This window comes from Stenotrophomonas sp. STEN033, assembly GCF_056856655.1.
Genome location: NZ_JBXFWM010000002.1, coordinates 115344 through 158928, shown reverse-complemented (window position 1 = coordinate 158928; position 43585 = coordinate 115344). Strand labels below are relative to the sequence as shown.

Sequence of the window (43585 nt, the reverse complement as noted above, 5' to 3'; positions counted from 1 at the left end):
CGGGATTTTTCGACACGACATCCCTGTCGTGGCGAAAAACGACGTGCATCCATGCACGTCGCCCTTCGGGTTCTTCCCACTGGCTCCGTCGCTGCGGAAGGGGCCCGGTAAATCAAAGGCAGGAACAAGAGCAACGGCTAGAACAACCGCAACTGCAAAAGCTACCCCTCCCCAGCCCTCCCCTCCGCTTAGCGCAAGGGAGGGAGCGAAGCAGCGAAGCGGTGTTACGCCAGGTTTGCGCGTAGCCAGCGCATCACTGTTTCAACTACACCCAGCTTTTGCGGCACGTCCAAAGCAATTGCACGCGCAAAACCATCGGCGTTTCGAATGAACGTCTGGCGCGCGATACGCTGCGCCTGCTGCACCGTCGACTGCTGCCTGCGCAACTGCACGATCTGCACCGACGGCCGGCCCGGCGGCGCGAACTTCTGGTAGCGGCGCAGCTCGTCGGCAACCAGACCCACGTCGCTGTCTGCCTTGAGCTGACTCTCACCGGCCAACAACAGCTGTTCCAGCGCCGAACCTGCGACAGTCAGTACATCGCCATCGGCGATGAACATCGCGTGCGTCCCCAACAGCGCCAGTGCGCCATCGCGGTGCTGCAGTCGCTGCAGCTGCTGTGTCCACGGGAAAGTTGCGGGAGGGGTAGCCATGGCAGCCTGGAATAGTGGGAGGTGGCGAACTTTACGAGGTGGAACGGGGATGTTCCAGCGAAGAGTTTTCTCCCCTCTTTCCCCTTTCCCCTCTCCCCAACCCCTCTCCCGCAAGGGGAGAGGGGCTAGGATCCTGCACATTGAAGCATCGCTTGAAAGTGCTGCGTTGCTTCGAGCCCCTCTCCCCTTGCGGGGTGAAAGGGCCTGCTGACGAACCGAAGGTTCGTGGCACCTCGAACGACCTTGCGCTCGCGCAAGGGCTGGGGCGCGGAGCGGGGGTTGGGGAGAAGGAAAAGGGGAAAGCGGTTGGAGGCAAAGCCTCCTACCTCAACCAATCACCCGCTTGAACGGCGGCAGCGAATCAATGATGCGCTTGCCATACCGGCGCGTCAGCAGGCGCGAATCCAGGATGATCACCCGCCCGGTGTCGGTCGAGGTGCGGATCAAACGACCCGAAAACTGGGTCAAGGTGCGCAACGCATGCGGGATCGCGATCAGGTTGAACGAGTTCAAGCCGCGGCTCTCGAACCACTCGCTCAAGGTCGAGGTCTGCGGATCGGTAGGCACCGCGAACGGCACCTGGGTGATCACCACCGTGGTGCAGGCCTCGCCCGGCAGGTCGAGGCCCTCGCCGAACGAGTTCAGGCCAAACAACACCGAGCCCTCGCCCGCCGCCGTGCGCTTGATGTGCTCGTCGATCATCTTCTGCTTGGCACCGTCGCCCTGCACCAGGATCTTCTTGCGCAGCGAAGCCGGCATCAGCTCGGCCACCTTCTCCATCTTCCAGCGCGAGGTGAACAACACCATGCTGCCCTTGTCCCAATCCAGCTCGGCCACCAGGTACTTGGCCACTTCCTTGGGATGGCGTTCGCGGTCATCCGGCGTCACCGGGAACTGCGGCACGATCAGCTCGGCCTGGTTGGGCAGGTCGAACGGCGAGGCCAGCGACACCATCTCCGCTTCCTCGGGAATGCCGTTGTCGATGGCCAGCGACTGGAAATCGCCGCCACCGGTCAGCGTCGCCGAGGTCATCACCACCGAGTCCACTTCGTCCCACAGCAGCTTGCGCAGCACCATCGCCGCCGATACCGGCGAGCAGTGCAGGATGTAGTCACCATCGCGTGACATGGTCACCCAGCGCGCGATCGGCGGCTGGCCTTCCTTGTCTTCGCGGCGCCAGCCGGCCCACAGGTTGTACTGCTGTTCGACCATTTCCTGGGCCATGCCCAGGTTGCGCTGCAGGCGTTCGACCGCCGGATCATCCTGCTTGCCCTTGGCCACCGCCGAAGCCGCTGCCGTTGCCCAGTTGAGCAGGGTGCGGGTTTCATCGGCCAGCACTTCGATCGGCTGGCGCCAGGATTCGGGCAGGCGGCCATTGGCAGCGCGCCACATCGGCTCGCGCTCGTCGGGCTGCGGAATCCAGACGTTGCCGATGTCGTCGCGGAACGCCTTCAGCAACTTGCTCACCCGCGACGCCACATCGATGGCTTCGTTTGGCAGCAGGTTGCCGATCTTGTCCTTGTCCACCGCGCGGTAGGCACCGGCAATCAGGATCTGCAGGCGGCCGGTACGCTTGGCCATGTCGTCCAGCGGCAGGTTGGCCGCGCCCTGGTCGATGGCGACGTTGCCGATATGGTGGCCTTCGTCCAGCACCAGCAGCATCTCGCCTGGCGGCGCGATCAGCGGCTGGCCACTGTCGCTGTCGCCCAAGGACAGCGCCGACAACAGCAGTGCATGGTTGGTGACGATGATCTGCGCGTCGCGCACTTCGGTACGCGCACGCAGCACCGGGCATTGCGCCGAATACGCGCAGCGGCGGCCGGCGCAGGCCGAGGCCGGCGTGGTGATGCGCATGCGCAATGTGGGGGTGACATTCTCCGGTGCGTTGTCCAGGTCGCCGTTCCAGCGGCCTTCGATGAAGGCCTTGGTCAGCTTTTCGGCAACGTCCATTTCAATCGGTGCCAGTGGCCGGTCGTAGAGCTGCACGTCGTCGCCGAACATGCCCTCCTGCACGCCCTCGCCCTGTGCTTCGGCGGCGCTGCGCGTGCACAGGTAACGGGTGCGGCCCTTGGCCAGCGCCACGGTGGCCTGCAGGCCGGTGGATTTGAGGAAGTTGGGGATGTCGCGCTCGACCAGCTGCGACTGCAGGGCCACAGTGCCGGTGCTGATCACCAGCTTCTTCTTGCTGGCCAGCGCGATCGGTACGCCGGCGGTGAGGTAGCCCAGGCTCTTGCCGACGCCGGTGGGCGCTTCCACCACACCCACGCCGCCGGTGCCCAGCGCACGCGACACCACGCCGATCATCTGGCTCTGCGAGCGACGCGTGCTGAATCCCGGGGTGTTCGCCTGCAGTTTGGCGTAGGCGTCACGGATGCCGGTTTTCAGGTCTTCGGTCAGCGTCCGTGGTGCTTCTACTTTTTCCGTCACGCCAATCTGCCAGCAGCTCAATCAAGGCGGGCATTTTCCCATACCCGCCCGCATTCACCGAATGCGTTGCGGGCTCAGGCTTTGCCGGGAGCCTGCGGCCGCCGCAGGGCTTGCACCACTGCCCAGGCCAGCATGATGTAGCCCGCCGCTTCCAGCAGCGACAAGCCGATATGGCCGATGCTGAGCAGCGTATTCATCGCACCGATGCCGGAATAATTGCCGCTGGCGATGAGCACCAGCGGAATTGCCGTCAGCCCGCCGCCTATCAAGGTGACAGCCAGCAACAGGGACAATGCCCCCAAGGCCACGCTGCGCACCTTGCCACGCGGGCTGTCGAGCAGCATCACCACGGCAACGCCCAGGGCAATCATGATCGGCAGTCGGTAGCCGATGGAGACCAGCAAGGTGCTCAGCAATTCAGTGGCGTCCATGTCCTGCCTCAGTCCGCGGTGACCAACAGCGCATCACGACCACGCAGTTCGGCGTAGATCGCATCGGTTTCCGGTCGCATACCATGCCACTGCTGGAAGCTCTCGGCGGCCTGCTCGACCAGCATGCCCAGGCCATCGAAGCTGTTGCGGCACCCCGCCGCCCGCGCCCAGGCCAGGAATGGAATCGAGGCCTCGCCGTAATTCAGGTCCACCGCCGTGGTCATGCTGTTGACCAGCGACAGCGGCAGGTTGAAGCCGCTGCCCTCGCCGCGTGCGGCCGAGGTTGCATTGATGATCAGTTCGAAGTCGCCCTGCTCGCGCAGCGCGTCCCAGTACGCGGAGATGGCACGGCCGGGTTCGCTCATCGCATCGACCAGCGCATCGGCACGTTCGGGCGAGCGGTTGACCACGATCAGTTCGAGGATGCCGGCATCCAGCAAGGCCGGTGCCACGCCACGTGCGGCGCCACCGGCGCCCAGCAGCAGTACCCGGCGGCCGCGCAGGTCAAGGCCGTGACGGCCGGTGAGATCACGCACCAGGCCGATGCCGTCGGTGTTGTCGCCATGCCAACGATCCCCCTTGCGCAGCAGCGTATTGACCGCCCCGGCGCGGTGCGCGCGCGAGGTGGTGGTGGCACATAGCGCGAAGGCGGCTTCCTTGTGAGGCAGGGTCACGTTGGCACCCACGCCGCCATCGGCGGCAAAGGCTTCCAGTGCAGCGGCGAAATCTTCCGGCGAGGCTTCGATGGCGCGGTAATCCACCTCGATGCCATGTGCCTTGCCGAACGCGGACTGGATGCGCGGCGACTGCGAATGGGCGATGGGCTGGCCGAAAACTGCGTAGCGTGGAGCGCTCATTGTGATCCTCTGCATGACCTAGACTGGACGCGACCCTGCTGGCTGGACCCCTATGCGGACCCGACGTTTACTGCTCGCGCTGACCCTGAGTTTACCCTTTAGCCCCGTTGCCTCGGCGCTTTCCGAGTTCGGCATCGAAGGCATGGGGGTAGTTTCCACCCGCGCCGATGAAATCCGCGCAACGCTGTCAGCGGACGGGCAACGCATCATCTGGGCCAGCAACCGCGAAGGCGGTGCCGGCGGCTGGGACCTGTGGCAGGCGACGCTGCAGGACAAGCGCTGGATGGAGCCGCAGCCGTTGGCCGTGAACAGTGCCGCTGATGAGGTCGATCCTTTCCTCAGCACCGATGGCCGCTGGCTGTACTTCGCCTCCAACCGCAAAGGCGGCCACGGCGGCTTTGATCTCTACCGGGCTGCCGTCGCCGCCGATGGCAGCCTGGGCCGACCGCAGAACCTGGGCCCTGCCGTGAACGGCAGGCAGGACGAACGCTCCCCTGCACTGGCCGACGATGGCCGGCTGTTGTTCTCCAGCAATCGGGGTGGTGGCAGCGGTGGCTGGGACCTGTGGCGTGCAGCGGCAGCCGGTGAGGGTTTTGCCGCACCTGTTGCCTTGGCCGGCGTCAACACCGCTGCCGACGAGCTGGACGCGAGCTGGCTGGGTGGCGGCCGCGGCCTGGTGTTTGCCCGCGCCAACGCGTCAGGCGGCGCGCAGCTGTGGCTGTCGCAGTGCCGGCAGGGGCAATGGGGTGAGGCGACGCTGCTGGGACTGTCGTTCAACAGCGCTGACGGCGACACACGCGGCGCGGCGATTGATGCCAACAAGCCCGGCGAACTGGTGGTCAGCGGCAAGGCGCGTTCGCCCAAGGCCGGCGGCATGGATCTTTACCGGATGAAGGCGCCGCTGGTTGATGGGGATGATTCTTGTCGCTGAGGTTTTACCGGCGGGGCAAGAGCAAAAGCTCACCCCTCCCCAACCCTCCCCTTCGCTACGCGAAAGGGAGGGGGCAGAAGCAACCCCTCCCCAACCCTCCCCTTGGCCTGCGGCCAAAGGGAGGGAGACAAGCGGCAGTACGGCAATTTGCCAGCTCGCATGATCAGCCCCCTCCCTTTGGCCGCAGGCCAAGGGGAGGGTTGGGGAGGGGTGCTTCTGCTCTAGAGCTTTTAGCGCTTGACGCCAGCCAACACCGCAGCACGCATCGCCTCGTACTCCGCCTCACCCATCTGCCCGGCCTGCCTGCGCTGCTCCAACGCGCGCAACCTGGCATCGACATCGTCAGCCTGCGCTGCCTCACGCTGCAGCCGCTCGGCCGCCGAGTGCAGTTCTGGCGGACGCTTGCCGGCACGCACGATGGCAGCAATGAACACACCAATCGCCACTGCAAACAGCAGCACCCCGATCAGCCATACCGCCCAGTTGTAGCCTTCAAGGCCGGGAACATTCATCTCACGCCTCCTTCAACCAGCGTGCGATCTGCGGCGCGTAATAGGTCAGCACACCGTCGGCGCCGGCACGCTTGAAGCCGATCATCGTCTCCATCACGCACTTGCGTTCGTCCAGCCAGCCATTGGCCGCGGCCGCCTTCAGCATCGCGTACTCGCCGCTGACGTGATACGCGAAGGTTGGCACGCCGAACTCGGTCTTCACCCGGCGCACGATATCCAGGTAAGGCATGCCCGGCTTGACCATCACCATGTCAGCGCCTTCGTCCAGGTCCAGCGCGATCTCACGCATGGCCTCGTCGCTGTTGGCGGGGTCCATCTGGTAGGTCTTCTTGTCAGCCTTGCCCAGGTTGCCCGAGCTGCCCACCGCATCGCGGAACGGACCATAGAACGCCGAGGCGTACTTGGCCGAGTAAGCCATGATGCGCGCATTGATATGGCGGGCCTCGTCGAGTGCGGTGCGGATGGCGCCGATGCGGCCGTCCATCATGTCCGAGGGCGAGATGATGTCCACACCGGCATCGGCATGCGATACCGACTGCTTGACCAGCGCCTCGACGGTGATGTCGTTGAGCACATAGCCGGTGTCGTCGATGATGCCGTCCTGGCCATGCGTGGTGTACGGGTCCAGCGCCACGTCGGTCATCACCCCCAGCTCGGGGAAGCGCTGCTTCAACGCGCGCACCGCACGCTGCGCCAGGCCATCCGGGTTCCAGGCCTCGGCCGCGTCCAGCGACTTGTGCGACGGGTCGATCACCGGGAACAGGTCGATCACCGGCACGCCCAGTTCCAGCGCCTGTTCGGCCTCGCGCAGCAGTTCGTCGATGGACATGCGGTCCACGCCCGGCATCGATGCCACCGCCGCGCGGCCTTGCAGCTCATGCACGAACACCGGCCAGATCAGGTCGTTGCTGGTGAGCGTGTTCTCACGCATCAACCGACGCGAGAACTCGTCGTGACGCATGCGGCGCGGGCGGTACTGGGGGTGGATCATCGCGGTACTCCTTGATTCCGGAAACGGGGCTTACTGCAGCCGGTAACCCTCGGGCTGCAGTGGCTCGGGCAGCGGGCTGTGGCCCACTGCATCGAGCAGATCGATCTCGATGGTACGCACCATGGCGTCCAGCGGCAGGTCATTGGGTTCGGTGCCGAACGGGTCTTCCATTTCCTCGCCGAGCTGGTCCAGGCCGAAGAAGGCATAGGCCAGCAGCATTGATACCACCGGCGTTGCCCAGCCCAATGCGCCGGCCAGGCCAAACGGCAGCAGCACGCAGAACAGCCAGGCACAGCGGTGCAGCAGCAAGGTGTAGGCAAACGGCAGCGGGGTGCCGGCGATGCGTTCGCAGCCGGCCTGTACGCTGGCCATGCCCTGCAGGCGCGCGTCGAACTGCGCGTAGAGATAGGGATCCAGGCGACCTTCGCGCAGGGGCACGGCCAGTTCGCTGGCCAGCTGGTCCAGCACGGCATCGGCAATATTGCGTCGCGCCAGCAGCGCCTCCTGGTCCGGCTGCAACCAGGCGGCGCAGGCGGCGGCCTGGTCGCGCCCACGCAGGCGCGCGGCCAGGGCATGGGCAAACGCGATGACCAGGTGCGTGCCGCGCTCACGCAGCTGTGGTTCGGCAACCAGCAGCGCGCCCGCCGCACGGGCGAAACCGCGCGATTCGATCAGCAGCTGCCCCCACAGTTTGCGACCTTCCCACCAACGGTCGTGGCAGGCGTTGTTGCGGAAGCTCAGGAAGATCGACAGCACCAGGCCCAGCAGGGTGAACGGCACCACCGACAGACCGCTCCCACCCAGCGGGTGCCAGCTGCGGCTGAACGCCGCTACCAGCACTGCCAGCACGCCGATCGCCAGCACCTTGGGGGCAATGGCCGGCACGATCGAGCCGCGCAGGATGTACAGCAGCTGCCAGCCAGTGGGACGGGGGCGGATGATCATCGGAAAGCCGGTAACGCCTGCAACAGGCCAGCGACGCCGGAGGGCTTCCGGCCAGCCGTGTCATTTTACGCCCCCCGGCTGTACCCCGCCGGCACGGCGGTGGCCCCGATCAGATGACGCCGCCGCCGATGCTCAGGCGGATCACCCCGACGACAATGACGATGGCATTGAGCAACAGACCGGTCTTGGCCCGGCCGCGCTTGCTGGCATGGGTGAACAGCAGGCCGATGGCAGCGATGACCGCCCCCACGGCTGCGAACGGAATCAGGAACCAGTTACCCCAGCCAAGCAGTGGAATGAATGCCAATACCATCCACAACAGGGCAATAATTCCCCAAATCAGGCTGATCAGCCCCATGTGCCTTCCTCCACCAGATACAGCCTGCAAGATAGCCGGGAACACGTGCAGAGCAAAAGGCCTTCACCCTGGCCGGAAGTTCTCGACAGATTCAGCCGGCGCCATGGATCATCCGCAATTACCGATCACCGGGGAGTGAAACCATGAAACTTCCGCTCGTTATCGCACTGTCACTCGGCGTCGCGCTGGCTGTCGGCGGCTGCGCCAGCACTTCCAAGGTCATGCTTGGCCAGGCCCGCGCACCGGTGGACCCGGCCAGCGTGCAGATCTATTCCACCCCGCCGGCCGGCTCGGTGGAGATCGCCCAGCTCGAATCCTCCAGCGCGGTCGGCTTCGGCACCCAGGGCCAGACCGATGCGGCGATTGCCCGGCTCAAGCGCGAGGCCGCCGCACTCGGCGCCAACGGGGTGATCCTGATGGGCGTGGGTTCCGGTGGTTCGCCGGTTGGCATGTCGGTGGGTGCGGGCAGTTATGGCCGCCACACCGCCGGCGGCCTCAGCGTCGGCATCCCCACCCAGCAGAAGCGTGCCGCAGGCGTGGCGATCTGGGTACCGCCGGGCGCAGGCAAGTAAGTCCTGCTGCCCGGGTAATGCAACAAGGGCGCCGTGAGGCGCCCTTGTTGCAGGCAATGCGGTGGTGGTCAGCTGTGATCGCGCAGGAACCGCGCCATCGACGATACCCCGGGTACCGCCGGTTCGAATTCACCGGCCACGTCGATGAAGCCGCGCATGATGGCGATGTCGCGCGGGGTACGGTTGATCGCATCGCGCATCTCCGGATCGGCACCAGCACGCAGCAGCCGCTGTACCAGTTGCGGCAGGCCGTGCAGGGCGGCCAGATGCAGCGGACCGAAGCCGCGCGGGTCGCGTACATCCAACGATACGTCCTCATCCAGCAGCCGATCCACGGCCGCCAGCACCACGCTTTCGTCGCAGGCCGTGCCCGGTTCGGCGCGTGCACCCAGCAGCAACAGCAACGGCGTCACCGTGCCGGCGGAGGCCTGGTCCGGTTCGGCACCGGCCAGCAGCAAGGTATCCAGCAGGGCCAGCAGGCGGGTACGGTCACGCGAAGTGAAACCGTACAGCGCGGCACAATGCAGCGGCGCCAACTGCTGGTCGTCACCGGCATGCACGTCGGCACCGGCAGTGAGCAGGCGCGCGACGATATCCGGCAAGCCCAGCGCCGCGGCCAGCATCAACACGGTAACGCCGCCGGGCAGGCGATGTTCGAGTTTGGCGCCGGCATTGAGCAACGCGGCCACGATCGTGGTCTGGCGCATGCTCACCGCCGCCGACAACGGCGTGGCACCGCTGGCCGCCGCATGCTGTGGGTCGGCACTGCGCGACAACAGCAGGTCCACCACCGCCGCATGACCACCGCCGGCGGCACGCAGCAGGCCGGTGCAGCCCTGCGCATCGACCGCGTCGACGGCAAAACCAAGATTGAGCAGGCGGCGTACCGCATCGGCATCGCCGGCCATGGCCGCGGCCGCGACGTCGGCATCGCGCAGGGCGCGCAATGGCAGCTGCCAGCCACGCCAGTCCAGCAGGTCGGCCAGATCGCGACGTCCGCTGGACAGGGCAACACCCAAGGGCGTCTGTCCATCCGCCGCACGTGCATCCGGCGATGCGCCCTGCAGCACCAGCTGCTTGAGCGCCGCCTCGCGTGCCAGTGCGGTGGCCAGGTGCAGCGCGGTCATGCCATGGCTGTCGCGCGCCTCGCGGTCGACGCCATTGAGCAGCAGGTGCTGCTGCAGCTTCAGCCAGCCCAGGCGTACCGCCAGCGACAAGGCCGGATCACCGGCCGGCGAGGCGGCAAACGGATCGGCGCCACGCTCCAGCAGTTCCAGCGCGAATTGTTCGGTGCTGCGCGCACCGTGGTCGTGCTGCGCGCAAGCAGCCAGGAAACGGGTCAGGCCACCCCGGCCGGCCGGCGACACGCCCCGCTGCAGCAGTACCTGCAGGGTCGGGATCGCATCGACGCCACGCGACAGCAGCGCGAACATCGGGGTATCACCGCAGGCATCGAGCACTTCCGCCGCGGCGCCCTGCGCCAGCAGCCAATCGACCACGCGCGGCTGCAGGGCCAGTTCCGGATCGTGCAGCAGTCCACCCAGTTCATCGGCCGCGCACAGTTTCGCCAGCGGTGCCATGCCGTCGACGTTGCCGAATACCAGCGCTTCGCGCAGCAAGGCCAGCGGCGCGCGGTCGTTGAGCACCGGCACGGCGTCACCTTCTGCACCTTCGGCGCTGCTGGCGGCAGCATCGCTGACGGCCGCAGGCAGTGGATAGCCCGGGTCAAGCAGCGAGACGATGCTCCAGCGGCCTGCGGCGGCAGCATGTTCGATGGCGCGACGGCCATCGCTGCCGACCACATCGGCGGCAATGCCCAGGTCCAGCAGGCGGCGGATCAGCGCCGCCGAAACATGCTCGGCACGGCTGGCCAGCAGCAACGCGTTGCAGCCCTCGCCGTCAACGGCATGGACATCGGGCTTGTGCGCCAGCAGCCGCTCCAGCACCCCGGCATGTCCCTGCGAGGCGGCATCCAGCCACGGCGTGCGGCCAGCGGCGTCGCGCGGCTCCACATTGGCACCGGCATTGAGCAGGGTTTCGACGATATCGACATGGCCGGCCACGGCGGCCTCATGCAGGGCGCTGCGACGCTGGCGGTCGCGCGCATCCAGTCGTGCCTTGTGCTTGAGCAGCAGCTGCACACCTGCCGGGTCATCGTCATCGGTGGCGGCGGCCTGGACCAGCACCGGCACGCCATCGGCCGGTTCCACCTTGGCGCCGCGCTCCAGCAGGAACTTGCCCAGCCGCCAGTTGCCGGCCTGGCAGGCCACCGCCAGCGGGCTGTGGCCATCGTTGTTGAGGGCATCGATCTCGGCTGCGGCATCGCGCAGCAGGGCTGCCACGCCGGGATCGGAACTGCGCGCGGCGTGGTGCAGCGGGGTATTGCCATCGGCGTCCGGCGTGCGCGGATCGGCACCGTTGGCCAGCAGGGTCATCACCGCCTCGGGACGGCCGTGCCAGCTGTCGCGGGTTGCCGCCAGCAGCGGGGTCATGCCCTTGTGGGCCTGGTTGACGTCGACGCCACGGCTGATCAGCGCACGCAGCAGCCGCAGGTCCGGCAGTACCGCCGCCAGTACCGCCAGGCTGCGCTGGTCGCGCGATTCGGCAGGCGCCGGCGCATGCGCATCGGCACCTGCATCCAACAACTGCAGGGCGCGATCAATGCGGCCGCCACGGGCGGCGTCATACAACTGCGGCACCAGTTCGTGCTGCGCGATCGGCTCCAACGGTGCAGGCTCGGCCAGCGCTTCGGCAAACGGATCGAAGGCCGGCTGCGGATTGCCGCTGGCCTTCGCCGCAGCCACGCCCGGCGCACTGCGCATCGACTGCAACAGGTAATGCAACAGCGGCGCGGCGATGGCGGTGGCAATGGCCAGTGGCCAACGCAGGCTGCTACCAACCAGGCCCGGCCAGGCCGCGGCGACGATGGCCGCACACAACAGCAACACCACCGCTGCCGCGCCCAGGCCATGCCAGGAATCCAGGCTGCGGCCGCTCAGGGCCTGCCATTGCGTGCGCAGCGCGCTGTCCTCACGCTCCATCGCCTGCCATAGCGGCCAGGTACGCCATAGCGCCAACAACGCCACGCTGACCGCGATGCTCAGCGCCAGCACCGCCGCCAGGCTGCCGCTGTCGTGCAATGCCGCCAACGGCCAGGACACCAGCACCGCGACGATGGCCGCGCCGCCGGCCCACAATCCCAGCAGGCCAGGCAGTTCACGTTTGAATACAGCCAGCGACGGGGTCACGCTGCGGGTACGCCGCCACCACGACACCGCCAGCGCGAAGGCCGGCTGGGCCAGCACCCCGCATACAGCCGCGGCCACGCCGCCGAACGCCGTGGCCAGGGTCAGCAACACCCCCAGGCCCAGCGCGGCGGCAACAACACGGCTACGTAATGCTTCAGTCATCGCGATCGTCGATGCGGGCGATTTTCACCGGTGCCAACGGCATCGGTGGTGCCTGCAGGTGGAAACCGCGTTCGGCCAGGTTGGCGCGCACCTGCGCGACATCGGCCTGGGCCAGACGACGTTCGGGAGTCAGCGCCACCTCCAGCACGAAGGTGAACGGCGCCAACGTGCTACCCAGCACGGCCGGAATCACATCGAAATCATCACGCTTGGCGAGGTACACGTAGGTGTCCTGCTTGCGTTGGCTTTTATAGACGTAAGCTTGCATGCCAGCGGGCTTTGCCCTGCATCGGGAGTCAGAGATTGTGTCGGAAATCTGGCGCTGTTGAAAGGCGGCGCGCCTCGTCGCAGCGGGATTTGCCACGGTCTTATACATTCATTTACATCAAGATTCTGTTGAGATGGGGGTATGCCCGCGGTCCGGCTGATCGACGGGAAGCCACCTGTCGATATACTCGCGCCCCTTCGAACCCTTGGAAGACAACGTGTCGCCTGCATCACCGCCACGCCTGGCACCGCTGAACATCCTTGCCCACACCGCGACCACGGCGCTGGGTGCGGGCCTGGCTGCGCAACGACAAGGGCTGCGCGCGCGGCGCAGCGGTCTGCGTCCGAACGATTTCGGTGATGAACCGCTGCCCTGCTGGATCGGCCGCGTAGCCGGCCTGGAGGAAGTGACGTTGCCGCCGGACCTGGCCGGGTTCTCCTGCCGGAACAATCAGCTGGCCTGGCTCGCGTTGCAGCAGGACGACGTGCTGGCAGCGCTGCAGCAGGTGCGTGAACGCCACGGCGCATCGCGGGTGGCGGTAGTGATGGGCACCTCCACCTCCAGCATCGGCGCGACCGAAGAAGCCTATGCCCGGCTTGAAGCCGATGCCGACGGCAACCTGCATTTCCCGCCCGACATGCTGCGCCCACGCATTCATACCCCGCATTCGCTGGGCGATTTCGTGCAGGCCGCAACCGGGCTGGGCGGCCCCTGCGTCACCGTTGCCACGGCCTGCTCGTCCAGCGCCAAGGTTTTCGCCCAGGCCGCGCGCCTGATCAATGCCGGCCTGGCCGACGCTGCCCTGGTCGGCGGCGTGGACACCTTGTGCGGCAGCGTGCTGTATGGCTTCAACTCGCTGCAGCTGGTCGCGCCCACGCCATGCCAACCGTTCGACGCACGCCGGGTCGGCCTGTCGCTGGGTGAAGCCGGCGGCTACGCAGTGCTTGAACGTGTCGGCGCAGGCCCGGCCACGCCCCTGCAGTTGCGCGGCTATGGCGAATCCAGCGATGCACACCACATGTCGGCCCCGCATCCGGAAGGACTGGGCGCACGGCTGGCGATGCAGGCAGCGCTGCAACGCGCCGGTATCGACGCAGCCGAGCTGGGTTACCTGAACCTGCATGGCACCTCGACCCCGGCCAACGACCGCATCGAAGCCGCCGCGGTTGCCGCGCTGTTCCCGCCGAGCCTGCATGCCAGCTCGACCAAGGGCTGGACCGGCCACACGCTGGGCGCGGCCGGCATCGTCGAATCGGTGTTCGCGCTGCTGGCGTTGAGTGACGGCGTGCTGCCGGGCACCTTGAACAGCGAGATCCCCGACCCGGCCTGCGGCCCGCAGATCCGCTTTGCCAATGCCCAGGCCGAGATCGACTACGCGATGAACAATTCCTTCGGCTTCGGCGGCAACAACTGCGCGCTGGTGTTCGGCAAGGCAGGATGAGACAGATGCTGGAAGCTACCTTGGAAGGTGTCGGATTCTGGGCCAACGGCCTGCCCGACTGGGACAGCGCCTGCGCCTGGATGCGCAAGGGCGAACGCCCGCAGGAGCCGCCGGCGCGCCCGTCGCCGCAGCTGCTGGCTGCCAATGAGCGGCGCCGCGCACCCGGCACGGTGGCGGTCGCGCTGGAGGCCGCGCTGGCCGCCTGTGAGGCGGCCGATCGCGCACCGGCAAGCCTGCCATCGGTGTTCACCTCCACCCACGGCGAGCTGACCATCACCGATTACATGTGCGCCACCCTGGCCTCCGACCCGGCTGCCATTTCGCCAACCAGGTTCCACAACTCGGTGCACAACGCCGCCGCCGGCTACTGGACCATCGGTGCCGGCGCACACGTCGCGGCCACCGCGATCAGCGCCGGCCACTACAGCTTCGCGCAGGGCCTGCTGGAAGCCATGGTGCAGCTGCAGGCTGGCGAGGAAGCGGTGCTGCTGGTCGCCTATGACGGCAACGCCAGTGGCCCGGCCGCCGAAGTGTCACCCAGCAGCGGCCTGCTGGGTGCCGCCTTCGTGCTGTCACGCAGCCCATGCGCTGGCCTGCCGGGCTTGCAGCTCAAACTGCATGATGCAGCACCGTCAGCGATCCTGCGTGATGTGCCGCAAGGCCCACTGACGCAGTTGTTTGCCGACAATGCGATGCACCCGGTGCTGCCACTGCTGGAGGCCCTGGCGATGGATCAGGACACGCTATGGATGCGCGCAGGCGCGCAGCAGTGGCTGGAGATCGGCATCCGCCATGACTGAACCGGGCCCGCTGTCCGCGGACAATGTCACCGTGGTGATTCCGGCACTGAACGAAGAACTGCGCATCCGCCAGGTGGTCGAAGGCGCGCTGCAGTACTACCCGCACGTCATCGTCATCGATGACGGCTCAACCGACCGTACCGCCGACTGCATCGCCGATCTGCCGGTCACGGTACTGCGCCACCCGCAACGCATGGGCAAGGGCCAGGCACTGCGCAGCGGCTTTGCCGAAGCCAGCCGACTCGGCCTGCGCGGCGTGCTGACCCTGGACGGCGACGGCCAGCATGTTGCCGCCGACCTGCCGCGCCTGCTCGCCAGCGCCAACCGCCACCCCGGCTGTATCATCATCGGTGCGCGCCTGCGCAAGCGCGCATCGCAACCGCTGTACCGCCGCCTGGCCAACGAGTTCGGTGACTGGGGCATCGCCTGGGGCACGCATTACCAGGTGGCCGACAGCCAGAGCGGGCAGCGTTTCTACCCGGCCGAGGTGATCGCCCTGCGCGACATCGCCGCCGAGGGTTTCGTGTTCGAAGCACAGGTGGTGATCTCGGCTGCGCGCCAGCTGGGCACGCGCTGCGTGTCGGTACCGATCGAATCACGCTACCGCTGCGCCGACAGCGACGAACAATTCCGCCCCAGCCATTTCAAGCCGCTGCAGGACCTGTACCGCATCACCAGCCACATCGTGCTGCTGGCGCTGCGGCATGGCCATGTCTGGCGCGTCTACCGCACCATCCGCAGGAATCCGCCGGTTATCGACAGCACCGACGTCGCCAACTGAGCGACCGCGCTCAGCCCATGCCGCCGTTGATGCCGATCACCTGGCCGTTGATATAGCCGGCGGCATCGCTGCACAGGAAGGCCACCAGCGCCGCCACCTCTTCCGGCTTGCCGGCGCGCGCGGCCGGTACGGTCTGCTTGATCAGCTCAGGCGGAAACGCATCGGCCGCCATCTGGCCCTCGATCACCCCCGGCGCGACCACGTTGACGCTGATGCCACGGCTGGCCATTTCCCGCGCCAGCGACTTGCTTGCCCCGTGCAGGCCGGCCTTGGCCGCGGCGTAGTTGGTCTGGCCGCGATTGCCCAGCACGGCTGCCACCGACGATACGCTGACAATGCGGCCCCAGCGCGTGCGCGCCATCGGCAACAGCAGCGGCTGGGTCACGTTGAAGAAACCGTTGAGGCTGACATCAATCACCCGCTGCCAACGCTGCGCATCCATGCCGGCCATCGGCGCGTCATCGTGGATGCCGGCATTGTTGACCACGATCTGGATGGGACCATCGACCAGCAGGGCCTCCAGCGCGGCATTCACCGCTCCATCATCGGCAACATCGAAGGCCACCGCCTGCGCACTGCCACCGTCGGCGACGATCTGCGCCACCACCGCTTCGGCGCGCGCCAGGTTGGCGTTGGCATGCACGATCACATGCACGCCGTCGCTGCCGAGCCGATGGCAGATCGCGCCACCCAGATCACCACTGCCACCGGTCACCAGCGCACGTCGCTGCTTGCTCATCAGGGGTTTGCTCCGCTAGGTCTCATTGAATATTCATGGCAGCTGCAGCATCACCGCGGCACGGCCTTCTGCCAGCAACTGCCCGCGGTGATGGATGCGGAACGCATACTGCTGGCTGCCCTCGCCTTCCACCAACACCTGCGCGGTCGCCTCCAGTGCATCGACCAGATCATCGATGCGCACCACATGCAGCTGCACGTCACGCAGCGCGACCAGTACGCCCGGCAGCACCGCGCCACCCCGTTCACGCCCGCGCAGGCCACCATGCACCGCCATCGCCTGTGCACCGTATTCGCAGAGGTGGATTGCGCGCAGCTGGCCGTCATCGCACAGCGGATGCGCCGCATCGCGGTGGTTGAACGCCCGTAGCGCGATGTCCTGCGCCGACCAGCTCACGACCTCGTCCCACAGGCACATGCCGCCCTGATGCGGGACCAGTTGCAGGATTTCCTCACGTCCCAGCATGGCCAACCTCCTGCAGCGGATGCCGCGATATCAGCAGGGCCAGCACGAAATTGCAGACCACGCCCAATGCCACCGTGCTGCCGATCGCACGCAGCACCGGTATCGAGGACAAGCCAAGCAGGCTGAACACCAGCAAGGTCATCACGCTGCATACCAGCAAGCCGTGCAGGGTGCGCAGCTGGTCGGCATGGCTGTCGCCTGCGTGTTCGAAGAACAGCCCGTAATCCAGGCCCAGGCCAGCGGCGAGGATCAAGCCGATAAGGTGGAACAGGTTCAACTCCACGCCCAGGCCGCGCAGCACCGCCAGCACCAGCACGGTCGTCAGCAGCATCGGCAGCAGCACCCGCAACACGCGCCGTGGCGAGCGCAATGCAGCGCCAACGGTCAGTGCCAGCAGCAGTACCGCAAGCGCAAGCGCGACCAGCACACGGCTGCGATAGTCGGCAACGAGGGATTCGGAGGCCTGCTTCATGTCCAGCAGCTGCGCGCCATGCAATTGCGCCGTGCTGGCCACCGCGGCCACATCGTTGAGACCGCTGAGCGAGACCAGCGCGATGGCGTGATCCTTGCCCTGCACCAGCAGGCCATCGACTGCCGTCGCCAGCGGCGTGCCCTGCAGATCAGCCGGTTGCAGTGGCGGCGCACGGCGCGCCTGCTGCACATCGGCGACAAATGGCTCGAACGCATCATCGATGAACGGCGTTCCCGCCACCGCCGTTGCCAGCGCCGCGCGCAGGCTGGCTTCATCGGGCAGCTGTTGCTGGCGCTGGCGCTGCACGGCGGCGCTGGGCAGATAACGCGCCGCCATGTCGTAGCGCTCCAGCGCGCCGTTGGCGACCAGCGCATCCAGGGCCGGCCGCAGCCGTTCACTGGCAGCCAGCGCAGCCTGTGCGTCGCTGCCGCGCACGGTGACCAGATAGCGCACATCCGGCGCGCCCAGTTCGCTGCGCAGCTGCGCATCACGCTGCAGGTCCTGCGGGTCCACCGGGGTCAGCCGGCCCAGATCGTTCTGCCAGAAGGTGCCCGGGGCAAACACCATCACCGCCACAGCCAGCGCGGCGAGTACGGCCAGTGACCAGCGCGGCCGTGGCAGGCGCTGGGTGTGCTTCCACAGTCGCGCCAGCCGGTCGGAGTCGGCGAAATCGCGTGTTGCCGGGTCAATCAATGCCGGCAGCAGATAGCGCGTGGCCAGTGCCGCCGTCGCCAGTGCGGTGATGGTGAACACCGACAGCTGTTTCAAACCATCCACGCCGGAGAACAGGAAGGTCAGGTAGGCAATGCAGGTGGCGATCACCCCCGTGCCCAGCGTCGGCCACAGCGCGCGCACGTTGTCCCATGCCGAGCGACCCGGCCGCTGGTGGCTGAAGAAGTGGATGGGGTAGTCCTGCACCACGCCGATCAGGGTGAAGCCGAAGGCGATGGTGATGCCGTGTACGCCATCAAAGCCCAGCGCCACCGCGCACAGCCCGGCCAAGCCGGCACTGGCCAGCGGCAAGAAACCCAGGATCGGCATTTTCCAGCTGCGGTAGGCGAACCACAGCAGCAGGATCATGCCGATGGTATCCAGCGTGCCGATCATGCCCGCTTCGCTGGCGGTGCGGTTGCCGATCTTGACCGAGAACGCGCCCGGCCCGCTCAGCTCGATGCGGCTGCCGCTGGCGGCGGCGATGCCGACAAACCGGTTGTTGATCGTATCCACCGCCAGCTGCTGGGCGCCAGGATCAAAGCCTGCCGCATGGGTCTGCACCAGCAACAACGCCTGCTTGCCGGCGCGATCGAACCAGACATCATCGATACGTTGCGGCGCATTGGCTGGTTGCAGGGCCTCGGCCACGCGCAGCACCTGCAGGGTGGGATCGGAAGGCAGCAGGGGTTCGATCAAACCACCGGCAGGCGAGCCAAGGTCCTGCAGGCGTGCCTGCAGTTCTTCACCGAGACGGGCGCTGGCAAACGCATCTGCCGGCAATGCATCGATCAGATAGCGGTAGGGCAGCAGACGCTCGGGGAATGCCTCCAGCCCGGCCTGCTCACCATTGGCAACCAGCTCGAACTGCGCATCGGCGGCCAATACTTCACGCAGCGCGCGCGACTGCTGCGCCAGCTGCTCGGGTGCGGCCCCGGACAGTGCGACCAGCAACAACCGCGCACCCGGGCCTTCGCCCAGTTCATCCAGCAACAGCTTCTGCGCGGGCGTACGTGCGTCGGGCATGAACTTGCGCAGGTCGCCGCTGACCTGGATTCGGCTGCTGATCCACATGCCCAGCACACCGAGCAGCAGCAACCAGGCAATGGCCAGGCCGATGCGCTGCATGGATGACAGCTTCAACGCGTGCCACCGGCACTGCACAGCCCACTCAACGCGGCGGCGTCGCGAACGGCGGCCGCGGCAGTGGCGGCACCGCCCAGCAAGGTGCGCTGCACCTCGCCCTTGGCCGGCTGGGTTTCGATGCAGCGCAGTTCCGCGTTCTGGCCGTGCAGGATCACCGACCGCACGCGCCGGGCCAAGGCCTCTGCCTTGGGCGTCAGCTGCAGTTGCCAGCGCTGCGCACTGCCGGAGGCCTGCAGGCGATAGTTCTGCTCCAACGCGGCCAGATCACCGGCCAGCATCGCCCCGAAACTGGCCTGCAGATCGGCCAGTTCGGGCACGCGTTGCAGCGCGAACACCCGCGGCGGCTTGCCGGCGCGGGCAATGCTGACCTGGCCATCGGCGATGGTCGTTGTCTCTGCATAGGGCGTGCGCACCTCGCGGACCAGCGTGCCGGCATCCGGGCGGCGGTACTGGCCTTCGACCCGCAGCGGCTCCTTCAGCAACGCCGAGCCACGCAGTTCGACGAAGTTGGTCTGGCTGGGTGCCGGCTGCGCCAGTTGCCGCAGTATCCATGTGGCATCGACGCCACTGGCCAGGGCGGGGCTACTGGCCAGCAGGCCGGTCAGCAGGCACGGGAGCAGCCGTCGCACGGTCTTGGGGATGCCAGAAATCATAGAAATTGAACCAGTTGTAAGGGGCCTCGCGCAGGTGATGCTCCAACCTGCCGGCATAACGGTGGATAAGCGTGGAAAGGATCTCCGCCCGGCCGCGGCGCGGGATATCCACCACCTCGGCAAATGACTCGAAGCGCAGGTCGTAGCGGTTGCCGCCAAGGTACAGGCCAAAGGCCAGCACCACCGGTGCCTTCAATGCGTTGGCGATCAACCACGGCGCTGCCGGGAATGCAGCATCACTGCCCAGCAGCGGGGCGGCGACAGCCGGTTCATCGGGACGCGCCCGGTCCACCAGCAATGCCACCATCGCGCCATCTTCCAATGCCTGCTGGATGGCCAGCACGATCGCGGTGCCCTCCTGTCCGGCATCGATGATGCAATCAGCCAGCTTGGGGTCGAGTTCGGCCAGCAGTTCGGTGATGGCGGCATTGTGCGCGCGGTCCATCAGCACCCGCAGCTTCAGGTCCGGGCGCATCCTGGCCAGTACCCGCAGCGCATCGAAGCTGCCGAGGTGGGAACCGAACACCAGCACCCCGCGCCCCTGGTCCAGCTGCTGCAGCAAGGGCTCGGTACCGCTGCTGCGGATGTCGAACAGGGCGGTGCGGCCGGCCAGCAGGAATACCCGGTCGAGGATGGTGGCGGCGAAGGTATGGATATGGCGGGCCACTTCCAGCGCACGCGCCGGACGCCCGCGCAGGCGTCGCAGGTAATCGGCGGACGCGCGCCGTTCGGCACCCCGCACACAGTAGAAATACAGGGTGATCGGGTACAGGCAGGCGCGCGCGATGCCGCGCCCGCCATGCCGCGCGATGCCGCCGATCAAACGAATGGCGAACCGTCCGCCGCCTTCGGGACGATGCTTCCAGTCCGCCTCGTTCATGCGCCTGCGTCGCCTTCGACCAACACCAGCTCGCCACGCACCAGCAGCTGGTCCTCGCGCAACACGCGGAATTTCCAGCGTGGCGCCTGGCCTTCCAGCTCCACCCGTGCCTGCTGATCCGGCAGCAGTGGTGCCATGAACTTCACCTGCGGCAGGCGCAACGCGCCGACCGCCTGCCCCTGCTCGATCGCCACCGCCTGCAGTACCTGCTCCAGCACCACCACGCCAGGCACCAGCGGCCGACCGGGGAAATGCCCGGGCAGGCAGGGATGATCGGAGGGAATACTGAACTGCATCAGATGCTGTACCGGCGACTTTGGCACACAGGATACCGGCAGCCTTGTGTTTCAGCGCAGCAGGTCGCGCCAGAACGCCGGGCCCAGCTGGCCCATCTGGCGCAGGAAATCCCAGGCATTGCGGTAGGGCCGCTGCGGGAAAAACTGCGAACGCACGGCGTACTCCACTGCGAAAAAGCCACCGATCAAGCCCCAGTCGGCGATGTTCGCGCACCACGACCATTGTTCATGGGTCACCGGCCACCACGGTTGGATGCCGAAGGCGGCCAGCAGACCGTCGGGGACGGCGCTCATCGCCAGGCCCAGATTCACCGCCGCCAGCAGCACCAGCACCAGCGCCCAGGCAGCACTGAGGCGGCGCGTATAGCGCTCCAGTGCCGCGGTCACCGGCATGCCGGCGCGGCTGTACAGGGCCTGCACGATGCGGGTGATCAGCGGAATCCGCCCGGGCAGCAGTGAGCGCGCGAAACCCCAAGCCACCAGCAGCGGAAACACCACCGGTGGCGCCAGCAGCAGCATCCACGCCCAGGCCGAACCGCCCAGCCACCACAACAACGCACAACTGGCCGCCAGCAGGCCCCATGCCCACGCCTGCCGCCGCGCCAGCGGTTCCAGCAGGCACAGCAGCACCAGCCCGGCCAGGGCGGCCGCGGCCCACATGCCCTCGTTGCGCAGGCTGGCCACATGCGACAGCACCGGATAGGCCAGCAGCAGGATCACCCGCAGCGCCAGCGCCACCGGCCCGTGGCCGGGTTCAGGGCTGGCGGCACTCACGCCGTTCAGACCGTCTTGTTGGCTTGGATATGCGCCGACAGGGCCCGCAAGGAACCGAAAATACGGCGGTTGTCCTCGTTGTCCGAACGCAGCTGGAAGCCATAGCGCTTGCTGATGGCCAGCGCCAGTTCCAGCGCATCGATCGAATCCAGGCCCAGCCCGTCGTTGAACAGTGCCGCCTCCGGATCGATCTGGGCCGGGTCCACGTCTTCCAGGTTCAGGCTCTCGACCAGCAACCCGGCCAGCTCGCGCTCGGCTTCATTTTGTTGCGACATTTCCATACCCACGGCAAATAGACCCGCAACGATCCGGCATCGCCGACGGTTGCGCAAGCATGACAGTTCAGACGCGCGGGGTATCATTGCCGTCTCTGCGATGCCCGATACGCCGTGCAATGACGTCCCCGCTCCACGCCCGCCGCCGCTTCCACCTGCGCGCCACCTGCCTGCCCACCAATGTCACGGAGGTCTGAGATGAATGCCCAGACGTCTCCGGCGGCGGCTGCCGCGCTGCACATCGACTATGCCGATCCCTCGCAGCTGCCGGCCCTGTTGGCCGATCCGCAGGTGCTGGCCGTTTTCGGCTTCCAGACCGGCGACGCGGCGGCCCCCAGTGACGATCCGCGCTATCTGCAGGTAGGCCTGCAGGCCGACGGCGTGGCCAAGCTGGAAGTGTGGCGCAGCGACAAACCGGTCAGCCATGGCCGCGATGCCAACGGTGTGGCCTGGGCCAGCGACGGTGCGCTGATGTTCGGCGCCCTGCAAGTAGACGAAAACCTGCACGGCGGCATCCTCGGCGCCTCCGAACACGCCTACGCCCAGATGCTGCAGGCATTGTCGGCGCATGCCTATCCGCATCTGCTGCGGATCTGGAACTACCTGGATGCCATCACCGAAGGCGAAGCCGACAACGAGCGCTACCGCGAATTCTGCGTCGGCCGAGCACGCGGCATCGGCGCTATCGACACCGCCACCCTGCCCGCCGCCACCGCCATAGGTCGGCTGGATGGGGTGCGCGTGCTGCAGGTGTATTGGTTGGCCGCACGTGATGCCGGCACGCCGCTGGAAAACCCGCGCCAGGTCAGCGCCTACCGCTACCCGCGTCAATACGGGCGGCAATCGCCCAGCTTCGCCCGCGCCATGCTCGCCGCGGGCGGCAGCCGCCTGCCGCTGCTGCTGTCGGGCACCGCCAGCGTGGTCGGCCATGCCACCCTGCATGGCGACTGCACGCAGCGCCAGCTGCAGGAAACCTTTGCCAATTTTGAAGCCCTGATCGGCGCGGCCCGCGCGCACCGGCCGAGCTTGCCAGCGCAGTTCGGCGAGGGCAGCCGGCTCAAGGTCTATGTGCGCGATGCGGCTGAAATCGGCGATGTGCGCGCGGCGCTGGCCCTGCATCTGCCGGCGCAGGTGCCGTACATCGTGCTGCATGCCGCGGTATGCCGGCGCGACCTGCGGGTCGAGATCGACGGCGTCCACGACGCCTGAGGGCCTTCAGGCAGAGGCGCCGCAGCAACAGCCGCGGCGTGGCGCCTGTTCAGTGCCCCAGCAAGGCCAGCACCGCATCGCGCGGCAACTTGCCGGTGTCATTGCGCGGCAGCACCGCCACCTTGCGCAATGGGCGTGGCAGGAACACCGGATCCATGAACTCGCGCAGATCGCGCAGGATGTCGGCCTCCTCGCGCCCGGGTGCCACCACCAGCGCGGCAATGCGACCCACCGCGTGGCCGGGCTCGGCGGCCAGTTGCACCACCACCGCATCCACCACACCGGGAACGGCCTGCAGCTTGCGGGTCAGGTCACCCAACGAGGCGCGTTTGCCGGCGATTTCCAGCAGATCGGCACGCCGACCGCGCAGCACGAAGCGATCCCCCGGCAACAGTTCCACCAGGTCCGCCAGGTTCACCGGCGCGGGCAGGTGCGCCGCATGCACGCGCGTGCCATCGGGCTGGGGTTCCAGGCGTACACCCGGCAGCAGGCTCCAGGCGGTTTCGCTGGCGGTGCGACGGCGGGCGAAGATGCAGGTCTCGGTAGAGCCGAACATCTCCCGCACCTCGGTGGAAAAAGCCTGTTCGGCCGCTGCCGCAAGTTCCTGCGACAGCGGCGCGGTGGCGGTGACGATGCCGGCCAGCGGCGGCAAGCCCACGCCCGACTCCACCAGCGCCTTGAGGTGCACCGGGGTGGTGATCAGCACCCGCGGTTCCTGCACCTGCTGCAGCGCGAGCACCACGTCCTGCGGAAAGAACGGACGCCCTGCCTGCAGCGTTGCCGGTGCCAGCAAAGGCAGCAGTACCGCCATCTCCATGCCATACATGTGCTGCGACGGCACCGTTGCCACCAGCGCCGGCTGCGCCTCGCCCCACAGGTCCTGCAAGGCTTGCAGGTTCTGCGCGGTGCTGGTCAGGAACGACCCCCAGGTCTTGCTGTTGGCGCTGGGTGCACCGGTGCTGCCGGAAGTAAAACCAATCGCCACCAGCTGCGTATCCGCCAATTGCGGCAGCACGCCGTCAAGACGCGGCAATTCCATTGGCAGGACGAAGCTGCCCGGTGGCAACGGCTGCTGGGCGTCGTCAGCCAGGCAGTAGGTCTGCGGATAGCGCTGCTGCACATCGGCAACGACCGCATGCGCGCGCGACGAAGGCAGCAGATTCACCTGGCCGCGCAGTGCCACCGCGCAGAACGCGACCAGGAAGCGGTAGCGGTCGTCGCACAGGTTGACCGCATGCTGGCCCGCCGGCAGCAGTGCGGCCACGCCACGCACATGCGCGAAGAAGGTCTGCAGATCGATCGACCTGTCCGCGCCGACCGCCAGCAAGCGCTGCAGGCCACCATTGGCCAGCGGGTGGCGGGACGGGGATGACAACTGCTCGGGAACAACCGACATGCGACTACAAGGACCTCGTTCGATGGACAGCCCATCGCGACGCCGGCCACAACGGGGCGGCCAGCTTGGCCCTGCGCGGCCCGGCTGGCAAGCCGGGCCATGTCACCGGGGTTCAGTGATAGCCGGTTTCGGCCGTGACCTTGCCGCGGAAGACCTTGTACGACCACACCGTGTAACCCAGGATCACCGGCAGCAGCAGCACCAGCCCGACCATGCTGAAGCCCAGCGAGGACGCCGGTGCGGCGGCCTGCCACAGGGTCAGGTGCGGCGGCAGCAGGTAGGGCCACATGCCCAGCACCAGGCCGATGAAGCCCAGCACGAACAGCGCCAGGGTCAGCAGGAACGGCGGCAGGTCACGGCGTGGGTGCATGGCGCTGCGCCACAGCGCCACCGCCACGGCCAAGGTCAGCAGCGGCACCGGCGACAGCCACCAGAAGTTGCCATCGCTGAACCAACGCTCCATCACCCGCGACTGCAGGAACGGCAGCCAGGTGCTGACCAGGCCCATGAACACGATCACCGCCACCATGAGCGGCCGCGTCAGCGAGCGCGCCAGCGCCTGTTCCCGGCCCTCGGTCTTGAGGATCAGCCAGGTACTGCCAAGCAGCGCATAGCCGGTGACCACCGCCACCCCGGTCAGCATCGAGAACGGGCTGAACCAGCCGAATGCACCGCCGCTGTAATGCCCGTCCTGGATCGGCAGGCCCTGCACCAGCGCGCCGAGGATCACGCCCTGCGCGAACGAAGCCAGCAGCGAGCCCAGCGCGAACGACACGCTCCACAACGCACGCGAACGATGCGCCTTGAAGCGGAACTCGAAGGCCACGCCGCGGAACACCAGTCCCATCACCAGCAACAACACGGGCAGATACAGGCCCGACAGCAACACCGCATACACCTGCGGAAACGCCGTCATCAGCCCTGCGCCGCCGAGCACCAGCCAGGTTTCATTGCCGTCCCAGATCGGCGCGGCGGTATTCATCATCACGTCGAGCTGCTGCTCGTCCTCGGCAAACGGCGCCAGGATGCCGATGCCGAGCACGAAGCCATCCAGCACCACGTACATCAGCACGCCGAAGCCAATCACCGCGAACCATGCCACCGGCAGCCAGGTTGTCATCTCCATGTCAGCGCTCCTCCAGTGGTTCGTTGACGCCGGACAGCGGCCGCGCCGGGGTATGCATGCCGTCGTCGCGCGGCGGCGGGTCATGTGGCTTGGGCCCACTGCGCATGATCTTGACCAGGTACCAGATGCCCCAGCCGAACACGAACAGATAGCCGATCACGTAGATGGCAAGTGACAGCACCGTCATCCACACGCTCTGCGTACCCACCGCATCGGCGGTGCGCAGCACGCCATACACCACCCACGGTTGCCGGCCCATTTCGGTGACGAACCAACCGGCCACCAGCGCAATGAAGCCGCTGGGCAGCATCCAGTTCCAGCCGCGCAGCAACCACTTCGATTGCAGCAAACGCCCACGCCATAGCTGGAAAGCCGATATCCACGCCAACACCAGCATCAGCGTGCCGATGCCAACCATGATGCGGAATGCATAGAACACCGGTACCACCGGCGGTCGCTCGCTGGCCGGCACCGAGGTCAAGGGCGCAAAGCTACCGTCCATGCTGTGGGTCAGGATCACGCTGCCAAGCTTGGGGATGGCAATCTCGTAATCGTTGCGCTCTTCCTTTTCGTTCGGCACCGCGAACACCACCAGCGGCACACCTTCGCCCGGCCGGGTTTCATGCCAGTGCGCTTCCATCGCCGCGATCTTCATCGGCTGGTGCTCCAGCGTGTTCAAGCCATGCATGTCGCCAACGAAGATCTGCACCGGCACCGTCAATGCGGCGAATGCGACCGCGGCCACCAGCATCTTGCGGCCGGCTTCCACATGCACCCCACGGCGCAGGTACCAGGCACCGACGCCGCCGATAACAAAGCAGGTGGTGATGAACGAGCCCAAAGCCATATGCGCCAGGCGATACGGGAAGGAGGGATTGAACACCACCTGCCACCAGTCCTGCGGATGCACGATGCCATCGACCAGCGTGTAGCCCGCCGGGGTATGCAGCCAACTATTGGAAGACAGGATCCAGAAGGTGGAAAACAAGGTACCCAGCGCCACCATGCAGGTGGAGAAGAAGTGCAGCCGTGGCGACACCTTCTCCCAGCCGAACAGCATCACGCCGAGGAAACTCGCTTCGAGGAAGAACGCGGTCAGCACCTCGTAGGTAAGCAACGGCCCGATCACCGTACCGGCTACCTCGCTCAGGCGCGGCCAGTTGGTACCGAACTGGAAGGCCATGACGATGCCGCTGACCACGCCCATGCCGAAGGACACGGCGAATATCTTCTGCCAGAAAAAAAACAACTCACGCCAGACCGGGTTGCGGGTGCGCAACCAGCGCCATTCGACGAAGGCCAACCAGCTGGCGGTGCCGATGGTGAAGGCCGGGAACAACACATGAAAACTGACGACGAAGCCGAATTGGATCCGGGACAACAGCAGCGCTTCCACGGGCGCTTCTCCGCATGACCTTTAATTGGGGCAATTCTGGTCCGGTATTGGTTAAGACCGGATGTGACCGGATGTCGCAGTGCGTCAAAAAGTCGCAGCCGCTCTAGCCCCCTCCCTTTGGCGCAGCCAAGGGGAGGGTTGGGGAGGGGTCAGCTTGGCCCCCTCCCTTTGGCCAAAGGCCAAGGGGAGGGCTTGGGGAGGGGTCAGCATTTGGCTGGTCCTGTAGAGCCGAGCCATGCTAGGCAGAGGCAATAACGGTAAAACCCCAGCCGATCATGGCTAGGCAATAACCTTCTGCAGCAGCTATTAGGGCAACCGAAACATTGCCGATTCCGGCAGCTCAGCCGCCGAACCCGGCCCCCATGACCTGTGGCCCAGCCCGCCGCAGGTGCTCGCTGCTACCCTTGCGGAGTTCTCTTTCACCGGTGCCGAATGATGCCCAAGCTGCTGCCCCTGTCCCTGCTGTTGTTGACCGCTTTCGGCAGCGCCCATGCCGCGCCCACGCCGATCACCATCGAGCAGGCCATGGCCAACCCCGACTGGATCGGGCCGCCGGTGGAATCGGCCTGGTGGTCGTGGAACGGCCAACAGGTGGAATACACGCTCAAGCGCCAGGGCAGCCAGGTGCGCGACAGCTTCCGCCTGCCGCTAAGCGGCGGCGTCAGCCAGCAGGTCGCCGATGACCAGCGCGGCACCCTCGATGCCGGCGACCGCGTCTACGACAGCAGCCGCCAGCGCATGGCCTTCGTGCGCAACGGCGACGTGTTCGTGCGTGACCTGCGCAGCGGCGCGCTGACCCAGCTGACCCGCAGCAACGACCGCGCCAGCGACGTCAACTTCGCCAGCGATGGCGGCGTCATCTGGCAGGTGAGCAACAACTGGTTCCATTGGAACCCGCGCAACAACAGCACAAGCCAAGTCGCCCAGCTCAAGGCCGACAAGAACCCGGCCGACGCCCCCAAGGCCGACGTGCTGCGTGACCAGCAGATGCGCACCCTGTCCACGCTGCGCAGCGACCGCGCCCAGCGCGAGGAACTGCGTGAGCAGGGCGAACGCTGGCGCCAGGCCGACCCGACCCGCGCCGCGGCACCGATCTTCCTGGGCGCCGATGTCGAGATCGTCAGCAGCGCGCTGTCGCCCGATGCCCGCCACCTGATCGTGGTCACCAAGCCCAAGGGCTACGACGAAGGCCGCGGCGGCAAGATGCCGCTGTACGTCACCGAGTCGGGCTACGAGGAAGCCGAGGACACCCGCACCCGCGTCGGCCGCAATGATCCGGAGCCGCATGCGTTCTGGCTGGCCGACGCCGCTACCGGCAAGGTCCAGCCGCTGTCGCTGGACAACCTGCCCGGCATCACCACCGACCCGCTCGCCGAACTGCGCCGCAAGGCCGGCAAGGACGCGCTGAAGGGCAACCGTCCGCTGGAGCTGATGAGTGACTTCATGGGCGGCGGCATCCGCTGGAATGCCGACGGCAGCCAGGCCGCGATCATGCTGCGCGCCAACGACAACAAGGACCGCTGGATCGCCACCACCAGCGCCACCAGCGCGCGCCTGGAAAACCGCCACCGCCTGACCGACGGCGGCTGGATCAACTGGGGTTTCAACGATTACGGCTGGATGCCCGATGGCCGCACCCTATGGCTGCTGTCCGAGGAATCGGGCTACTCGCACCTGTACACACAGACTGGCAGCAGCAAGCCCAAGGCCATCACCTCCGGCAACTGGGAAACCTCGGCACCGGTGGTCAGCGCCGACGGCAACAGCTTCTACTTCCTGTGCAACCAGAAGTGGCCGGGCGATTACGAGGTCTGCAACGTCAACGCCAACGGCGGTGCCGTGCGCGAAGTGACCGCGCTCGATGGCGTGGAAGATTTCAGCCTGTCGCCGGATGGCCAGCAGCTGCTGGTGCGTTATTCCGCGCCCTACCTGCCGGCGCAGATCGCCGTGCTGCCGAGCAGCGGCGGTGAAGCCCGCCAGCTGACCGACACCCGCAGCGCCGAGTTCAAGGCCCGCGAGTGGGTGCAGCCGCAGATGGTGCAGGTGCCGTCCAAGCACGGCGCCGGCCACGTCTGGGCCAAGTACTACGGCCCGGAAAAGCTGGAAGCCGGCAAGCAGTACCCGATCGCCATGTTCGTGCACGGTGCCGGCTACCTGCAGAACGTGCATGCGCGTTATTCCAACTACTTCCGCGAGCAGATGTTCCACAACCTGCTGGTGCAGAAGGGTTACATCGTGCTGGACATGGACTACCGCGGCAGCGAGGGCTATGGCCGCAACTGGCGCACCGCCATCTACCGCAACATGGGCCATCCGGAGCTGGAAGACTACCTGGACGGCCTGGACTGGCTGGTCGAGACCAAGCAGGGTGACCGCGACCGCGCCGGCATCTACGGCGGCTCGTATGGCGGCTTCATGACCTACATGGCGCTGTTCCGCTCGCCGGGCACGTTCAAGGCCGGTGCCGCGCTGCGTCCGGTTGGTGACTGGCACCAGTACAACCACGCCTACACCGCCAACATCCTCAACACCCCGGACATCGACCCGGAGGCCTACCGCATCTCCTCGCCGATCGAGTACGCCGAGGGCCTGCAGGACAACCTGCTGATCGCGCACGGCATGATGGATGACAACGTGTTCTTCCAGGACTCGGTCAACATGACGCAGAAGCTGATCGAGCTGCACAAGGACAACTGGTCGATCGCGCCCTACCCGCTGGAACGCCACGGCTATACGCGGGCCGATTCCTGGCTGGACCAGTACAAGCGCATCCTCAAGCTGTTCGAGCAGGAACTGAAGTAAACATCTGCAAGGGCGCCGCAAGGCGCCCTTGTTGTTTGTGGGTGGTGGATGTTTTCTGCATACAGCCAAGAGCACCCCTCCCCAACCCTCCCCTGCGCGTTGCGCAAGGGAGGGGGCCGCTTTGCTCCCTCCCTTTGGCGCAGCCAAGGGGAGGGCTGGGGAGGGGTGCTTCTGCTTCTGCTTCTGCTTCTGCTTCTGCTTCTGCTTCTGCTTCTGCTTCTGCCCACCACCCTCCAAGCCTCCAGTACCATTCCCCACACGGAGCCCCACCCGCTGGAAGCACATGTCCACGACTGAAAACCCCATCCGCATCGTCACCGCTGTCATCCTCGATCCGCAGCAGCGCGTGTTGGTCGTGCGCAAGCACGGCTCGGATACCTTCATCCAGCCCGGCGGCAAGCGCGAGCCCGGCGAGGACGCCCTGCAGACCCTCACCCGTGAGCTGCACGAAGAACTCGGCGTACACGTCGATCGCAGCAACGCGCTGGCGCTGGGCACTTTCGAAGACGCCGCCGTCAACGAACCCGGCCGCCGTGTGCAGGGCGAGTCCTTCCTGGTACACATCAGCGGCATCCCGCAGGTACAGGCGGAAATCGCCGAGCTGACGTGGATTCCGCTGCTGCCACCGCACGGCGTGAAGCTGGCACCACTGAGCGCCCGGCATGTATTGCCCGCAGCATCCGCAGCCCTCCTCCGCGGCGGGAAAGCCAGCTGAGTCCCGTCATCATTCCTCAACGCATCCGTAGCCAGCCATCGTGAATCCACCCCAGTTTCCGTCCTCTCCAGCCCCCTCTTCCGCAGCCGCCTCGTTTGTCGCCGTCACCGCAAAGCTGTCGCTGGTGATGGCGGCGATGGCCATCATCTGGAGCCTGCTGCAGCTTCTGCTGGTAGCGCTGATGGGCCGGTTAAACATCACCGAGGTGATGCAGAACGAAGGCCTGCCGCTGACGCCGGGCATGCTTTGGCTCGCCGATCATGCGTTCTCGCTGAGCGTGCTCGGCCTGTTGCTGTCGATCGCCTTCCTTGCCGTGTCATGGGCATTGCTCAAGCAGCGCGAATGGGGCCGGATCGGCTTCATCGTCTTCCTGGTGCTGGTGGCCGTGGCCAACTTCGCCTTCCTGCCGCTGATCCACGGCATGTTTGAAGCGATGCAGGCCATGGTGCCTGCCGACTTCCTCAATTCTCCAGAAGGCCTGGAAATGCGCGTGCAACTACGCGTTGGCCTGTGGACCTCGCTGATCACCGGCATCGCCGCCGCGCTTGCATTGGCCGGACTGCACGGCTGGCTGGTGATCAAGCTGAGCCGTCCCGACGTCCGTTCCCTGTTTCACTGAATCCCCCGGAGTTTCCATGTCTGTTCCACGTCTACTGTCCGCCCTCGCCGGCGGCCTGCTGGCACTGAGCGCATTGCCGGCGGCTGCCGCCAGCTTGAGCTGCGGCAGCTATAGCGCCGAAGAAGGCTCGGCCCGCTTCGTGATTGAAAGCAGCAGCCAGGCCACGATGCGCTATGAAGGCCTGGCGCCTACCCAGTATGTAATCCGCCAGCAGGGCAACACCCTGCACGCGGCTGACGTATCGAATGGCTTCAGCACCGAGTACAGCCTCAGCAGCGACGGCAAGCGCATCACTGGCAGCCTCGGCGACTACGTGCTGGAGGCCAGCAGCAGGTGCAAGACCGCGCCCACACCGGCCGCGAACAGCTGCCGTGCCGATATCGACAGCTGCATCGAGAGCGCCAGCACGGCAACGCCGCAGCAGCTGCGCCAGTGGTGCCAGGAAGACCTGCCCTTCGCCTGCGAGCGCCTGCTGTCCAACTACCGCAACGAAGCCCAGGCCGCACTACAGGCGGCAACGCCCGATCCGGACCTGGAAGAACCTGCCGTCTGCAAGGAAGGCAATCCGCAGTACAGCGAAGCGGCCTGCCTGGCGGCAGCCAAGGAAGTGCTCGGCATCGCCATGGCCAAGGCGCTGGTCGGCGCGTTCGGCAGCAATAGCGCGGTGCTGCCCGAGCCGCGTTTGAACGAGCTGCTGCAGCTGTGCCGCAGCCATCCGGACGCCGGCTTCTGCAGCGAGGTCGCCGATGCTCATTGGGATGCCGGGAGCTACCTGCCCGCACGTGAAGCCCTGCAGCTGGCCTGCAAGGCCGGCGCCGACGAGATGACCTGCAAGCGCACACAAGCGCTGGCTGCACTGAGCGCTGCCGATCTTGACGTCGGCCCTGCCAGCAGCCTGCCCTGCGGTGACTACAAGGCCAGCACCGGCCTGATGGATGCGCTCGGTTTCGGCAACGATGGCCTGGTGACGATGGGCATGGGCAGCGAGCTGCGCGCCCGCCTGCAGGATGGCGCCATCCATATCCGCCACGACAAGGGCGGCGACTTCGTGCTCAAGCCGCTGCGCAACGGCGGCCTGCTCGGCATCGACAGCTGGAACCGCTATGCCGTCTACCAGCGCACCGGCGGCAACAACCACTGCAGCGCGCCCAAGGTATTCGTCGAGCTGCCGCTGCCGCAGGATTGCCCAGTGGGCAGCGACCCGCAGGCCTGCTGCGACAGCGGCAAGCTGCAGGGCTGCAACACCCTCGGCCACCGCCACTCGCTGGCCGGTGACTGGCAGGCCGCCGCACCGTATTACCAGAAGCTCTGCCAGGCCGGCGTCCGCGTTGGCTGCGAGAACCTGCGCAGCGTCTACGAGAACACCGGTGACGAAGACATCCCCGGCAAACTGCTGTCCATCTGCAAGCGCGACGGCAAGGGCACCCATGTGGCCTGCGATGTCTACGAGACCACCAACTGGGCAATGGCCGGTCTGGGCGCGCAGCTGATGCGAGCCGCCGAAGACCTCGACAACGAAGAAGACGCCGACGCACCGGCGCCCCCCAGCAAGGGCAAATCGCTGCGCAAGTAAGGCATGCGGCGCAGGTCGCGGCAGCGGCCTGCGCTACAGTACGCATATGAACGAATTCGACCGCGTACGCGACTATCTGACCGGCCTGCAGGACCGCATCTGCGCCGCCATCGAGCAGGCCGACGGCCAGGCCCGTTTCAACGAGGACCGCTGGCAGCGCGCCGAAGGCGGCGGCGGCCGCACCCGCATCCTGCGTGATGGCGCGGTGTTCGAGCAGGCCGGCATCGGCTTCTCCGACGTCGCCGGCACCCGCCTGCCGCCCTCGGCCTCGGCCAATCGCCCGGAGCTCGCAGGCGCCTCCTGGCGCGCCTGTGGCGTGTCGCTGGTGTTCCACCCCAGCAACCCCTACCTGCCGACCACCCACGCCAACGTGCGCTACTTCCAGGCCGAGCTGGATGGCAAGACGGTGGCAGCCTGGTTCGGCGGCGGTTTCGACCTGACCCCGTTCTATCCCTTCGACGAAGACGTGCAGCACTGGCACACGGTTGCGCGCGAGCTGTGTGCGCCTTACGGCGAAGACCGTTATGGCGCGCACAAGCGCTGGTGCGATGAATATTTCTTCCTCAAGCACCGCAATGAAACGCGCGGCGTTGGCGGCCTGTTCTTCGACGACCTGCACGCGGACTTTGAAACCGACTTCAATTACCTGCAAGCGGTCGGCGACGGATTCCTCGATGCCTACCTGCCCATCGTCGAGCGCCGCAAGGACACGCCCTACGGCGAGCGCGAGCGCGAGTTCCAGCTGTACCGCCGCGGCCGCTATGTCGAATTCAACCTGGTCTACGACCGCGGCACCTTGTTCGGCCTGCAGAGTGGTGGCCGCAGCGAGAGCATCCTGATGAGCCTGCCACCGCGCGTGCGCTGGGAATACGGCTACACCCCCGACAACGGCAGCGATGAAGCACGCCTGGCCGAGTACCTGGTCCCAAGGGATTGGCTGTAGTGCCGAGCCATGCTCGGCAGGAGCCTCACAAGCAGCACCACAACCTGTAGTGCCGAGCCATGCTCGGCAGGAGCCTCACAAGCAGCACCGCAACCGTAGTGCCGAGCCATGCTCGGCAAGGGGCCTTACAAGTAGTCTTGTAGGAGCGGCGTAAGCCGCGAAGCCATCAAAAATGAAATCGCGGCAATACCTGCAATCGGATGGTCCGCCAGCTTCGCGGCTTACGCCGCTCCTACAACACCTCTGCCGAGCATGGCTCGGCACTACATCCGGTCCTTCTTGAGGATGATGGTGATGTGGCCGTTGGTTTCAAGCAGTGCCAGGTCTACTTCATCCACGTCGTCGCAACCTGCGTCGCGCATCGCCTTGGAAAAATCGGCCTTGCTCACCAGCTCGCGCCGCAACACCTTCTGCAGTACGTGGCCGTGCCGGGCCAGTACCACCGGCTCGCCTTCGATCACCCGCTCCATCGCCGGGCTGCGGGTGGTGATCCAACCTACGAAATAATTCAGCGCAATCAGCGTGGCCGCCAGCAACAGGCCGCCGCCCAGTGAGGTGTCCTGGCCAAGCAATGCGTTCTGCACGGCATTGCCCAGCAACACCAGCAACAGCATGTCGAACGGGGTGAATTGGCCCAGCGTGCGTTTGCCGGCCACCCGCACCATCACCAGCACCACGACATAGACAATCACCGCGCGCAGGATGAATTCCCACCACGGCATCGCCAATGCGAACAGGTCGGACATGATTCCCCTCCATCACTCGATGGCAGCATCCTCGACCAGCACGGATAAAGGGAATGCGAGTATCGCGACGGCGTTATCGCGGGTCAAAATGGTTTCATTTGCTACAAAAAGAAGCCCCGCCGACCAGGGGGGGGTCGACGGGGCCGGGGAGCGGGCATTTGGGGAGGAATCCCCGCTCCGAGATCTGCTCCAGGGGATGGGAGAGATCCGCGACAGACGTTGCGTCTGTCGCGGACTATATGAGCATTCCCAACCTTGATGGATCGTGAAGAATCTGTCGTGCTTTCAAAATAATTAAGGACAGATTCATCTGCCAAATACCGCTGGCATTTAATAAATGCGGTGTAACGCGACGCATTGTTTCATTTACTAATACTTTCTAGTTAAGAAACTAGAAAATCAATGAGCCTCGTCCCAATTTTCCCCGATTCCGGTGTCAACAACCAACGGTACCCGCAGCGTCGCAGCCGACGCCATCCGTGACTCGACTTCCGCACGCAAGGTGTCGATGAATGCGGCATCGGCTTCAAATACCAGTTCGTCGTGCACCTGCAGGATCATCTTGGCCTGGTCACTGTACCCCTGCAGCCAGGCGTCCACGCTGACCATCGCCCGCTTGATGATGTCCGCCGCGGTGCCCTGCATCGGTGCATTGATGGCGGCACGCTCGGCACCGGCACGCAGGCCCTGGTTGCGGGCGTGGATGTCATTCAGATACAGGCGCCGGCCAAACAGGGTTTCCACATAGCCCTGCTCACGGGCCTGTGCGCGCATGCGCTCCATGAAGTCACGCACCGCCGGATAACGGCTGAAATACAGCGCGACATAATCCTGCGCCTGGCCGCGGTCGATACCGAGGTTCTTGGCCAGGCCAAAGGCGCTCATGCCGTACATCAGGCCGAAGTTGATCGCCTTGGCGGCGCGGCGTTCGTTCGCCGTCACCTCGTCCAGCGCGCGCCCGAACACTTCGGCCGCCGTTGCGCGGTGCACGTCGGCGCCCTGCTCGAACGCACGCACCAGACCCGGGTCTTCGGACAGATGCGCCATGATCCGCAGTTCGATCTGCGAGTAGTCGCAGGCCATCAGCTTGCGACCCGGTGGGGCGACAAAGGCCTTGCGGATGCGGCGGCCATCCTCGGTGCGTACCGGGATGTTCTGCAGGTTCGGATCGGACGAGGACAGCCGCCCGGTCGCCGCACCGGACTGGTGGTAGCTGGTGTGCACGCGGCCGGTATCCGGGTTGACCATCTCCGGCAGCTTGTCGGTATAGGTGCTGCGCAGCTTGGTCAGGCCGCGGTATTCCAGGATCACCCGCGGCAGCTCATGCTGCTCGGCAATCGCCTCCAGCGCCTCTTCATTCGTGCTGGGCTGGCCCTTGGGGGTTTTCACCAGCGCCGGCAGGCCAAGCTCGTCGAACAACACCGCCTGCAGCTGCTTGGGCGAATCCAGGTTGAAGGTATGCCCGGCCAGCTCGGTGGCCTTCTGCTGCGCGGCCAGCATGCGTGCGGACAGGTCATTGCTCTGCCGCTTCAGCTCGGCCGCGTCGATGCGCACGCCATTGGCCTCGATGCGCGCCAACACCGGCACCAGCGGCATCTCGATATCGCGGTACACGCTTTCCAGCGACGGTATCGCTGCCAGCTGCGGGGCCAATACGCGGTGCAGGCGCAGGGTGATGTCGGCGTCTTCGGCGGCGTAGGCGCCGGCTTCGTCGATGCCTACCTGGGCAAACGAAATCTGCTTTGCGCCCTTGCCCGCCACGTCCTCGAACTTGGTGGTGGTGTAGCCAAGATAGCGCTGCGCCAGCGAATCCATGTCATGGCGGGTGGCGGTGGAATTGAGCACGAAGCTTTCCAGCATCGTGTCATCGGCATAGCCCTGCACGTCCACGCCATGGCGGCGCAGCACGTGGATGTCGTACTTGCCGTGCTGGCCCAGCTTGTTCTTGCCAGCGTCCTCCAGCAACGGCTTGAGCGCGTCCAGCACCTGCTGCAGGGGCAGCTGCTCGGGCGCACCCGGATAGATGTGGCCCACCGGGATATAGGCACCCTTGCCCGGCTCCACCGCCAGACTGATGCCGACCAGGTTGGCGCGCATCGCGTCCAGCGCGTCGGTTTCGGTATCGAAGGCAAATTCGTCGGCAGCCTGCAGACGCGCAACCCAGGCCTGCAGCTGTTCGCTGGTGAACACCGTTTCGTATTCACCCTTTTCTGCCATCGCTGGATCAAGGCCAACAACCGGCTCGCTATCAGCTGCCTTGGCGTAGCCGGCGGCGGTGCCGCGCAGGCTGGGCTTGCTGTCGGCGGCCACGTCCGGCGCTGCCACGCCGCCCAGCTCACGCAGGGCCTGGGTGAAGCCGTAACGCGCATACAGCTCGCGCAGCGTCTCCACGTGCTGTTCGCGCAGCTTCAGGTCGCGCGGGCCCTGTTGCAGCGGCACATCGGTGCGGATGGTGACCAGGTCACGGTTCAGCGGCAGCCGCGGCAGCGCGGCGCGCAGGTTCTCGCCGATCTTGCCCTTCATGGTCGGGGCGGCGGCAATCACGCCGTCCAGGTCGTTGTACTCGGCCAGCCACTTGGCAGCGGTCTTGGGGCCGCACTTCTCCACCCCCGGCACGTTGTCGACGGTGTCGCCCATCAACGCCAGGTAATCGACGATCTGCTCGGCACGCACGCCGAACTTGTCGATCACCGCCGCATCCGAATCGGTACGGCTGCCGGTCATGGTATTGACCAGCACCACGCCCGGCCGCACCAACTGGGCAAAATCCTTGTCGCCGGTGGAGATGGTGACTTCCAGGCCGTCCTTGGCACCGGCCAGGGCCAGGGTGCCGATCACGTCATCGGCTTCCACGCCGTCCACGCGCAGGATGTCGATACCCAGCGCCTGCACGATGTCGCACATCGGCTGCACCTGCGAGCGCAGGTCGTCGGGCATCGGCGGACGGTTGGCCTTGTACTCGGCATACATGTCGTCGCGGAAGGTCTTGCCCGGCGCATCGACCACGAAGGCGACGTATTCGGGTTTTTCCTTCAGCGTGGAGCGCAGCATGTTGACCACGCCGAACAGCGCGCCGGTGGGCTCGCCATTGGCGTTGGTCAGTGGCGGGAGCGCGTGGAACGCGCGGTACAGGTAACTGGAACCGTCAATAAGGACTAATCTGCTCATGCGCTGATTCTACGCGGCGGGCCGCTGCTGCATGTGGACAGGCATAATCGGACCATTCCCACCGAAGGAAGCACCACCATGAAATCCTTGCTGCTGATCCCCCTGCTGGCCCTGGCCGGCTGCGCCACGCTCGGCGCTGGCTCGCCACCGGTTGATGTCAAAGGTGCGGATGTCACCCGCAAGGCGATGGACAACGGCGACACCATCGAGGAATACCGCGTCGGTGGCACCCTGCGCATGGTCAAGGTGACCCCGGCCCGTGGTGCCCCGTTCTACATGTACGACCGCGACGGCGACGGCCGCATGGACAGCGACAAGGACGGCACCAAGCCGGTGTATTGGAAGCTGTATAGCTGGTGATCCAGCCCCCTCCCTTGCGTGCGCAGCACGGAGGGGAGGGTTGGGGAGGGGTGCTTTGGGCAGCGAAGCGTGAATAGCAGCCGACCCTTTCACCTGCTCCTACAAAGACCTCGTTTGAGGGCTTTGCTGATTCGGCTCACTGGTTTCTTTGGGGACACAGCGGGAAGCACCCCTCCCCAGCCCTCCCCTTCGCTGCGCGAAAGGGAGGGGGCAAAAAGCCGAAAGCCCGCTAATCGAGGGCTTTGTTGATTCTGATTGCTGGTTTCCTTGGGGACAAAGCGGAAAGCACCCCTCCCCAACCCTCCCCTTCGCTACGCGAAAGGGAGGGGGCAAAAAGCCGAAAGCCCTCTAATCGAGGGCTTTGTTGATTCTGGTTGCTGGTTTCTTTTGCGGACACAGCGGAAAGCCCCCTCCCAAACCCTACCCTTTGCCCTCGGCAAAAGGGAGGGGGCCAAGCTTTGCCCCTCCCCTTTGGCGTAGCCAAGGGGGAGGTTGGGAGGGGGTGGTCTTGTGCTTTGGGCTTTTGCGGCTCCAGCCAAGAGCCCCGTCCACAGCCCTCCCTTCGCTGCGCGAAAGGGAGGAAGCTGAAAGCCTCAGCGGATCACCAGCACCGGTACCGTGCTGCGGGCCAGCACTTCGGAGGTCTGGCTGCCCAGCAGTACCCGGGTGACGCCACGCCGGCCGTGCGATGTCATCACCAGAAGGTCGCTGTTGCAGGCCTTGGCGGTGTCGATGATGCCGTCGGCGGCGTAGCGGTCCAGCACGTGGTGGGTCTGCACGTCCGCCACATCGGCCGCGTGTGCGGCGGCCAGCGCCGGTTGCAGGATCTTCTGCGCGGCTTCCTCACGGTCCTTCTTGTACTCCGGACTGGCCTCGTAGCCAGCGCTCCAGCCCATGGCGTCGTACATGCCCACCGCCCACGGCTCGGAAACCGTGACGATGTCGACATGCGCGCCCAGTTGGGCGGCCAGCTCCAGCCCCTTGGCCAAGCCCTTGGCGGAAAGCTCGGAACCGTCGGTGGCGATCAGGATGCGCTTGTACATGGCAGTTCTCCTTGGATGAAAGGGGGTGGTGACACCATTGCACACCCGATGGTGCCCCCATGCCTTGCGCCAAATCAAACCGGGACCCTCAAACGTTGACCCATACCTCCCAGTGTGGTCCGCGCTGCTGCCAGTCGAACTCAACCGGCAGGAACTTCTCGATCAGCCGCGCATTGCTGCGCAGGTGGTCGCTGAGGCTGGCGGTGGTGAAGCGCCCACCGCCGGCCAGCGCCATCGGCAACAGTAGTTGGTCCGACAGGTGCTCGCCCACGCAGGCACCGCCGTCCAGATAGGTCTGCACGGTCTCGGCCAACCGGCCCGCCACGTCCTCGGCAGCCAGTCCACGTTCGCCATGACTGTCGAAATGCTCGACATGCAGGTCATGCCGCACCGTCACCGAGGCCACGTTGCCCGGCCCCAGCGCCGGCCGCACCACCCGCACATGGCGTGGATGGGCATCCAGCCCAAAGCGCTTGGCCAGCACATCCAGCTCGCGCTGGCCGATGGCGGCAGGCAGGCCCGATACCAGCACCTGCGCTTCCAGCTTCTGCAAGGGCCCGCGCACGCTGAATTCCTGTGCCTGCAGTTGCGGGCATGGCTGTACCGTGGCCTCAAGCATACCGCCACCGGCCGGGTGGAAGCCCGGTACATGCAGCTGCAGTTCCGCCTGCACGCCCATCCGCGCCAGTGCCGGCAGATAGCAGCTGCTGACGAAGTCGGCACTCGGCGCCATCGGGTTGTGCGTACCGCCTTCCAGCCGCACACGTGACGGCGCGGACGCCTGCCATAGCGCGGGCAGCACCGTCTGCAGCACCAGCGTCGCCGAACCTGCGCTGCCGATGGCGAAGTGATAATCGCCCGCCTGCACGATGCCCGGCACGAAACGCAGCGTGTTCGCGCCCAGGGCTGCGCCTTCCACCTGCGCATTGCTGATCCGCGCCGCGGCGTTGACCGCAGTCAGGTGCTGGCGCATCAGTCCCGGCCGCGAACGCATCGCGCGGATGTCCTGCATGGCAAAGCCAATCCCGGTGCACAGGCTCAAGCTCAGCGCGGAACGCAGCAATTGCCCGCCACCCTGACTCCCATCTATTTCAATCATTTCCATTGTCTTGCCTTCCTGTGGCGCCCCACCGCAGTGGGGCGCCATCTTGCCTTATCCCTTCACACACACCACCTGACGCAGGGTATGCATGATCTCAACCAGATCGCGCTGCGCCTCCATCACCGCCTCGATCGGCTTGTAGGCGGCCGGTGACTCATCCACCACCTCGGCGTCCTTGCGGCACTCCACGTGCGCGGTGGCCTTGATGTGGTCATCCACGCTGATCAGCTTGCGCGCCTTGGTGCGGCTCATCACGCGGCCGGCACCGTGGCTGCAGCTGTGGAAGCTGTCCTCGTTGCCCAGCCCGCGCACGATGAAGCTCTTGGCGCCCATGCTGCCCGGGATGATGCCCATCTCACCCTTGCGCGCACTCACCGCGCCCTTGCGGGTAACAAGTACATCCTTGCCGAAGTGGTGCTCGCGGTTGACGTAGTTGTGGTGGCAGTTGACCGCCTCGGCCTGGGCCTCGAACGGCTTGCTGATCACCGTACGCGCGGCCGCAACCACATTGCGCATCATCACCTCACGGTTGATACGGGCAAAACGCTGCGCCCAGTCCACCGCAAACACGTAGTCGCCGTAATGCGCGCTGCCTTCCGGCAGGTACGCCAGGTCCTGGTCCGGCAGGTTGATCATCCAGCGGCGCATCTCCTGCTTGGCCAGTTCGATGAAGTAGGTGCCGATGGCATTGCCGACGCCACGCGAACCGGAGTGCAGCATGAACCACACGCGCTGTTCTTCATCCAGGCATACCTCGACGAAGTGGTTGCCGGTACCCAGCGTTCCCAGGTGCTTGAGGTTGTTGGTGTTCTTCAGCTTGGGGTGACGCTCGCAGATCAAGGCGAAGTCGGCCGCAAGCTGCGACCAGCCTTCCACCGCCAGCTCCGGCGCGGTGTCCCAGCTGCCCTTGTCACGACCACCACGCGTCACGCTGCGGCCGTGCGGCACCGCGCGTTCGATCGCGCTGCGCAGCGCCGACAGGTTGTCGGGCAGGTCACTGGCGGTCAGCGTGGTACGGGTGGCGATCATACCGCAGCCGATATCCACGCCCACCGCCGCCGGAATGATGGCACCGATGGTCGGCACCACCGAGCCCACGGTTGCGCCTTTGCCCAGGTGGACGTCAGGCATCACCGCTACCCATTGATGGATGAAGGGCAGGCGCGCGATGTTCTTCAGCTGCTCGCGGGCTTCGCCTTCCAGCGGCACGCCGCGCGTCCACAGCTTGATCGGTGCCGCACCAGGCTCCTGGATGACGTTGTAGTTGGTGTCGTTCATTGATGGCTTTCCTGTCATCTTCAAATATAGAGGTGCGGTGACAAACAGTGGTGGAAGTGTCCGCAACGCCAGAAGTAACTTCTGCCGTTGCGGCCGGGAGTCGAACCCGACCCCGCAGGGCTGCCTTTGTAATTCCACCTGCATTCACCGCATGGAACAGCTACGAAAGGTGCCGGCCTGCACGACGAGGTTTGAAGGAACATCCTGCTCTAACCAGACTGAGCTACCGCTGCGTTTCCACAGCGGGCGGGATTCGAACCCGCGACCCGGAGCTTAAGAGGCTGTAGTTCCTTCGGCATTCGTGCGTGCCGACGTTGAAACGTGTTCATGCCGAAGCATGAAGTAATACAAATAGGGTGCCGGCGAATACGACAAGAATGATGGAACGTTTCACCGCTGTGCCACGAGGGCAAGGCGGCGATCCTGCTCTATCCACTGAGCTACCGATGCATTGCGGCATCGGGCGGGAATCGAACCCGCGACCTGGAGCGTCAAATGCTGTAGTTCCATCGGCATTCGTACACGCCGACATTGAGGGGTGGGAGCAGACGGCAAGGGTTGGACTGACTTTCCGGATTCGAACCGGAATGAACAACCAATGTAGTCAGGCCGGCATCCGCCTTCTCCCATGAAATAGTCTCCAGGCCCGGCCGGCCCCATTGCCGGCCGGGCATCACGGCGGCGACATCCGTGTCGCCCTTACAGATTCATTGCCGCGATCCGCTCCACCCAGCGCGGACGCTGTACCGGCGGCAGGCTGGCGTTGGCCAGCAGCTCGAACACCGCATCGCTGAAGCCGCCGATATGCAGCACGTCTTCGCGCTCAACCGTCTGGCTGCTGGACACCGGCTGCAGATCGATGCAGATCAGCTGCGCCTGCGGGCAACGCGCCTTCAGCGCGGCCCACTCACGCATGGTTGCGGTCTCACGGCTGCCGCGGGTGTCACGCCAGCTCTCGTTGTCCGACACCAGCACCAGCAGATCCACCTGCGCACGCTTGCGGTTGAGATAGGCCAGCGGTGCGCTTACCGAGGTACCGCCACCATTGATCGCCAACTGCCGTGCCAGCGTCATCACGCTGTCACGCGGGTTCAACTGCTGCGGATGCACCTCGGTGTCGAACGGCAGCACCTGCGCCTGCGGGTGACCGCGCAACACGCAGGCCGCGATCAAGGCCGCCACGTCGACGCACCGCGCCGCCGAGCTTGCTCCCTTGCGATAGCCGGTCACCGGCCACTGCATCGAGCCGGAGACGTCCACCGCCACCACCACCTTGCCCTGCAATGCCGGCACCGACGCAGTCGCCACTTCCATCGCGTCCTGCAGCGCGTCCAGGATCGGACGCGGCAGTGCCGCACCGGCGTGGTAGGCCATCAGCAGCTGGTAGGGCAGCACCCGCGAACGGGCGATCTGCTGCGGGTCACGCAGCTTCGCTGCCACTTCGGCAACCATCGCCGCATCCTCGAACACACCGTGACGGGCAAAGGTGTTCAAGTTCATCCGAAGCTGCTGCCAGCTTGAGTTGCGCGCCAGCACCGACCACTGCGCGGCATCCAATGCCAGCGCGCTGTAGTACTGGAACGGCAGGTCCGGCAGCATCCCGCGCGGTTCGCGCTTGAACGCCTCGTAGGCACGCAGTTCCGCTGGTAACAGCGCCTCGTCGTACGGCCGCCCGATCACCCAGGCATACAGCGCCTCACGCGCGGCATCCTGCGGCTTGGGGTGGACCATGCGGATCACATCGGCCAGCGACGGCTGGTTGCCGATCGCCGCGCGGATGATCGCCTTCGGCGAGGCCTGCTGCAGCCACTGCCGCAGCATGCGCTTGGGCAACGAGCCCAGCGAACGGCGGCCCACCCGACCGCTACGCATGATCTGCACGAAGGTACGCAGCATGCGGCCGTTGTCGATCACATGCGGGAAAGCAGCGGCAAACGCCTCGCCATCACGCACGCTCAGCAGCGCCAACAGCAGCGCGGGCACGTCCTTCATATGCGCCACGCCGTGGGCATAGGCCGCGGTGCGGGCAATGAAGCCAGCATCGACCTCGTTGCACAGCGCCTGCACCTGCTCCAGTTGCGCATCGGCGCTGGCGTAGAAGGTGCTGTTCAGGCAACCGGTGGCGGCGAACAGGGCCAAGGCCGCACGCGGGTCGCGGACATAGGCCGATCCACCGGCTTCGTTGCGGACCGTGGCCTTCGGCAGCAGGGCGCCGCGGAAGGATGCGAACAGGTTTGCGTTGGCCATTTCGTACTCCTCGGCGGGAACTGCCCGCCGCTTGTCTGCCCCTATAAACGCAATGGCCGTGCCAACTTTTCCAT

Annotated in this window: 39 protein-coding genes; 12 read left to right on the top strand and 27 right to left on the bottom strand. The window is 66.0% G+C overall.

The window, feature by feature from the left end; genetic code table 11:
* Positions 1–224: 224 nt before the first annotated feature.
* The 4 genes from AC1VXC_RS01775 to aroE form a co-directional block, all read right to left on the bottom strand.
* A complete protein-coding gene (locus tag AC1VXC_RS01775; protein ID WP_481538997.1) occupies positions 225–653 on the bottom strand; it encodes a hypothetical protein in 429 nt (142 codons plus the stop codon).
* A gap of 327 nt (positions 654–980) precedes the next feature.
* Positions 981–3080, bottom strand: a complete 2100-nt coding sequence (gene dinG / locus AC1VXC_RS01770; RefSeq protein WP_481538996.1) for an ATP-dependent DNA helicase DinG — start codon at positions 3078–3080, stop codon at positions 981–983.
* Between the two features lie 74 nt (positions 3081–3154).
* Positions 3155–3511 carry a hypothetical protein gene (locus tag AC1VXC_RS01765; protein ID WP_313171328.1) on the bottom strand — a complete coding sequence of 119 codons (357 nt, stop codon included), beginning with the start codon at positions 3509–3511 and terminating at the stop codon, positions 3155–3157.
* Between the two features lie 8 nt (positions 3512–3519).
* Entirely contained in the window at positions 3520–4368 is an 849-nt protein-coding gene (aroE, locus tag AC1VXC_RS01760) for a shikimate dehydrogenase (RefSeq protein WP_313171329.1), read from the bottom strand.
* A gap of 52 nt (positions 4369–4420) precedes the next feature.
* On the opposite strand from aroE, the gene AC1VXC_RS01755 reads away from it, so the two are divergent.
* Positions 4421–5299, top strand: coding sequence for a TolB family protein (locus tag AC1VXC_RS01755; RefSeq protein ID WP_313493431.1), 879 nt, complete (start codon positions 4421–4423; stop codon positions 5297–5299).
* 230 nt (positions 5300–5529) lie between these two features.
* Here the strand turns inward: AC1VXC_RS01755 and AC1VXC_RS01750 are convergent, their stop codons facing one another.
* The 4 genes from AC1VXC_RS01750 to AC1VXC_RS01735 all read right to left on the bottom strand — a co-directional run bounded on the left by AC1VXC_RS01750 (position 5530) and on the right by AC1VXC_RS01735 (position 8105).
* On the bottom strand, positions 5530–5811 hold the full coding sequence (locus AC1VXC_RS01750; RefSeq protein ID WP_481538995.1) for an SHOCT domain-containing protein: 282 nt from the start codon (positions 5809–5811) through the stop codon (positions 5530–5532).
* 1 nt (position 5812) lies between these two features.
* The gene (gene hemB / locus AC1VXC_RS01745) at positions 5813–6802 is read right to left on the bottom strand and encodes a porphobilinogen synthase (protein WP_481538994.1); all 990 of its coding nucleotides are present in this window, start codon (positions 6800–6802) and stop codon (positions 5813–5815) included.
* 30 nt (positions 6803–6832) lie between these two features.
* The gene (locus AC1VXC_RS01740) at positions 6833–7747 is read right to left on the bottom strand and encodes a bestrophin family protein (protein WP_313174103.1); all 915 of its coding nucleotides are present in this window, start codon (positions 7745–7747) and stop codon (positions 6833–6835) included.
* Positions 7748–7856: 109 nt separating this feature from the next.
* The gene (locus AC1VXC_RS01735) at positions 7857–8105 is read right to left on the bottom strand and encodes a hypothetical protein (RefSeq protein WP_313493432.1); all 249 of its coding nucleotides are present in this window, start codon (positions 8103–8105) and stop codon (positions 7857–7859) included.
* A 143-nt stretch (positions 8106–8248) separates the two neighbouring features.
* Here AC1VXC_RS01735 and AC1VXC_RS01730 point away from each other — a divergent pair, with 143 nt between their 5' ends.
* On the top strand, positions 8249–8677 hold the full coding sequence (locus tag AC1VXC_RS01730; RefSeq protein WP_313174107.1) for a hypothetical protein: 429 nt from the start codon (positions 8249–8251) through the stop codon (positions 8675–8677).
* A 68-nt stretch (positions 8678–8745) separates the two neighbouring features.
* On the opposite strand, the gene AC1VXC_RS01725 is transcribed toward AC1VXC_RS01730, so the two are convergent.
* A complete protein-coding gene (locus AC1VXC_RS01725; RefSeq protein ID WP_481538993.1) occupies positions 8746–12087 on the bottom strand; it encodes an ankyrin repeat domain-containing protein in 3342 nt (1113 codons plus the stop codon).
* Positions 12080–12355 (bottom strand): YcgL domain-containing protein, encoded by a 276-nt coding sequence (locus tag AC1VXC_RS01720; RefSeq protein ID WP_481538992.1) that lies wholly within the window; start codon positions 12353–12355, stop codon positions 12080–12082. Before AC1VXC_RS01720 ends, AC1VXC_RS01725 begins: the two co-directional genes overlap by 8 nt.
* A 241-nt stretch (positions 12356–12596) precedes the next feature.
* Between AC1VXC_RS01720 and AC1VXC_RS01715 the strand changes: the two genes are divergently transcribed.
* Genes AC1VXC_RS01715 through AC1VXC_RS01705 form a run of 3 tightly spaced genes read left to right on the top strand, consistent with a single transcriptional unit; the run spans position 12597 to position 15377 of the window.
* On the top strand, positions 12597–13796 hold the full coding sequence (locus tag AC1VXC_RS01715; protein WP_481539000.1) for a beta-ketoacyl-[acyl-carrier-protein] synthase family protein: 1200 nt from the start codon (positions 12597–12599) through the stop codon (positions 13794–13796).
* 5 nt (positions 13797–13801) lie between these two features.
* The gene (locus AC1VXC_RS01710) at positions 13802–14596 is read left to right on the top strand and encodes a beta-ketoacyl synthase chain length factor (protein ID WP_481538991.1); all 795 of its coding nucleotides are present in this window, start codon (positions 13802–13804) and stop codon (positions 14594–14596) included.
* The gene (locus tag AC1VXC_RS01705; RefSeq protein ID WP_481538990.1) at positions 14589–15377 is read left to right on the top strand and encodes a glycosyltransferase family 2 protein; all 789 of its coding nucleotides are present in this window, start codon (positions 14589–14591) and stop codon (positions 15375–15377) included. Before AC1VXC_RS01710 ends, AC1VXC_RS01705 begins: the two co-directional genes overlap by 8 nt.
* A gap of 10 nt (positions 15378–15387) precedes the next feature.
* Here AC1VXC_RS01705 and fabG read toward each other — a convergent pair whose 3' ends face one another.
* Genes fabG through AC1VXC_RS01665 form a run of 8 tightly spaced genes read right to left on the bottom strand, consistent with a single transcriptional unit; the run spans position 15388 to position 21788 of the window.
* The gene (gene fabG, locus AC1VXC_RS01700; RefSeq protein WP_313174161.1) at positions 15388–16119 is read right to left on the bottom strand and encodes a 3-oxoacyl-ACP reductase FabG; all 732 of its coding nucleotides are present in this window, start codon (positions 16117–16119) and stop codon (positions 15388–15390) included.
* Positions 16120–16149: 30 nt separating this feature from the next.
* Positions 16150–16581, bottom strand: coding sequence for a hotdog family protein (locus AC1VXC_RS01695; protein WP_313493437.1), 432 nt, complete (start codon positions 16579–16581; stop codon positions 16150–16152).
* Positions 16568–18892: an MMPL family transporter gene (locus AC1VXC_RS01690; RefSeq protein ID WP_481538999.1), complete on the bottom strand. Its 2325-nt coding sequence runs from the start codon at positions 18890–18892 to the stop codon at positions 16568–16570. Before AC1VXC_RS01690 ends, AC1VXC_RS01695 begins: the two co-directional genes overlap by 14 nt.
* 11 nt (positions 18893–18903) lie before the next feature.
* Positions 18904–19563, bottom strand: coding sequence for a LolA-related protein (locus tag AC1VXC_RS01685; protein ID WP_481538989.1), 660 nt, complete (start codon positions 19561–19563; stop codon positions 18904–18906).
* A complete protein-coding gene (locus tag AC1VXC_RS01680) occupies positions 19493–20443 on the bottom strand; it encodes an LpxL/LpxP family acyltransferase (protein ID WP_313174118.1) in 951 nt (316 codons plus the stop codon). Before AC1VXC_RS01680 ends, AC1VXC_RS01685 begins: the two co-directional genes overlap by 71 nt.
* Positions 20440–20739 carry an ApeI family dehydratase gene (locus AC1VXC_RS01675; protein ID WP_313174120.1) on the bottom strand — a complete coding sequence of 100 codons (300 nt, stop codon included), beginning with the start codon at positions 20737–20739 and terminating at the stop codon, positions 20440–20442. The genes AC1VXC_RS01680 and AC1VXC_RS01675 overlap by 4 nt, the downstream gene beginning before the upstream one ends.
* A gap of 51 nt (positions 20740–20790) precedes the next feature.
* The gene (locus AC1VXC_RS01670) at positions 20791–21513 is read right to left on the bottom strand and encodes a ketosynthase (RefSeq protein ID WP_313174121.1); all 723 of its coding nucleotides are present in this window, start codon (positions 21511–21513) and stop codon (positions 20791–20793) included.
* 5 nt (positions 21514–21518) lie between these two features.
* Entirely contained in the window at positions 21519–21788 is a 270-nt protein-coding gene (locus AC1VXC_RS01665) for a phosphopantetheine-binding protein (RefSeq protein WP_312367181.1), read from the bottom strand.
* A 198-nt stretch (positions 21789–21986) separates the two neighbouring features.
* Between AC1VXC_RS01665 and AC1VXC_RS01660 the strand changes: the two genes are divergently transcribed.
* Entirely contained in the window at positions 21987–22997 is a 1011-nt protein-coding gene (locus AC1VXC_RS01660; RefSeq protein WP_481538988.1) for a chorismate transformation FkbO/Hyg5 family protein, read from the top strand.
* 49 nt (positions 22998–23046) lie between these two features.
* Here the strand turns inward: AC1VXC_RS01660 and AC1VXC_RS01655 are convergent, their stop codons facing one another.
* From AC1VXC_RS01655 to AC1VXC_RS01645, 3 genes are all read right to left on the bottom strand, one after another.
* Positions 23047–24393, bottom strand: a complete 1347-nt coding sequence (locus AC1VXC_RS01655; RefSeq protein ID WP_481538987.1) for an AMP-binding protein — start codon at positions 24391–24393, stop codon at positions 23047–23049.
* A gap of 112 nt (positions 24394–24505) precedes the next feature.
* Positions 24506–25519: a cytochrome d ubiquinol oxidase subunit II gene (gene cydB, locus AC1VXC_RS01650; protein ID WP_481538986.1), complete on the bottom strand. Its 1014-nt coding sequence runs from the start codon at positions 25517–25519 to the stop codon at positions 24506–24508.
* Between the two features lies 1 nt (position 25520).
* Complete coding sequence (locus AC1VXC_RS01645) at positions 25521–26915, bottom strand: cytochrome ubiquinol oxidase subunit I (protein WP_313174128.1); 1395 nt, start codon at positions 26913–26915, stop codon at positions 25521–25523.
* Positions 26916–27350: 435 nt separating this feature from the next.
* Here AC1VXC_RS01645 and AC1VXC_RS01640 point away from each other — a divergent pair, with 435 nt between their 5' ends.
* From AC1VXC_RS01640 to hemF, 5 genes are all read left to right on the top strand, one after another.
* Positions 27351–29717: a S9 family peptidase gene (locus tag AC1VXC_RS01640; protein ID WP_481538985.1), complete on the top strand. Its 2367-nt coding sequence runs from the start codon at positions 27351–27353 to the stop codon at positions 29715–29717.
* A gap of 283 nt (positions 29718–30000) precedes the next feature.
* Positions 30001–30432 (top strand): NUDIX hydrolase, encoded by a 432-nt coding sequence (locus AC1VXC_RS01635; protein WP_313174132.1) that lies wholly within the window; start codon positions 30001–30003, stop codon positions 30430–30432.
* Positions 30433–30472: 40 nt separating this feature from the next.
* Entirely contained in the window at positions 30473–31051 is a 579-nt protein-coding gene (locus AC1VXC_RS01630; protein WP_313174134.1) for a hypothetical protein, read from the top strand.
* Between the two features lie 16 nt (positions 31052–31067).
* Positions 31068–32624, top strand: a complete 1557-nt coding sequence (locus AC1VXC_RS01625; protein WP_481538984.1) for a hypothetical protein — start codon at positions 31068–31070, stop codon at positions 32622–32624.
* A gap of 46 nt (positions 32625–32670) precedes the next feature.
* The gene (gene hemF, locus AC1VXC_RS01620) at positions 32671–33567 is read left to right on the top strand and encodes an oxygen-dependent coproporphyrinogen oxidase (protein ID WP_313174138.1); all 897 of its coding nucleotides are present in this window, start codon (positions 32671–32673) and stop codon (positions 33565–33567) included.
* 263 nt (positions 33568–33830) lie between these two features.
* Here hemF and AC1VXC_RS01615 read toward each other — a convergent pair whose 3' ends face one another.
* The gene (locus AC1VXC_RS01615; protein ID WP_313174140.1) at positions 33831–34313 is read right to left on the bottom strand and encodes a DUF421 domain-containing protein; all 483 of its coding nucleotides are present in this window, start codon (positions 34311–34313) and stop codon (positions 33831–33833) included.
* Between the two features lie 399 nt (positions 34314–34712).
* Complete coding sequence (polA, locus tag AC1VXC_RS01610) at positions 34713–37481, bottom strand: DNA polymerase I (RefSeq protein ID WP_481538390.1); 2769 nt, start codon at positions 37479–37481, stop codon at positions 34713–34715.
* 78 nt (positions 37482–37559) lie between these two features.
* On the opposite strand from polA, the gene AC1VXC_RS01605 reads away from it, so the two are divergent.
* Positions 37560–37841: a DUF2782 domain-containing protein gene (locus AC1VXC_RS01605; RefSeq protein ID WP_313174142.1), complete on the top strand. Its 282-nt coding sequence runs from the start codon at positions 37560–37562 to the stop codon at positions 37839–37841.
* 593 nt (positions 37842–38434) lie between these two features.
* Here AC1VXC_RS01605 and AC1VXC_RS01600 read toward each other — a convergent pair.
* The 4 genes from AC1VXC_RS01600 to AC1VXC_RS01585 all read right to left on the bottom strand — a co-directional run bounded on the left by AC1VXC_RS01600 (position 38435) and on the right by AC1VXC_RS01585 (position 43511).
* Positions 38435–38884, bottom strand: a complete 450-nt coding sequence (locus AC1VXC_RS01600; protein WP_313174144.1) for a universal stress protein — start codon at positions 38882–38884, stop codon at positions 38435–38437.
* Positions 38885–38972: 88 nt separating this feature from the next.
* Positions 38973–39989 (bottom strand): RNA 3'-terminal phosphate cyclase, encoded by a 1017-nt coding sequence (gene rtcA / locus AC1VXC_RS01595; protein WP_481538389.1) that lies wholly within the window; start codon positions 39987–39989, stop codon positions 38973–38975.
* Between the two features lie 48 nt (positions 39990–40037).
* The gene (locus tag AC1VXC_RS01590; protein WP_481538388.1) at positions 40038–41264 is read right to left on the bottom strand and encodes an RtcB family protein; all 1227 of its coding nucleotides are present in this window, start codon (positions 41262–41264) and stop codon (positions 40038–40040) included.
* A 699-nt stretch (positions 41265–41963) separates the two neighbouring features.
* A complete protein-coding gene (locus AC1VXC_RS01585; RefSeq protein ID WP_481538387.1) occupies positions 41964–43511 on the bottom strand; it encodes a vWA domain-containing protein in 1548 nt (515 codons plus the stop codon).
* Between the last annotated feature and the right edge of the window lie 74 nt (positions 43512–43585).

What these genes read in the sequence shown, in the direction of transcription:
- AC1VXC_RS01775 (WP_481538997.1), bottom strand. Translation starts at nt 653, where the DNA reads ATGGCTACCCCTCCCGCAACTTTCCCGTGGACACAGCAGCTGCAGCGA.
- AC1VXC_RS01765 (WP_313171328.1), bottom strand. Translation starts at nt 3,511, where the DNA reads ATGGACGCCACTGAATTGCTGAGCACCTTGCTGGTCTCCATCGGCTAC.
- aroE (WP_313171329.1), bottom strand. Translation starts at nt 4,368, where the DNA reads ATGAGCGCTCCACGCTACGCAGTTTTCGGCCAGCCCATCGCCCATTCG.
- AC1VXC_RS01755 (WP_313493431.1), top strand. Translation starts at nt 4,421, where the DNA reads ATGCGGACCCGACGTTTACTGCTCGCGCTGACCCTGAGTTTACCCTTT.
- AC1VXC_RS01750 (WP_481538995.1), bottom strand. Translation starts at nt 5,811, where the DNA reads ATGAATGTTCCCGGCCTTGAAGGCTACAACTGGGCGGTATGGCTGATC.
- hemB (WP_481538994.1), bottom strand. Translation starts at nt 6,802, where the DNA reads ATGATCCACCCCCAGTACCGCCCGCGCCGCATGCGTCACGACGAGTTC.
- AC1VXC_RS01740 (WP_313174103.1), bottom strand. Translation starts at nt 7,747, where the DNA reads ATGATCATCCGCCCCCGTCCCACTGGCTGGCAGCTGCTGTACATCCTG.
- AC1VXC_RS01735 (WP_313493432.1), bottom strand. Translation starts at nt 8,105, where the DNA reads ATGGGGCTGATCAGCCTGATTTGGGGAATTATTGCCCTGTTGTGGATG.
- AC1VXC_RS01730 (WP_313174107.1), top strand. Translation starts at nt 8,249, where the DNA reads ATGAAACTTCCGCTCGTTATCGCACTGTCACTCGGCGTCGCGCTGGCT.
- AC1VXC_RS01725 (WP_481538993.1), bottom strand. Translation starts at nt 12,087, where the DNA reads ATGACTGAAGCATTACGTAGCCGTGTTGTTGCCGCCGCGCTGGGCCTG.
- AC1VXC_RS01720 (WP_481538992.1), bottom strand. Translation starts at nt 12,355, where the DNA reads ATGCAAGCTTACGTCTATAAAAGCCAACGCAAGCAGGACACCTACGTG.
- AC1VXC_RS01710 (WP_481538991.1), top strand. Translation starts at nt 13,802, where the DNA reads ATGCTGGAAGCTACCTTGGAAGGTGTCGGATTCTGGGCCAACGGCCTG.
- AC1VXC_RS01705 (WP_481538990.1), top strand. Translation starts at nt 14,589, where the DNA reads ATGACTGAACCGGGCCCGCTGTCCGCGGACAATGTCACCGTGGTGATT.
- AC1VXC_RS01695 (WP_313493437.1), bottom strand. Translation starts at nt 16,581, where the DNA reads ATGCTGGGACGTGAGGAAATCCTGCAACTGGTCCCGCATCAGGGCGGC.
- AC1VXC_RS01690 (WP_481538999.1), bottom strand. Translation starts at nt 18,892, where the DNA reads ATGCAGCGCATCGGCCTGGCCATTGCCTGGTTGCTGCTGCTCGGTGTG.
- AC1VXC_RS01685 (WP_481538989.1), bottom strand. Translation starts at nt 19,563, where the DNA reads ATGATTTCTGGCATCCCCAAGACCGTGCGACGGCTGCTCCCGTGCCTG.
- AC1VXC_RS01680 (WP_313174118.1), bottom strand. Translation starts at nt 20,443, where the DNA reads ATGAACGAGGCGGACTGGAAGCATCGTCCCGAAGGCGGCGGACGGTTC.
- AC1VXC_RS01675 (WP_313174120.1), bottom strand. Translation starts at nt 20,739, where the DNA reads ATGCAGTTCAGTATTCCCTCCGATCATCCCTGCCTGCCCGGGCATTTC.
- AC1VXC_RS01665 (WP_312367181.1), bottom strand. Translation starts at nt 21,788, where the DNA reads ATGTCGCAACAAAATGAAGCCGAGCGCGAGCTGGCCGGGTTGCTGGTC.
- AC1VXC_RS01660 (WP_481538988.1), top strand. Translation starts at nt 21,987, where the DNA reads ATGAATGCCCAGACGTCTCCGGCGGCGGCTGCCGCGCTGCACATCGAC.
- AC1VXC_RS01655 (WP_481538987.1), bottom strand. Translation starts at nt 24,393, where the DNA reads ATGTCGGTTGTTCCCGAGCAGTTGTCATCCCCGTCCCGCCACCCGCTG.
- cydB (WP_481538986.1), bottom strand. Translation starts at nt 25,519, where the DNA reads ATGGAGATGACAACCTGGCTGCCGGTGGCATGGTTCGCGGTGATTGGC.
- AC1VXC_RS01640 (WP_481538985.1), top strand. Translation starts at nt 27,351, where the DNA reads ATGCCCAAGCTGCTGCCCCTGTCCCTGCTGTTGTTGACCGCTTTCGGC.
- AC1VXC_RS01635 (WP_313174132.1), top strand. Translation starts at nt 30,001, where the DNA reads ATGTCCACGACTGAAAACCCCATCCGCATCGTCACCGCTGTCATCCTC.
- AC1VXC_RS01625 (WP_481538984.1), top strand. Translation starts at nt 31,068, where the DNA reads ATGTCTGTTCCACGTCTACTGTCCGCCCTCGCCGGCGGCCTGCTGGCA.
- hemF (WP_313174138.1), top strand. Translation starts at nt 32,671, where the DNA reads ATGAACGAATTCGACCGCGTACGCGACTATCTGACCGGCCTGCAGGAC.
- AC1VXC_RS01615 (WP_313174140.1), bottom strand. Translation starts at nt 34,313, where the DNA reads ATGTCCGACCTGTTCGCATTGGCGATGCCGTGGTGGGAATTCATCCTG.
- polA (WP_481538390.1), bottom strand. Translation starts at nt 37,481, where the DNA reads ATGAGCAGATTAGTCCTTATTGACGGTTCCAGTTACCTGTACCGCGCG.
- AC1VXC_RS01605 (WP_313174142.1), top strand. Translation starts at nt 37,560, where the DNA reads ATGAAATCCTTGCTGCTGATCCCCCTGCTGGCCCTGGCCGGCTGCGCC.
- AC1VXC_RS01600 (WP_313174144.1), bottom strand. Translation starts at nt 38,884, where the DNA reads ATGTACAAGCGCATCCTGATCGCCACCGACGGTTCCGAGCTTTCCGCC.
- rtcA (WP_481538389.1), bottom strand. Translation starts at nt 39,989, where the DNA reads ATGGAAATGATTGAAATAGATGGGAGTCAGGGTGGCGGGCAATTGCTG.
- AC1VXC_RS01590 (WP_481538388.1), bottom strand. Translation starts at nt 41,264, where the DNA reads ATGAACGACACCAACTACAACGTCATCCAGGAGCCTGGTGCGGCACCG.
- AC1VXC_RS01585 (WP_481538387.1), bottom strand. Translation starts at nt 43,511, where the DNA reads ATGGCCAACGCAAACCTGTTCGCATCCTTCCGCGGCGCCCTGCTGCCG.